The organism is Nocardiopsis sp. LOL_012, assembly GCF_048060475.1.
In the GTDB taxonomy this organism is placed as follows: Bacteria; Actinomycetota; Actinomycetes; order Streptosporangiales; family Streptosporangiaceae; genus Nocardiopsis.
Genome location: NZ_JBHMIV010000030.1, coordinates 1 through 54,698 on the forward strand (window position 1 = coordinate 1; position 54,698 = coordinate 54,698).

At 71.0% G+C, this 54,698-nt stretch carries 57 protein-coding genes and 3 pseudogenes (1 of these 60 running past the window's edge); 27 read left to right on the forward strand and 33 right to left on the reverse strand.

Annotated elements, in window-relative coordinates; translation table 11 throughout:
• Nucleotides 1-481 (reverse strand): annotated as a pseudogene (locus ACFHWE_RS17790) (cell wall protein); the annotation flags it as partial.
• 497 nt (nucleotides 482-978) lie between these two features.
• Here ACFHWE_RS17790 and ACFHWE_RS17795 point away from each other — a divergent pair.
• Nucleotides 979-1,845, forward strand: a complete 867-nt coding sequence (locus ACFHWE_RS17795; protein WP_416602794.1) for an N-acetylmuramoyl-L-alanine amidase — start codon at nucleotides 979-981, stop codon at nucleotides 1,843-1,845.
• 49 nt (nucleotides 1,846-1,894) lie between these two features.
• On the opposite strand, the gene ACFHWE_RS17800 is transcribed toward ACFHWE_RS17795, so the two are convergent.
• Nucleotides 1,895-3,094, reverse strand: coding sequence for a hypothetical protein (locus ACFHWE_RS17800; RefSeq protein ID WP_416602795.1), 1,200 nt, complete (start codon nucleotides 3,092-3,094; stop codon nucleotides 1,895-1,897).
• 467 nt (nucleotides 3,095-3,561) lie between these two features.
• Here ACFHWE_RS17800 and ACFHWE_RS17805 point away from each other — a divergent pair, with 467 nt between their 5' ends.
• From ACFHWE_RS17805 to ACFHWE_RS17815, 3 genes are all read left to right on the forward strand, one after another.
• Complete coding sequence (locus tag ACFHWE_RS17805; RefSeq protein ID WP_416602796.1) at nucleotides 3,562-4,047, forward strand: DivIVA domain-containing protein; 486 nt, start codon at nucleotides 3,562-3,564, stop codon at nucleotides 4,045-4,047.
• 36 nt (nucleotides 4,048-4,083) lie between these two features.
• A complete protein-coding gene (locus ACFHWE_RS17810; RefSeq protein ID WP_416602797.1) occupies nucleotides 4,084-4,734 on the forward strand; it encodes a DivIVA domain-containing protein in 651 nt (216 codons plus the stop codon).
• A 128-nt stretch (nucleotides 4,735-4,862) separates the two neighbouring features.
• The gene (locus tag ACFHWE_RS17815; protein WP_416602799.1) at nucleotides 4,863-5,756 is read left to right on the forward strand and encodes a M48 family metallopeptidase; all 894 of its coding nucleotides are present in this window, start codon (nucleotides 4,863-4,865) and stop codon (nucleotides 5,754-5,756) included.
• A gap of 33 nt (nucleotides 5,757-5,789) precedes the next feature.
• Here the strand turns inward: ACFHWE_RS17815 and ACFHWE_RS17820 are convergent, their stop codons facing one another.
• The 6 genes from ACFHWE_RS17820 to map all read right to left on the reverse strand — a co-directional run bounded on the left by ACFHWE_RS17820 (nucleotide 5,790) and on the right by map (nucleotide 8,998).
• Nucleotides 5,790-6,089, reverse strand: a complete 300-nt coding sequence (locus ACFHWE_RS17820; protein WP_416602800.1) for a type II toxin-antitoxin system RelE family toxin — start codon at nucleotides 6,087-6,089, stop codon at nucleotides 5,790-5,792.
• On the reverse strand, nucleotides 6,086-6,367 hold the full coding sequence (locus tag ACFHWE_RS17825; protein ID WP_416602801.1) for a type II toxin-antitoxin system Phd/YefM family antitoxin: 282 nt from the start codon (nucleotides 6,365-6,367) through the stop codon (nucleotides 6,086-6,088). Before ACFHWE_RS17825 ends, ACFHWE_RS17820 begins: the two co-directional genes overlap by 4 nt.
• Nucleotides 6,368-6,436: 69 nt before the next feature.
• The gene (locus ACFHWE_RS17830) at nucleotides 6,437-6,910 is read right to left on the reverse strand and encodes an NUDIX hydrolase (RefSeq protein ID WP_416602803.1); all 474 of its coding nucleotides are present in this window, start codon (nucleotides 6,908-6,910) and stop codon (nucleotides 6,437-6,439) included.
• Nucleotides 6,911-6,971: 61 nt separating this feature from the next.
• Nucleotides 6,972-7,625, reverse strand: a complete 654-nt coding sequence (locus tag ACFHWE_RS17835; protein WP_416602804.1) for an NADPH-dependent F420 reductase — start codon at nucleotides 7,623-7,625, stop codon at nucleotides 6,972-6,974.
• A gap of 187 nt (nucleotides 7,626-7,812) precedes the next feature.
• Nucleotides 7,813-8,157: an ATP-binding protein gene (locus ACFHWE_RS17840; protein ID WP_416602805.1), complete on the reverse strand. Its 345-nt coding sequence runs from the start codon at nucleotides 8,155-8,157 to the stop codon at nucleotides 7,813-7,815.
• Between the two features lie 70 nt (nucleotides 8,158-8,227).
• Complete coding sequence (gene map, locus ACFHWE_RS17845) at nucleotides 8,228-8,998, reverse strand: type I methionyl aminopeptidase (RefSeq protein ID WP_416602806.1); 771 nt, start codon at nucleotides 8,996-8,998, stop codon at nucleotides 8,228-8,230.
• An 82-nt stretch (nucleotides 8,999-9,080) separates the two neighbouring features.
• On the opposite strand from map, the gene ACFHWE_RS17850 reads away from it, so the two are divergent.
• Nucleotides 9,081-9,347 carry a helix-turn-helix transcriptional regulator gene (locus tag ACFHWE_RS17850; RefSeq protein ID WP_416602807.1) on the forward strand — a complete coding sequence of 89 codons (267 nt, stop codon included), beginning with the start codon at nucleotides 9,081-9,083 and terminating at the stop codon, nucleotides 9,345-9,347.
• 44 nt (nucleotides 9,348-9,391) lie between these two features.
• On the opposite strand, the gene ACFHWE_RS17855 is transcribed toward ACFHWE_RS17850, so the two are convergent.
• Nucleotides 9,392-10,588, reverse strand: a complete 1,197-nt coding sequence (locus ACFHWE_RS17855; protein ID WP_416602808.1) for a GDSL-type esterase/lipase family protein — start codon at nucleotides 10,586-10,588, stop codon at nucleotides 9,392-9,394.
• A 9-nt stretch (nucleotides 10,589-10,597) separates the two neighbouring features.
• Nucleotides 10,598-11,173 (reverse strand): TetR/AcrR family transcriptional regulator, encoded by a 576-nt coding sequence (locus ACFHWE_RS17860; RefSeq protein WP_416602854.1) that lies wholly within the window; start codon nucleotides 11,171-11,173, stop codon nucleotides 10,598-10,600.
• A gap of 100 nt (nucleotides 11,174-11,273) precedes the next feature.
• Between ACFHWE_RS17860 and ACFHWE_RS17865 the strand changes: the two genes are divergently transcribed.
• The gene (locus ACFHWE_RS17865) at nucleotides 11,274-11,672 is read left to right on the forward strand and encodes a hypothetical protein (RefSeq protein ID WP_416602809.1); all 399 of its coding nucleotides are present in this window, start codon (nucleotides 11,274-11,276) and stop codon (nucleotides 11,670-11,672) included.
• Nucleotides 11,673-11,693: 21 nt separating this feature from the next.
• Here ACFHWE_RS17865 and ACFHWE_RS17870 read toward each other — a convergent pair whose 3' ends face one another.
• The 3 genes from ACFHWE_RS17870 to ACFHWE_RS17880 form a co-directional block, all read right to left on the reverse strand.
• A complete protein-coding gene (locus tag ACFHWE_RS17870; RefSeq protein ID WP_416602810.1) occupies nucleotides 11,694-11,954 on the reverse strand; it encodes a hypothetical protein in 261 nt (86 codons plus the stop codon).
• Nucleotides 11,955-12,027: 73 nt separating this feature from the next.
• A complete protein-coding gene (locus tag ACFHWE_RS17875) occupies nucleotides 12,028-12,315 on the reverse strand; it encodes a helix-turn-helix domain-containing protein (protein WP_416602811.1) in 288 nt (95 codons plus the stop codon).
• 9 nt (nucleotides 12,316-12,324) lie between these two features.
• Complete coding sequence (locus tag ACFHWE_RS17880) at nucleotides 12,325-12,609, reverse strand: hypothetical protein (protein WP_416602812.1); 285 nt, start codon at nucleotides 12,607-12,609, stop codon at nucleotides 12,325-12,327.
• A gap of 119 nt (nucleotides 12,610-12,728) precedes the next feature.
• Here ACFHWE_RS17880 and ACFHWE_RS17885 point away from each other — a divergent pair.
• From ACFHWE_RS17885 to ACFHWE_RS17900, 4 genes and pseudogenes are all read left to right on the forward strand, one after another.
• Nucleotides 12,729-12,827 (forward strand): annotated as a pseudogene (locus tag ACFHWE_RS17885) (helix-turn-helix domain-containing protein); the annotation flags it as partial.
• Between the two features lie 72 nt (nucleotides 12,828-12,899).
• Nucleotides 12,900-13,343, forward strand: coding sequence for a Scr1 family TA system antitoxin-like transcriptional regulator (locus ACFHWE_RS17890; protein WP_416602855.1), 444 nt, complete (start codon nucleotides 12,900-12,902; stop codon nucleotides 13,341-13,343).
• A gap of 404 nt (nucleotides 13,344-13,747) precedes the next feature.
• On the forward strand, nucleotides 13,748-14,203 hold the full coding sequence (locus ACFHWE_RS17895; protein WP_416602813.1) for a hypothetical protein: 456 nt from the start codon (nucleotides 13,748-13,750) through the stop codon (nucleotides 14,201-14,203).
• Nucleotides 14,204-14,302: 99 nt separating this feature from the next.
• Nucleotides 14,303-14,956: a maleylpyruvate isomerase family mycothiol-dependent enzyme gene (locus ACFHWE_RS17900; RefSeq protein WP_416602814.1), complete on the forward strand. Its 654-nt coding sequence runs from the start codon at nucleotides 14,303-14,305 to the stop codon at nucleotides 14,954-14,956.
• Nucleotides 14,957-15,068: 112 nt separating this feature from the next.
• On the opposite strand, the gene ACFHWE_RS17905 is transcribed toward ACFHWE_RS17900, so the two are convergent.
• The 6 genes from ACFHWE_RS17905 to ACFHWE_RS17930 all read right to left on the reverse strand — a co-directional run bounded on the left by ACFHWE_RS17905 (nucleotide 15,069) and on the right by ACFHWE_RS17930 (nucleotide 23,292).
• Nucleotides 15,069-15,440 (reverse strand): STAS domain-containing protein, encoded by a 372-nt coding sequence (locus ACFHWE_RS17905; RefSeq protein WP_028649902.1) that lies wholly within the window; start codon nucleotides 15,438-15,440, stop codon nucleotides 15,069-15,071.
• A 343-nt stretch (nucleotides 15,441-15,783) separates the two neighbouring features.
• Entirely contained in the window at nucleotides 15,784-16,827 is a 1,044-nt protein-coding gene (meaB, locus tag ACFHWE_RS17910) for a methylmalonyl Co-A mutase-associated GTPase MeaB (RefSeq protein ID WP_416602815.1), read from the reverse strand.
• Entirely contained in the window at nucleotides 16,824-19,034 is a 2,211-nt protein-coding gene (gene scpA / locus ACFHWE_RS17915) for a methylmalonyl-CoA mutase (RefSeq protein ID WP_416602816.1), read from the reverse strand. Before scpA ends, meaB begins: the two co-directional genes overlap by 4 nt.
• The gene (locus ACFHWE_RS17920; protein ID WP_416602817.1) at nucleotides 19,031-20,950 is read right to left on the reverse strand and encodes a methylmalonyl-CoA mutase family protein; all 1,920 of its coding nucleotides are present in this window, start codon (nucleotides 20,948-20,950) and stop codon (nucleotides 19,031-19,033) included. The genes scpA and ACFHWE_RS17920 overlap by 4 nt, the downstream gene beginning before the upstream one ends.
• Nucleotides 20,951-21,082: 132 nt before the next feature.
• The gene (locus tag ACFHWE_RS17925) at nucleotides 21,083-22,555 is read right to left on the reverse strand and encodes a PQQ-binding-like beta-propeller repeat protein (RefSeq protein WP_416602818.1); all 1,473 of its coding nucleotides are present in this window, start codon (nucleotides 22,553-22,555) and stop codon (nucleotides 21,083-21,085) included.
• Between the two features lie 116 nt (nucleotides 22,556-22,671).
• Complete coding sequence (locus ACFHWE_RS17930) at nucleotides 22,672-23,292, reverse strand: YigZ family protein (RefSeq protein ID WP_416602819.1); 621 nt, start codon at nucleotides 23,290-23,292, stop codon at nucleotides 22,672-22,674.
• A gap of 119 nt (nucleotides 23,293-23,411) precedes the next feature.
• On the opposite strand from ACFHWE_RS17930, the gene ACFHWE_RS17935 reads away from it, so the two are divergent.
• On the forward strand, nucleotides 23,412-24,059 hold the full coding sequence (locus ACFHWE_RS17935) for a helix-turn-helix transcriptional regulator (protein WP_416602820.1): 648 nt from the start codon (nucleotides 23,412-23,414) through the stop codon (nucleotides 24,057-24,059).
• A gap of 154 nt (nucleotides 24,060-24,213) precedes the next feature.
• Here the strand turns inward: ACFHWE_RS17935 and ACFHWE_RS17940 are convergent, their stop codons facing one another.
• A complete protein-coding gene (locus tag ACFHWE_RS17940) occupies nucleotides 24,214-25,377 on the reverse strand; it encodes an RNA-guided endonuclease InsQ/TnpB family protein (protein ID WP_416602821.1) in 1,164 nt (387 codons plus the stop codon).
• Nucleotides 25,378-25,396: 19 nt separating this feature from the next.
• On the opposite strand from ACFHWE_RS17940, the gene tnpA reads away from it, so the two are divergent.
• From tnpA to ACFHWE_RS17960, 4 genes are all read left to right on the forward strand, one after another.
• Entirely contained in the window at nucleotides 25,397-25,858 is a 462-nt protein-coding gene (gene tnpA / locus ACFHWE_RS17945; protein ID WP_416602822.1) for an IS200/IS605 family transposase, read from the forward strand.
• A gap of 55 nt (nucleotides 25,859-25,913) precedes the next feature.
• A complete protein-coding gene (locus tag ACFHWE_RS17950) occupies nucleotides 25,914-26,348 on the forward strand; it encodes a DUF3291 domain-containing protein (protein ID WP_416602856.1) in 435 nt (144 codons plus the stop codon).
• 75 nt (nucleotides 26,349-26,423) lie between these two features.
• Nucleotides 26,424-27,050 (forward strand): superoxide dismutase family protein, encoded by a 627-nt coding sequence (locus ACFHWE_RS17955; RefSeq protein ID WP_416602823.1) that lies wholly within the window; start codon nucleotides 26,424-26,426, stop codon nucleotides 27,048-27,050.
• 172 nt (nucleotides 27,051-27,222) lie between these two features.
• Nucleotides 27,223-27,540 (forward strand): hypothetical protein, encoded by a 318-nt coding sequence (locus ACFHWE_RS17960; protein ID WP_416602824.1) that lies wholly within the window; start codon nucleotides 27,223-27,225, stop codon nucleotides 27,538-27,540.
• 45 nt (nucleotides 27,541-27,585) lie between these two features.
• Here ACFHWE_RS17960 and ACFHWE_RS17965 read toward each other — a convergent pair whose 3' ends face one another.
• The 3 genes from ACFHWE_RS17965 to ACFHWE_RS17975 form a co-directional block, all read right to left on the reverse strand.
• Nucleotides 27,586-28,185 carry a TetR/AcrR family transcriptional regulator gene (locus ACFHWE_RS17965; protein WP_416602825.1) on the reverse strand — a complete coding sequence of 200 codons (600 nt, stop codon included), beginning with the start codon at nucleotides 28,183-28,185 and terminating at the stop codon, nucleotides 27,586-27,588.
• A 165-nt stretch (nucleotides 28,186-28,350) separates the two neighbouring features.
• Nucleotides 28,351-28,800, reverse strand: coding sequence for a GNAT family N-acetyltransferase (locus tag ACFHWE_RS17970; RefSeq protein ID WP_416602826.1), 450 nt, complete (start codon nucleotides 28,798-28,800; stop codon nucleotides 28,351-28,353).
• Nucleotides 28,801-29,014: 214 nt separating this feature from the next.
• Nucleotides 29,015-30,202: a cell division protein DivIVA gene (locus ACFHWE_RS17975; protein WP_416602827.1), complete on the reverse strand. Its 1,188-nt coding sequence runs from the start codon at nucleotides 30,200-30,202 to the stop codon at nucleotides 29,015-29,017.
• Nucleotides 30,203-30,574: 372 nt separating this feature from the next.
• On the opposite strand from ACFHWE_RS17975, the gene ACFHWE_RS17980 reads away from it, so the two are divergent.
• Entirely contained in the window at nucleotides 30,575-31,132 is a 558-nt protein-coding gene (locus ACFHWE_RS17980) for a gamma carbonic anhydrase family protein (RefSeq protein ID WP_416602828.1), read from the forward strand.
• Nucleotides 31,133-31,480: 348 nt separating this feature from the next.
• Nucleotides 31,481-31,687 (forward strand): hypothetical protein, encoded by a 207-nt coding sequence (locus tag ACFHWE_RS17985; RefSeq protein WP_416602829.1) that lies wholly within the window; start codon nucleotides 31,481-31,483, stop codon nucleotides 31,685-31,687.
• Here ACFHWE_RS17985 and ACFHWE_RS17990 read toward each other — a convergent pair.
• The 5 genes from ACFHWE_RS17990 to ACFHWE_RS18010 form a co-directional block, all read right to left on the reverse strand.
• Nucleotides 31,682-32,872, reverse strand: coding sequence for a sensor histidine kinase (locus ACFHWE_RS17990; RefSeq protein ID WP_416602830.1), 1,191 nt, complete (start codon nucleotides 32,870-32,872; stop codon nucleotides 31,682-31,684). The genes ACFHWE_RS17985 and ACFHWE_RS17990 overlap by 6 nt on opposite strands.
• Nucleotides 32,869-33,726, reverse strand: coding sequence for a sensor histidine kinase (locus tag ACFHWE_RS17995; protein WP_416602831.1), 858 nt, complete (start codon nucleotides 33,724-33,726; stop codon nucleotides 32,869-32,871). The genes ACFHWE_RS17990 and ACFHWE_RS17995 overlap by 4 nt, the downstream gene beginning before the upstream one ends.
• Before the next feature lie 76 nt (nucleotides 33,727-33,802).
• Nucleotides 33,803-34,636, reverse strand: coding sequence for an ABC transporter permease (locus tag ACFHWE_RS18000; protein WP_416602832.1), 834 nt, complete (start codon nucleotides 34,634-34,636; stop codon nucleotides 33,803-33,805).
• Nucleotides 34,637-34,681: 45 nt separating this feature from the next.
• Nucleotides 34,682-35,680 carry an ABC transporter ATP-binding protein gene (locus ACFHWE_RS18005; protein WP_416602833.1) on the reverse strand — a complete coding sequence of 333 codons (999 nt, stop codon included), beginning with the start codon at nucleotides 35,678-35,680 and terminating at the stop codon, nucleotides 34,682-34,684.
• Between the two features lie 166 nt (nucleotides 35,681-35,846).
• On the reverse strand, nucleotides 35,847-38,033 hold the full coding sequence (locus tag ACFHWE_RS18010) for a (Fe-S)-binding protein (protein WP_416602834.1): 2,187 nt from the start codon (nucleotides 38,031-38,033) through the stop codon (nucleotides 35,847-35,849).
• A 622-nt stretch (nucleotides 38,034-38,655) separates the two neighbouring features.
• Here ACFHWE_RS18010 and dnaK point away from each other — a divergent pair.
• The 7 genes from dnaK to ACFHWE_RS18045 all read left to right on the forward strand — a co-directional run bounded on the left by dnaK (nucleotide 38,656) and on the right by ACFHWE_RS18045 (nucleotide 46,470).
• Entirely contained in the window at nucleotides 38,656-40,503 is a 1,848-nt protein-coding gene (dnaK, locus tag ACFHWE_RS18015; RefSeq protein WP_416602835.1) for a molecular chaperone DnaK, read from the forward strand.
• Between the two features lie 43 nt (nucleotides 40,504-40,546).
• Nucleotides 40,547-41,275 carry a nucleotide exchange factor GrpE gene (gene grpE, locus ACFHWE_RS18020; protein ID WP_416602836.1) on the forward strand — a complete coding sequence of 243 codons (729 nt, stop codon included), beginning with the start codon at nucleotides 40,547-40,549 and terminating at the stop codon, nucleotides 41,273-41,275.
• Nucleotides 41,276-41,417: 142 nt separating this feature from the next.
• On the forward strand, nucleotides 41,418-42,581 hold the full coding sequence (gene dnaJ / locus ACFHWE_RS18025) for a molecular chaperone DnaJ (protein ID WP_416602837.1): 1,164 nt from the start codon (nucleotides 41,418-41,420) through the stop codon (nucleotides 42,579-42,581).
• On the forward strand, nucleotides 42,578-43,057 hold the full coding sequence (locus ACFHWE_RS18030; RefSeq protein ID WP_416602838.1) for a heat shock protein transcriptional repressor HspR: 480 nt from the start codon (nucleotides 42,578-42,580) through the stop codon (nucleotides 43,055-43,057). Before dnaJ ends, ACFHWE_RS18030 begins: the two co-directional genes overlap by 4 nt.
• An 86-nt stretch (nucleotides 43,058-43,143) precedes the next feature.
• Entirely contained in the window at nucleotides 43,144-45,753 is a 2,610-nt protein-coding gene (clpB, locus tag ACFHWE_RS18035; RefSeq protein ID WP_416602839.1) for an ATP-dependent chaperone ClpB, read from the forward strand.
• A gap of 106 nt (nucleotides 45,754-45,859) precedes the next feature.
• On the forward strand, nucleotides 45,860-46,060 hold the full coding sequence (locus ACFHWE_RS18040; RefSeq protein WP_416602840.1) for a type II toxin-antitoxin system VapB family antitoxin: 201 nt from the start codon (nucleotides 45,860-45,862) through the stop codon (nucleotides 46,058-46,060).
• Nucleotides 46,057-46,470: a PIN domain nuclease gene (locus ACFHWE_RS18045; protein ID WP_416602841.1), complete on the forward strand. Its 414-nt coding sequence runs from the start codon at nucleotides 46,057-46,059 to the stop codon at nucleotides 46,468-46,470. The genes ACFHWE_RS18040 and ACFHWE_RS18045 overlap by 4 nt, the downstream gene beginning before the upstream one ends.
• A gap of 9 nt (nucleotides 46,471-46,479) precedes the next feature.
• Here ACFHWE_RS18045 and ACFHWE_RS18050 read toward each other — a convergent pair whose 3' ends face one another.
• The gene (locus ACFHWE_RS18050) at nucleotides 46,480-46,740 is read right to left on the reverse strand and encodes a hypothetical protein (RefSeq protein ID WP_416602842.1); all 261 of its coding nucleotides are present in this window, start codon (nucleotides 46,738-46,740) and stop codon (nucleotides 46,480-46,482) included.
• A 126-nt stretch (nucleotides 46,741-46,866) separates the two neighbouring features.
• On the opposite strand from ACFHWE_RS18050, the pseudogene ACFHWE_RS18055 reads away from it, so the two are divergent.
• Nucleotides 46,867-47,461, forward strand: a pseudogene (locus tag ACFHWE_RS18055) (Uma2 family endonuclease).
• A 114-nt stretch (nucleotides 47,462-47,575) separates the two neighbouring features.
• Nucleotides 47,576-48,907 carry a M20 metallopeptidase family protein gene (locus ACFHWE_RS18060; protein ID WP_416602843.1) on the forward strand — a complete coding sequence of 444 codons (1,332 nt, stop codon included), beginning with the start codon at nucleotides 47,576-47,578 and terminating at the stop codon, nucleotides 48,905-48,907.
• Nucleotides 48,908-48,928: 21 nt separating this feature from the next.
• Here the strand turns inward: ACFHWE_RS18060 and ACFHWE_RS18065 are convergent, their stop codons facing one another.
• The 3 genes from ACFHWE_RS18065 to ACFHWE_RS18075 all read right to left on the reverse strand — a co-directional run bounded on the left by ACFHWE_RS18065 (nucleotide 48,929) and on the right by ACFHWE_RS18075 (nucleotide 51,920).
• Entirely contained in the window at nucleotides 48,929-49,696 is a 768-nt protein-coding gene (locus ACFHWE_RS18065) for an ABC transporter permease subunit (protein ID WP_416602844.1), read from the reverse strand.
• A complete protein-coding gene (locus ACFHWE_RS18070; RefSeq protein WP_416602857.1) occupies nucleotides 49,693-50,406 on the reverse strand; it encodes an ABC transporter ATP-binding protein in 714 nt (237 codons plus the stop codon). Before ACFHWE_RS18070 ends, ACFHWE_RS18065 begins: the two co-directional genes overlap by 4 nt.
• A 257-nt stretch (nucleotides 50,407-50,663) precedes the next feature.
• Complete coding sequence (locus ACFHWE_RS18075) at nucleotides 50,664-51,920, reverse strand: RNA polymerase sigma factor (protein WP_416602845.1); 1,257 nt, start codon at nucleotides 51,918-51,920, stop codon at nucleotides 50,664-50,666.
• Nucleotides 51,921-52,349: 429 nt separating this feature from the next.
• On the opposite strand from ACFHWE_RS18075, the gene ACFHWE_RS18080 reads away from it, so the two are divergent.
• Nucleotides 52,350-54,206: an FHA domain-containing protein gene (locus tag ACFHWE_RS18080; protein WP_416602846.1), complete on the forward strand. Its 1,857-nt coding sequence runs from the start codon at nucleotides 52,350-52,352 to the stop codon at nucleotides 54,204-54,206.
• A gap of 84 nt (nucleotides 54,207-54,290) precedes the next feature.
• Here ACFHWE_RS18080 and ACFHWE_RS18085 read toward each other — a convergent pair whose 3' ends face one another.
• Nucleotides 54,291-54,698, reverse strand: partial view of a YciI family protein gene (locus tag ACFHWE_RS18085; RefSeq protein ID WP_416602847.1) — the 3' portion only. 18 nt of this gene lie beyond the right edge of the window; the window shows 408 of its 426 coding nt (coding positions 19-426); its start codon lies beyond the right edge, outside the window; it ends in the stop codon at nucleotides 54,291-54,293.

Sequence of the window (54,698 nt, forward strand, 5' to 3'; positions counted from 1 at the left end):
CCTCCTCGATCGGCTCCTCGGAGGGGGTCTCGACCGGCGTCTCGGGCTCGGTGGCCTCCTCAAGCGGCTCCTCGGAAGACTCTTCCGTCGGGTCCTCGGAAGACTCCTCAGAGGGAACCTCCGACGGCTCGCCGGAAGGCTGGGTCTCCGGCTCCTCGTCCTCGAAGAGCGGCTCGACGTCGCCCCTGGTGAGGTTGATGCTGCCCTCAAGCGTGGTGGTGCCGTGGGCGCCCTCGGAATCCACGACGGCGGTCGCGGTACCCGAGTAGGTCAGCCACCCGCCGAGTCCGCCAGAGAAGGGGGTGGAGACCGAATCACTGGTCGTGATGTGGGTCTCGGCCCAGTTGTCGGCGCCGTTCGCACTGGCGTAGGCCCAGCCGTAGGGGTCGGCGCTGGCGGGCATGGCGGCGGCGACGGTGAGGGCGCCGAGGGCGGCGAAGGTGGCTCCGCCCTGAATGATGCCTCGCGCGGTGTGCTTCAAGATGAAACCTCTGTGGGGTCGTCCGTCCCGGGGGTTCGGGCCGGCCCGGCCTCGCGTCCACGGGCGCCCTCGGGGGTGGGGCGGCTTCGAAGGAGGGGACGCGCACCAGGGGATGTGTGATCGGAGGAAGGCGGCCAGGTGTCACACCCGTGCGCCGGGCGCTACGGGGCGCGATGGGAGCCCTCCCAGTGGAGAGCACTGATCTGCGGAACCTTGAGGGACCGCGTTCCTTCCCTGCGGACACGAGGCTATACCAACCGGAGGCCCACATTCTCTTCTCTACATAACGAAAAAGTAACTCCATGCGCCTTAAGTGCATACACACAGGTCGTAGCTTCATGTCAAGATTTTTTAATTCGATGTAAACCCCACGAACATTCAGGAGTCTCTCCTAATGAGAGGACTGAATTCTTAGAGATCTGCGTTCGGCTTTACCACTCTCCGTGATGCTTTCCTGACAGCTCTGGACACTCCCGTACAGCGGCTAGTTTGGGGCCATGCCCGCCTCCGCACCGCGCAGAGCCCATGCCCTGCCGCTGGCCGCTCTGGCCCTGCTCCTCGCGACCGCCTGTTCCACCCACGGCCCGGCTCCGGAAACGGACCCCACGGCCGCACCGCCGCTGCCGTCGCCGGAGGACGCTCCGGCCGGAGACGGCGACGGCCAAGGGGTTCCCGCGGACCCCGCTCCCCTCCCGGAGGGCCCGCTCAGCGGACGGGTGGTCGTCATCGACCCCGGGCACAACGGCGGCAACGCCGAGGCCGCGTCCCGCATCGGCGAACCCGTCCCCGCCGGCCCCCGGGAGAAGTCCTGCGACACGGTCGGCGCGGAGACCGCCGACGGCTACGCCGAGCACGAGTTCAACTGGGAACTGGCCCTGCTGGTCCGGGAACGGCTGGAGGCCGACGGGGTGACGGTCGTCCTCACCCGGGACGACAACGAGAGCGTCGGGCCCTGCATCGACGAACGGGCGGAGATCGGCAACGAGGTCGAGGCGGACGCCGCCCTGTCCATCCACGCCGACGGCGGTCCGGAGTCTGGGCGCGGCTTCCACGTGATCGCCCCCGGCGAGGTCCCAGGGTTCACCGACGACATCGTGGCGCCCTCCCTGGACCTGGCCGAGGACCTGCGCCGCGCCTACCTGGAGGGCAGCGGCATGCCCTATGCCGACTACCTGGCCGACGAGGGCCTGGACGAACGCACCGACCTGGGCGGTCTCAACATGTCCGACGTCCCCAAGGTGTTCCTGGAGGCGGGGAACATGCGCAACCCCGAGGACGCCGCGCTCATATCGGACGCCGCGTGGCGGGAGCGGGCGGCGGACTCGATCGCGCACGGCCTGGCCCTCTACCTCATGCGCGGCTGAGCCCCGGGAACGGCGTTCCCGGGGCTCCGACTGCCGGACACGAGGCGGATCAGCTCTCGGCGGTCTCCTCGGCCGGGACGGCGCTCCTCCTGCCGCGTGCCAGGAAGACGGCCGCGCCACCGCCGAGGGCGATGGCGGCGCCGGCCGCGACGAAGCCGCCGATGGGCGAACCGGTCTGGGCGAGCGGTGTGGCGTGGGGCTGCTGCTCGGGCCGGGGTTCGGGCTCGTCGCGCTCGGGCGGGGGCTGCTTGTCGTCGCCCTCCCCGGACTCGTGCAGTTCCTCGCTGACGCTGGCGTAGGCGACGGCCAGCGGGTGGGTGAATTCGGCCGTCTCGGGCACGGTGAGGGTGAGCAGGCCGACGGTGTAGGCGTCGGTCCAGGCCACACCGTCCGTCGTGTCCTCCAGGACGCCGGTCTGCTCGAAGACGGAGACCGAGGCGTCGAGCAGATCGACGTTCTCGGTGACCGCCCCCGCCTCGAAGGAGTGCGTGACCTCCCCGGACCAGGTCTGGGTGGTGGTGACGCTCATCCCGGAGACGGTGACGTCCAGGACGATCTCGTCCCCGCCCCCGGCCAGGGCGGCGCTGTCCCCGCCGAGGCGGAGCGCCCCGGATACCTCGGTGAGCTCCGGGCCGGACGGCGACACGCTCGGGTCACCGGACGGATCGACCGGGACCTCGGTGAGCTCGGTCCGGGGCGACTCCGACGTGCTCGGGTCTCCTGAGGGGTCCACAGGGACCTCGGTGAGCTCGGTCCGGGGCGACTCCGACGCCCCGGGGTCCGCCGAAGGGTCGGTCGGCACCTCGGTGATGCCCGGGGACGGGGACTCCGACGGGCTCGCCCCCGGGGAGGCGTCGGGACTCTCGGAGGCCGAGGGGCTCGGGGACTCGGGGAGGTCGTCGAGCAGGCCCTCGAAGTCGTCGGCGGTGAACTGGAGGCGGGCCTCCTCGACGGCGGTGGTCGAGGTCGACCCCATACCGCTGATGACGGCGGCGCTGGTCCCGGCCTTGACGGTCAGGTAGTCGGCGACCGCGACGTGGAAGCCGTCGCTGTCGGAGTCGTCGCCCGTGGTGACACCGGTCGTCGACGACCAGGCCCAGTCGGCGGCGACGTTGGCGCCCGCCCAGCCGTAGTGGTAGACACCGGCGTGCGCGGGAGCGGCGGCGACGACCGTGAGAGCGCCGAAGGCGGCGAAAGCGGCGCCGCTCCGTATGATGCGCCGCGCTGTGAGGGGTGCGGTGTGGTCCAAGGCGGATCCTCGCTCGGGTCGTCCCGGCCCGTGGGGTCGGGCCGGACTGGCCGCGCGGACGCGGACCGCGAGGGGACGGCCGGAATCAGCGGAGCGGGCCAGGAATGTGCGGGGGACGGGAGGCCGTCACCGGGTCCAGGGCATACCTCCACAGGGAATGGAAATCGTAGACACCACCCAGCGCACACCCGCCGAACCACAGGGTGACAAAGCGCGAAGCCTACCCTGAAAGCGTATCCGAACCCATTCGGATGCATATAACGAACTCATCACGTTGAAGTCTTTGCTCGCCGACCGCAAAACGATGACCTCTTCACGATTTCTTCATGAATCGGCGAACCATCACTTCGGTCCGAGCATCCGAGCCGTCTCGGCAGAACGGCGCCGACCGGCACGGAGTGTGGCGCCAACGACGCGGAACGCATCGGGCGCTACACAAACAAAGCCCGAAGATGCATTATTCGGACATGACACCATCATCCCCCGAGTTCGACACGGTTCTACGCGGCTACGACCGCCACACGGTCGACTCCCTCGTCCGACGCGCCCTGGCCGCACTCGACGGAGACACGGACACCCCGGTCACCGCCGACGAACTGCGCACGCCCCGTATCGCCGTCGTCCTGCGCGGCTACGACCGCACACAGGTGGAGGACTACCTCCGGGAACTCGCCGCCGCGCTCTCCGGAGCCGCGGGGACCGAGGACCTCGAATCGATCGAACTGGACGTGGTCCTGCGCGGCTGCGACCGCGTCCAGGTGGAGGAGGTGTTCGCCCTCGCCCTCGCCACCCTCCGCGACCCCGGAGGCGCGCCGCGGATCTCCGCCGGCGAACTGCGCGCGACACGGTTCGACACCGTCCTGCGCGGCTACGACCACAGGCAGGTGGCGAAGGCGCTGAACTCCCTCGTCGACCGCCTCGACACGGCCGAATCACGGAAAGAGAGGGGATGACTACCAAAGGAACCGCGCCGGACGCACAATGGGGGTATGCGTCTGACACCGGCGGACATCCGCGAGAAGAAGTTCCACACGGTGCGCCTGCGCGCGGGCTACAGCGAGAAGGACGTCGATGACTTCCTCGACCTCATCGAGTCCACCCTCGCGGCACTAGAGGGTACCGGCCCGCGCACGGAGCCGCTGCTGAGCGCCGACGACGTGCGCGAAGCCCGCTTCCGCACCACACGGTTCAGCCCGGGCTACGACGAGGAGGAGGTCGACGACTTCCTCGACACCGTCGCCGCCGACCTGGCCGGACGCGGGCTCGGGCGTGCCGGGGCACCGTCGGCCCCGGTGCCCCCGCTGCCACAGACCCAGCCCCCTCCCCACCGGGGCGCTCCCGAGGAGCCGGAGCGCGACGCGCGGCGGCTGACCCCGGAGGACATCAGGGAGCAGCGGTTCGCCACGACCCGGCTGACCACCGGCTACCACGAGCAGGAGGTCGACGACTTCCTCGACCGTGCCGAGTTCACCGTCGACATGCTCCAGCAGGGCCGACCGGAGCGGGCCACCCTCACCGCGGCCGATGTGGAGCGGATCCAGTTCTCCACCACCCGCGCACGGCCGGGGTACGACCCCACCCAGGTGGACCGGTTCCTGGACTTCCTCGCCCAGGAACTGCGGAAATACGAGGGACGCTGATCCAGACGCGGGCACACGGACACGCCGCAGGGCGACCACCCCATCCCAAGCCAAGCGGAACGTAATATTTCGCTACAGGGAGCAACGAGGCCGGGAGGTCAGCCGACCTCCGCCCGAGGGGAGGCAGGATGCTGCACGCGATGCCCGGCGACGCACGGGGTTCGGATACGCGAATGGTGGTGCCCCCGCTCCGCGGCCGATCCGGGGCGTCCGACGCGGGGGCGGAGAAGGCCGTCGAGGAACTCGCCCCGGCGCCGGCGCATCCGTGGGAGCTTCCGCTTCTGGCGGTGTGCGCCCTTGTGGGCACGGGGGTGATCGCCGTCGCCGTCCACACGGTGTGGACGGCGACGGACTCCTGGGCCTGGACCGCCGTGGCGGCGGCGGCCGTCCCTGCGGTGTGCTGGGCGGCCCGCGGTCTGCGCTACGCGCGCCAGCGGGCGGAGTCGGTGAAGATCTCCCCCACGCAGTTCCCCGAGGCGTACCGGACGGTCACGGAACTGTCCGCCGTGATGGGGCTGCACCGGGTCCCGGAGGCCTACGTCCGTGCCTCGGGGGGCCGCCTGGCCACGGACGCTTGCGCCCACACCACACGCCGCTACCTCGTCCTGCCCGATGAACTGTTCGACCCCGACGGGCGCCCGAGGGACCCCGACGCGCTCGCGTTCCTGGTGGCGCACCAGATCGGCCACATCACCGCCGGACACCTGTCGTACTGGAGGCGAGTGGCCACACTCGGCGCGGAACTCGTCCCCGGCCTGGGTGCGTCGCTGGCGCGCGCCATGGAGTACACCGCGGACGACAACGCCTACGCGTGCCACCCGGAGGGCGCGCACACCGTGCGGCTCTTCGCCGGGGGAACACACCTGTACACGAAGGTCAACATGGGCGAGATGGCCGACCGCGCGCGCACCGACCGGGGCGCGTCCCTGCTGCTGTACCACCTGTTGTCCAGACGGCCGAGCAACACGCGGAGAATGGCGGCGCTGCGCGACCGGAGGAGATACGGCAGGGTCTTCCTGTAGCCAGGCGCAGCCGGAAGGATCACAGGCGGTGGACTACAAGTCTCGCTGGTAGACCTCTCGACGATCGCCGACGGTGATGCCCCACACCCAGACGATCGGACCTCCCTCGTCGTCCTTGTCCAGGGTGTACACGACACGGTGGTCGCCGACACGCAGCCGCCAACGACCTTGGTGCCCGGTCAGAGGCTTGATGTCGAAAGCCTCAGTGTCACCGGTGCCGAGCGCGGCCTGCAGCTCGGAGAGGCGGCGCAGAATCCTGACCGCCGCCTGTTTGGGGATCCTGCGCATCCGGCGCTGAGCCGCTGAGGAGAACCGGGTGAGGTGGCGCCTCACCCCTCCCCCCCAGCGAGTTCCCGGGCCATCTCCTCAAGGGAGACCGAATCCTCGCGTCCCTCCTGCTCAGCTTCGTCCGCCAACCGGTTCAGCCAAACGTCCTCGGCTCTCTCCTCCACCGCGAGGAGACGCCTGTACTCGTCGGCGTCGAGAATGACGGCGGTCGTTCGGCCCCGTTGGGTGATGAAGGTCGGCGTGCGGCCGTGGCGGGCGCGCTCGATCGTGTCGGCAAGGTGTCGACGGACCTCGGCCATGGTCTCCGTGACTGGCTCATTCATACAATCAATGTACTGGATGTACATCTGTGACGTTCAGTGCGGATGCTGAGTCCGACGCCACCGGACGGCTCACAGGCGGAAGTGGGGGCCGGTGCGCTCCTCCTCACGCGCCCAGGCGATGCGGTCGAGGATGCGCGCTTCCATCGGAGGCAGCGCGTCGGGGGCGAACCAGCCCACGTCCAGGGACTCGTCGCCCCCGGCGTCGAGGCCGCCGCCGGTGTAGCGGCAGCGGAACGCCAGGTCGAGCATCTGCACCCGGTCGCCGTTGGGGTAGGTGTAGGGGGCGTGGGCGACCACACTGGTCAGCCGCTCCACGGACACACGCGCCCCGGTCTCCTCCCACACCTCGCGCACGAGGGCCTGGGCGGGCTGCTCCCCGGGTTCGAGGATGCCGCCGGGGGTGCACCAGCGCCCGTCGTCGGCGCGCCGGTGCAGCAGGACGTCGCCCCCCTCGCTCAGGACCACGGCCGTCACACCGGTGAGCGGGAGCAGGCCGTGGCCGACGTGTCGGCGCAGTTCCACGACGAATTCAGGGATCGGCATGGTGCGCAGCGTAGCGGTGCCGGGGACGGGAGGTCCGTCGATCGGAGCGGGCCGATCCGGTTCAGGGGGTCGCGCCGGGCACGATCTGGATCGCCGACGCCCACCGGAGGCCGACCCGGTCCTGGAGGGTCATGTGGAAGAACTGGAGGGCCTCCAGTTCGCGCGCCCGGCGCAGCGGACCGGCGTCCAGGGGGTTGAGGCCGCCGCGCCGCGCGAGCTGGACGACGACCTCCTTGGCCGCCTCGTTGTCGGAGGCCACGAACACGTCCAGGGGCAGGTCCCCGTCCAGCCGTCCGGTGGCGAGGACGGTGGCGAAGGCGGTGTTGAACGCCTTGACCACCCGGGCGTCGGGGTTGGCGGCGGCGACCTCCTCCGCGGCGGAGGTGCCCGGTTCGGTGACCAGGGAGTCGAAGGTGGAGAAGTCCACGGGGTTGGCGATGTCGACCACGACCGGCCCGCCCTCGGGGAGCAGGCGGACCACGTCGAGCGTGGCGGGGTAGGGCACGGCCAGCACGGTGGCGTCGGCACCGGCCGCGGCCTCGGCGACGGAGGAGAAGACCTCGACCGTGCCCTCGGGTGCGCCCGACAGCTCCCGTGCCAGGTCCTCCGCCTTCTTCCGGGTCCGGTCGACCAGGCGCACGTCGTTGCCCCCGGCCAGGGCGCGGGCGGCGATGCCGCGCGCCATGTTCCCGGCCCCCACGATCAGCACGATCACCGTGTACTCCTCCAGGTCGGTTGGTCCCCTGGGACAGAGTGCCCGCCCGAGGTGCCGGGGAGGGGGAGCACGCGCCGGGGGAAGCGGGCCGATCCGCCGATGGAGCGACGGGTTAGGCTCGCATCAGCGACCCCCACGACCCCCGAGGAGTCCGTGTGCTGAACATGGCCCTTGACCCCCACCCGCCCTACCCGGTGGTCCCGGTCCTGTTCCTGCTGCTGGGGATCGGCTGACCGTCAGGAGAACGGGGCGGGCCGGAGCGGGGGCGCGCCGTCCCGGTCCAGGCACACCCGGACCGTGAGGGGCCGCCCGCCGCACCGGTCCAGTCCCAGTAGGAGGCCAGGGCGTCGACCAGGCGGAGGCCGTAGCCGCCAACCCGGAGGAGGTCGCCGCCCTGCTCGGTCCGGGGCACCGGGTTCGTCGGGCCGGGCCGGGGGGCGTCGTCGGTGACGGTGAGGATGAAGCGGGAGGGGCGGGGCTCCACCACGACTTTCACGGCACCGCCCGGGTCGCCCGACAGAGTGTGCCGCACCGGGCGCGACTGACCCCCGCACACCACGCACGGGGCGGCTCCCGCAGGGCGGGAGCCGCCCCTCCTGCTCCTACTTCGGCAGGGTGAGGATCTCGGCGCCGTCGTCGGTGATGGCGATCGTGTGCTCGCTGTGCGCCGTGCGGCATCCCGTGGCGCTGCGGAGTGTCCAGCCGTCGGCGTCGGTGACGAGGTGGGCGGTGTCGTCCATGACCCACGGCTCCAGCGCGAGCAGCAGCCCGGGGCGCAGCCTGTACCCGCGGCCGGGCCGCCCGTTGTTGGGGACGTGCGGGTCCTGGTGCATCGTCGACCCGATGCCGTGGCCGCCGAACTCGGTGTTGATCCAGTACCCCGCCCCGCGCAGGACCGTGCCGATGGCGTGGGAGAGGTCGCCGACGTGCGCTCCGGGTCTGGCGGCGGCGATCCCCGCGCTCAGCGCGCGTTCGGTCGCCTCGATCATCGCCACGCTCTCGGCGGGCCTCGCCTCGCCCACGATGAAGCTGATCGCGGAGTCGGCGGCGATGCCGTCCAGGGAGACGGCGAGGTCGAGTGTGAGCAGGTCGCCGTCGGCGAGCGCGTAGTCGTGGGGCATCGCGTGGAGCACGGCGTCGTTGACGGCCGTGCAGACGTAGTGGCCGAACGGGCCGCTGCCGAAGGACGGCGCGTAGTCGACGTAGCAGGACCGCGCCCCCGCGTCAGCGATCATGTCCCCGGTCCACCGGTCGAGCTCCAGGAGGTTGGTACCGACCGTGGTGCGGCTCCTCAGCGTCCGCAGGATGTCGGCGACCAGGGCGCCCGCCGCCCTGGCCCGGGGGAGGTCGGTGGGCTTGAGGATCTCGATCATGCGCGGCGCCTTCTCCAGGATTCCAATAACTATACCGGTAATACTATACCGGTAATACTATACCGGTACTAGAATCGCAGCCATGGTCAGGTTGCCGCTCACAGCCGCCGAGGTCGCACGCGGACAGCGCCTCGGCGCCCTGTTGCGCCGTGCCAGGGGGGAGCGCTCGATGCTCGACGTCGCGCTCGACGCGGGTGTCTCCCCGGAGACGCTCCGCAAGATCGAGTCGGGGCGCGTGGCCACGCCCTCCTTCCCCACCATCGCCGCGCTCGCCGACGTCCTCGGCCTCTCCCTCGACGCCGTGTGGACCGAGATCAACCGGACCGAACCCGCGGTCCAGCACACCTGATCCGGTCCTCCCCGGGACGACCCCTGTGCTGGTGCAGGGGTCGGCTACCCGAGCCCTGTGCTGGTGCAGGGCTCGGCCACCTTCTCCCAGGGGCCTCCGGCCGCGAAGACCAGTTCGGCGAAACGCTCGCCGATCCGGCGGTGCCCGGCGGTGTCGGGGTGCAGGTCGTCGGGCAGCGGAAGCTCGCCCGCGTCCGCCTCCCCGTACAGCTCCAGGCCGTCCAGGTAGTACAGGTGCGGGTCCTCCCCCGACCTCTCTCGGACGATCCGGGCCAGCTCCTCGCGGATGTCGGTGAGCGCCAGGCGCCCGGCCGCGCGGTCGGCGGGGTCGCCCTCGGCGAGGTAGCCCATCCGGCCCTCGGCCAGGGCGGACCTGTCCATCCCGGTGGGGCCGGGCACCTCCTCGTGGATGGCGCAGTGGATCGGGGAGACGACGAGCAGCGGCGTGTCCGGGTGCCCCTCGCGGAGGGTGTCGAGGAACCCGTGGACCGCAGGGCCGAACGCGCGCCGCCGCATGGCGTCCTGGTTGACCACGTTGATGCCGAGCTTGATGCTGATCGCGTCCGCCGCCGTGTCGCGCAGGGCGCGAGCGGTGAACGGGTCCACCACGGCGTTGCCGCCCAGGCCCACGTTGACCAGTGCGGCTCCGGCCAGGGCTGCGGCGACGGCGGGCCAGGTCGAGGTGGGGCCGGCCGCGTCCGAACCGTGGCTGATGGAACTGCCGTGGTGCAGCCACACCGGCCGCGCACGCTCGGGGGCGGGGGCCACGGGCGCGTCGGTGCGCAGGGCGACCGGCACGGTGGCCTCGTTGTGCGGCAGCCAGATCTCGACGTCCTTGTCGCCCTCGGGCAGGCCGGTGAAGCGCACGGTGCCCACCGGGCCGGGGCGGTGCTCGACGCTTCCGGCGGCCATGTCGATGACCAGGGTGTCACCGCCGTCCACGTGCCCCCGCGCGGTGAGGCGGCCGTCGACGAGCAGGTCGTAGACCCCGGCCGGGCGCGGCGGCGCGCCGACGTAGGAGCGCTTGGTGGGCAGGGCGTCGAGTTCGACGACGGTGGCGCGGGTGCGCAGGGCCAGGCGGACGCCGGAGGTCTGTGCGGCGAGGTCGGCGAGCAGCGGGTCCGGCGCCTGGGCCAGCGCCCGGGCGGGCAGGCGGGAGGGGCGCGGGCCGTGTTCGGTGTCCTGGATTTCGAGGGCGCCGCGCAGTAGGTCGGCGGTGACCGGGGTGGTGGTGAGGTCCATGGCGGTGTCCTAGTGCTCGGGTGCGGGCCAGTGGCGCAGCAGGGTGTCGAGGGCGTCGAGGGCGCGCGACCAGGTCTGGTCGGTGTCGGGGGCGCTGTGGTCGAAGCCCCCGCCCATCTCCAGGTCGGTGTAGCCGTGGAAGACGCTGCCCAGCAGGCGGACGGCGTGGGTCTGTTCGGCTTCGGGAAGGTCGTAGCCGCGCAGGACCGCCCGGGTCATGCGGGCGTGCCGGGGGCCGGCGCTGGCGGCGGCGGTCTCCGGGGCGAGCCGGAACCGGGTGGCGGCGTAGCGGCCGGGGTGCTCGCGGGCGTAGTCGCGGTAGACGTCGGCCAGCGCGACCAGCGCGTCCTTGCCGGAGCGCCCGGCGAGGGCGTCGGCGGCGCGGTCGGCGAGTTCCTCCAGCGCCAGCAGGGCGATCCGGGTCCTGAGGTCGTGGGAGTTCCTCAGGTGCGTGTACAGGCTCGCGGTCTTGACGTCGAACCGGCGGGCGACCTCGGAGAGGGTGACGTTCTCGAACCCGGCCTCGTCGGCGAGGTCAGCCCCCGCCCCCACCAGGAGTTCCGTGTTGAGCCGCGCGCGTGCCATCATCTCTTCCCCCTTGTCCTATGCGAATACTACTTTTTCCTAATGGGGTTAGGCAAAGGGGGACTCTCCGTAGGGGCGAGGGGCTGATCACACTGCTCCCGTGCCAGGGTGCGGGGTTCGGGGCGAGCGGGGGCTCGTCGGATTCGCGCAGCCGGGAGACCAGCCCGCGCATGGACTCCAGCGCGCGCGTGCCCGCGGCCTCGATCTCCGGAAGCGCCGCGCGCACCGTCGCCGGGTCGCGTTCGACGACGTGGCGCGTACCGGGATCATCTACGAGGGCTACGGGGTGGACCACGCCCACGCCAAGCTCGTCCCGATGCACGGCACGGCGGGCAACGCGGGCGGGAGCTGGCGCGAGGTGGCCTCGAAGATCGAGGGCTACTTCGAGAGCTACCAGGGCTACCTGTCCTCGCACGAGGACACCCGCGCCGACGACGCCCACCTCGCCGAGGTGGCCGCACGTGTCAGAAGGGCCGAACCGTCAGCTTCTCGGCCGTGAACAACCGAGAAGCTGACGTCCTCACTTCCAGGACTCGGGCTCAGGCCGGGAGGGGGCGGGTTCCAGGGCGGGGCTGCCGGGAGGGTGCAGGGCGAACCAGGCGGTAGCGCCGTCCAGACTGCTGTCCACGCCCCAGACGGTGTCGCGCGTGAGGACCAGCCGCGGACCGGACTCATCGGCCACGAAGGCGATCTCGGCCCGGTTCCGGGGCGGCTCGCCCCCAGGACCGCTGCTCGGGTCGACCACCTGCACGTAGACGGGGACCGGACAGGTGATGACCACGCACGGCACCCCCGGACCCACCGGGGGCTCCTCCGAAGGCGGGCTCGCCCCGCCGCCGCGCGGCCCCGGCCGGTCACGGTCCTCCGACGCAGCGGCGGACGTTGGCGGCGTGCCGACCCTTCTCCAGCCGTGGGACGGCCGACTGGGACAGGCCGCTGATGTTGGCCAGCGCCGACTGCGACAGGTGCCGGGTACCGGGGTGGCGGCGCAACAGACGGATCACCTCCGACAGGTTCAGGGGGCGCACGGCGCGGGCCATCGCGGGCTCCTCCCACACCTGGGAGGGGATGCAGGTGCACCGCCAGGCCGGTGCCCCGCCCTGACGGGGGCTTCCGCAGTGCCTGCACAGGGAGAACGTCATCCCGCCCCCTCAGACGATGCCGGCCACGCGCCCGGCGCGCTCGGTGATCAGTCGTTCGACGCCCTCGCCGGGCCGGTTGACGGGCACCCGTACCCGGGGCGTGGTGACGCCGGGGAACGTGAACTGGTCGTCCTCGACCCGGACGGCTGCCTGGCCCAGGTAGGGGTCGCAGCACAGGGTGGGGGTCAACTCACCCCGGTAGACGGTCCGGGCGAGCTTGCTGCCCAGCCGCCGGGCGGTCAGGGCGCTTTGGAGGTCGCGCAGATAGATGACGCGCGTGTCTTCAAGTTCCATGCCGCCAGCGTCCCGCTACCTGCGGTGTTGGGCCACGTCTTGACGTCTTCGTGGAAACACCGGATACGGGCACGCAACACCGTGTACAACGATTCCATGCCCCCCACGGATTCCCCGCAGTGCTCGCCCGGCACCTGGAACTGTCCGGTCTGACCCAACGGGCGCTGTCCGCACGGTCGAAGGTGTCGCCCGCGTCGCTGTCGCGCTACCTGTCCGGCAAGACCAAGCCCCTCCCGGGGCGCGGTCGCGGCTCTGGACCTGGCCTAGGCCCATGGGGCATTGCTGGCCGCGTGGGAGAACTCGGCCACCGCCCCCCGTTCCTGCGCGACGTCGACACGCTGGAGCGCGAAGCCACCCGTATCGACCTGGTGAGCCCCCACGCGGTGCCGGGTCTGCTGTGGTGCCGCAGCTACGCCGAACTCGTTTATGAGGCCGGACGCAAGGTGCGCGATGTGGTCGGACTCGCGCAGCTACGATCCGAACGCCTGGGCCACCTGTCGAGCAAGGTCAGTGCGGTGTTCCCGCTGTCCGCACTGACGGGAGCACCCCAGCAGGTACGCGCTGAGCATGCCGAACACCTGCTGGGCCTGCCGGACCGCGTCTCGGTTCACCTGCTGCCCGAGGGAACGCTGCTGTTCGGGGTACCGGGGCCGTTCTCTCTGTTCCGTATGGCGGACGGCCGCGAGATGGCTTCCTCGGACCATCTGGAGGCGAACGCCGTCCCACCCCGGTGATGCCCCGGGCGACCCCGTCGCCCGGGGCATCACCGTGTTCGAGCCCGTGTTCGGGCTTCCCCTGCCGCCGTACACCGTGCCGGAATGCCTCAGAGCGGGGCGCGTCCGCCGCTGCCCGCGGACCGGCGTGTTCCAGGAGAACTTCCCTCTCAATTCGGACTAATAACCCTTTTCAGGCCAGAGGAACAAAAAGGGCTGGTTCTTTTCCTACCCGATCTGAACTGGGAAGACTGGCGACCAGACTGCCGTGGGCGCACTTTTTCGCAGAAAAGTTCGCACCACCCCCCCCACCATCCCCTACGCTGTCTCCCAACAACCGAAAACACGAATGACCCCGCGACGTTTAGAAGCGCCCGGGGCCCTGGCCAGCAACATTTCAGTCTTTAAGCAAAGGACTTGCCGACATGGCCTATTCTATCCCTGCCCTCCTGCGCGCAACCGTGCGGCTCCTGTGGGCGCTCACCACACCGGCACGCGGCCGCCACGCCCGCCCAGCCGCCGCCCCGATGCGCAGGCGCCGCTCCACCCGGGTCCGCCGCTACGCGCCGCCGCCCCACCCCGAGCAGGCCGCCACCGCTCCCCCGGACCGCCCCGAACCCGCACCGCGTCCGGCACCGCGCCTGGCACCCGCCCCCGCGCCGATCCCGGCCGAAGAGGTCGCGCTGATCCGCGGCTACTACCGGGCCTTCGAGGACGAACGCGCGCTGCGCCGCCGCCAGGCCGAGGCCCGCGCCCGCCTCGACCGCTGGACGGCCGGTCCCATCGCTCCCGCGAGCCGGGCGGCACGCACCTCCCCGGTCCCCGCGCCGCGGCCGGTCCCCGGGGGCGACCTCTTGGCCCCGTACGCCCGTACCGCCTGACGGCCGCCAACCGGCGGGGCGCGGCCCCCGTCCGGGGGGCGCTCTCCTAGGCTCGGAACGGACACACCGGCAGGCGAGCCACCCGACAGAGAGGCCCCCATGACGACGCCGTACCCGCCGCAGCAGGAGACCGCCGACGGGGCGATCGACGAGTACGAGAAGTTCTGCGACCTGGTCGCCGGTCTCACGCCCGAGCAGTGGGACGCGCCCACGCGCTGCGAGGGGTGGGCCGTCCGCGACGTGGCGGGGCACGTGTTCGGTGTGGCCGTCGACATCGCGGACCGCGCGTCGGGGCGGCGCACCGCCGACGAGCAGGCAGCGGAGTACCGGGTTCTCACCCCGAAGGCCCTGGCCGAGGAACTGCGCGGCAAAGCGCGGGCGCTGCGGGGCCCGTTCGCGGGGATGAGCGAGCGCTCCTGGACCTCCCCCGGGCCGATGGGCTACCGGCGCGGGGAGAGCGTGCTCCTGCTCCTCCAGGACACCTACGTGCACGCCGACGACATCCGCGCGGCGCTGGGTCTGCCCTCCGACCGGGGTCCCGGACTGGCGGCGACCGTGGACTTCGTCCGCTTCGCCCTCGAAAGGCGCGGCGCGGCCCCGGCCCGGTTCGTGCTGGAGGACGTGGGCACCGTGGAGGTCGGCGAAGGCGGCCCCGAGGTGCACGGGGATCCGCTGGACTTCGTACTCGCTGGGACCGGCCGCAAGGACCCGGCCGCGTGCGGCCTGGACACGGTTCCCAACATCTACGGCTGACCACGGCCCGGCCGGTTCAGACCGGGCCGCCCCTGCCCTGTCCCCGCGCCGGAGGGCAGGGGCGGGGCCCACGTCCGGGGAGACACCGGTGGGTGGCTGCGCGCCCGGAGGGCTACCCGGCCTGGCGCTTGGCCTCCAGGGCCTCCATGGCGGTGACGGCGGTGGCCACGGTCCGGTGGACCGGGACCTGGCGGTGCAGGCCGACCAGGCGGACGACCTTGGTGACGCGCTCGTTGAGAGCGGCGAGCGCGAGGGAACCGCCCCGCTCACGGACGGTCCGGTAGGCGTTGATGATGACGTTGAGCCCGCTGGAGTCCATGAAGTCCAGCTTGGACAGGTCCAGGATCAGCCAGGACCCGTGCTCGTCGATGGCGGACTCGATCTGTTCCTGGAGGTCGGCGGCGGTCGCGATGTCGAGTTCTCCCTCGACCGCGACGATGACGCTGCGGCTGTCTACCCGCGTGCTCAGCCCGAGCCTGTGCACGTTCACTCCTCCCGGCCCCACGGTCGGTTGTCGGGGGTCCTTGGCTTCACCATACGCAGACCGACGGAGCGCGCTGGCTGGGATCCGGTAGCACTCCCGCACCGGATCCCAGGATGATGAGGCTGACGCGCCCGAGAGTCTGGTAAGTCGTTGGACACACACGGTATAGGCGATCGGCCCGATCGGGAATGGCAACAGCGAGGAATTTTTCTTTCCCGTTCACTCATGTGATCCATAACACCTGGTTCGTCCGCTTACACGGTGTTATTTCACCAGTTGAGGAGGTTGGAGTCGTTCACCTGGAAGTAAGAAAACCTTCACCACAGGGACAGTGACCAGATCATCACTCTATGGAGTTTCCATCACCCTGAGTGATATTCCGCGTGAACACCTCGACGAGTCCGCGCGCCGCGAGCGTCGCCGTGGTCTCCCCGGACCGCACCCCCGCCTCCAGTCCGGGCAGGAGCGCGCTCACCTGCGGATCGCGCAGGAAGGCGTCCATCACCTGGTCGCGCACCTGGTCCCACATCCAGCTCACGCGCTGCTCGCTGCGCCGCTCGGCCAGGGCTCCGCCGCGCTCCAGCACCCGGCGGTGTTCGAGCACGGACTCCCACACCCGGTCGAGACCGTCCCCGCTCAGACCGCTGCAAGTGAGCACGGGCGGACGCCAGTCGGGGTGCACCGGCCGCAGCAGCCGCATCGCCCGGGACAGCTCCCGCGCGGCCCGGCGGGCGTCATCGGCGTGCGGACCGTCGGCCTTGTTCACCGCGACCACGTCAACCAGCTCCAGTACGCCCTTCTTGATGCCCTGGAGCTGGTCGCCCGTGCGGGCCAGGGTGAGCAGCAGGAAGCAGTCGACCATGGCGGCGACCGTCACCTCGGACTGGCCGACCCCCACGGTCTCCACCAGCACCACGTCGAACCCGGCGGCCTCCATGAGCAGCATGGTCTCCCGCGTGGCCCGGGCCACGCCGCCGAGGGTCCCGGCTGTGGGCGAGGGACGGATGAACGCGTTCGGGTCCACCGACAGCCGTGCCATGCGGGTCTTGTCGCCGAGGATGCTGCCGCCCGTGCGCGTGGAGGAGGGGTCCACGGCCAAGACCGCCACCCGGTGGCCGGACCCGGTGAGCGCGGTGCCGAGCGCGTCGACGAACGTCGACTTGCCCACCCCCGGCACACCGGTGATCCCCACCCGCAGGGCGCTGCCGGTGTGCGGGAGGAGCTTCACCAGCAGGTCCTGGGCGGCCCTGGCGTGGTCGGGGCGGCGGGACTCCACGAGGGTGATCGCCCGCGCCAGGGTCGGCCGGTGCCCCGCCAGGACGCCCTCGGCGAGGGCCGCGGGGTCCGGCCGGCGGCGCCCGCGCGCGGCGCCCCCGGCCGCGCTCACTCCCCCTCCAGCCGGGCTTCCAACTGGTCGAGCAGGTCGAGGGCGGCCTCGGCGATCACCGTTCCGGGCGGGAAGACCGCCGCCGCGCCCTCCTTCTTGAGCGCGTCGACGTCCGCGGGCGGGATGACGCCGCCCACCACGATCATGACGTCCTCCCGCTCCAGTGCGGCGAGCTCCTCGCGCAGCGCCGGGACGAGGGTGAGGTGGCCGGCCGCCAGCGACGAGACCCCCACCACGTGCACGTCGGCCTCCACCGCCTGGACGGCCACCTCGGCGGGGGTCTGGAACAGCGGGCCGACGTCGACGTCGAAGCCCAGGTCGGCGAAGGCGGTCGCGATGACCTTCTGCCCCCGGTCGTGCCCGTCCTGGCCCATCTTGGCGACCAGGATGCGGGGGCGGCGTCCCTCCTCCTCGGCGAACGCCCCGATGCGCGCGGCGACGCGCTCCATCAGGTCGGCGGCGCTCCCGCCGCTCGCGGCCTCGTCCCTGTACACACCCTGGATGGTACGGATCTGCCCGGCGTGGCGGCTGAACACCCGCTCCATGGCGTCGGAGATCTCCCCGACGGTGGCCTTGGCGCGGGCCGCGTCCACGGCGGCGGCCAGCAGGTTGCCGCGCAGGGACTCGTCGGCGGCGGACTCGCGCCCGGCGGCCTCGGTGAGGGCGGCCAGGGCGGCGCCTACGGCCCGCTCGTCGCGCTCCTCACGCAGACGGCGCAGCTTCTCGATCTGCCGGGCGCGCACCTCGGCGTTGTCGACCTTGAGCACCTCGATCTCGTCGCGGGTGCCGGGCCGGTACTTGTTGACGCCGATCACCGGCTGGCGGCCGGAGTCGATCCGGGCCTGGGTGCGGGCGGCGGCCTCCTCGATGCGCATCTTGGGCAGGCCCTCGTCGATCGCGGCGGCCATGCCGCCCGCCCGCTCCACCTCCTGGATGTGCGCCCACGCCTTGGCCGCGAGCTCCCGGGTGAGCCGCTCGACGTAGTAGCTGCCGCCCCACGGGTCGACCGTGCGGGTGGTGCCGGACTCCTGTTGCAGGAACAACTGGGTGTTGCGGGCGATGCGGGCGGAGAAGTCGGTGGGCAGGGCCAGCGCCTCGTCCAGGGCGTTGGTGTGCAGCGACTGGGTGTGCCCCTGGGTGGCGGCCATCGCCTCCACGCAGGTGCGGGCGACGTTGTTGAACACGTCCTGGGCGGTGAGCGACCACCCGGAGGTCTGGGAGTGGGTGCGCAGGCTCAGCGACTTGTCCTTCACCGCGCCCAGGTCCCTGACCAGGCGCGCCCACAGCAGGCGGGCGGCGCGGAGCTTGGCGACCTCCATGAAGAAGTTCATGCCGATCGCCCAGAAGAAGGACAGGCGCGGCGCGAACCGGTCCACGTCCAGGCCCGAGCGCTGCCCGGCGCGGATGTACTCCACGCCGTCGGCGAGGGTGTAGGCCAGTTCGAGGTCGGCCGTGGCCCCGGCCTCCTGCATGTGGTAGCCGGAGATGGAGATGGAGTTGAACCGCGGCATCCGCTGCGAGGTGTAGGCGAAGATGTCGGAGATGATCCGCATCGACGGCTTCGGCGGGTAGATGTAGGTGTTGCGGACCATGAACTCCTTGAGGATGTCGTTCTGGATGGTCCCCGACAACCGCTCGGGGGGCACCCCCTGCTCCTCGGCGGCGACGATGTAGAGCGCCAGGACGGGCAGTACGGCGCCGTTCATGGTCATGGACACGCTCATCCGGTCCAGCGGGATGCCGTCGAAGAGCGTGCGCATGTCGTAGATGGAGTCGATCGCCACCCCGGCCATGCCGACGTCGCCGGACACGCGCGGGTGGTCGGAGTCGTAGCCGCGGTGGGTGGCCAGGTCGAAGGCGACGGACAGGCCCTTCTGCCCGGCCTCCAGGTTGCGCCGGTAGAAGGCGTTGGACGCCTCAGCGGTGGAGAAGCCCGCGTACTGGCGGATGGTCCACGGCTGGTTGACGTACATGGTGGGGTAGGGGCCGCGCAGGTAGGGCGGGATGCCGGGCAGGCCGTCCACGAAGTCGAGCCCCGCCCGGTCGGCGGCGGTGTACAGCGGCTTGACGCGGATGCCCTCGGGGGTCTCCCACTCCAGGGCGCCGGGGTCCTTGCCGCTGTGGTCGCGGACGGCGTCGCGCCAGGCGGTGGCGCCCCCGGTGGACGCGGGTGGCTCGGCGGGTACCCGGGAGAAGTCGGGGATCATGCGCTCGCCCCCTGGGAGGTCGCGGACGGGTCGGCGGTGAGCAGGTCCAGCAGGTCGGTCAGCAGGGCGACGGCGTCGCACCCCTGGTGGGCGAAGCCGTCGACGCCGGCGGCCCGGTGGGTGTCGCGGGGTGCTCCGGCGAGCAGGACCCGGCGGGCCCCGGCGCCGGTGAGGGCGCGGGCTGCCGCCTCGGCGTGCTCGGCGTAGACGGTGTCGGAGGAGCACAGGACGGCGACGCGGTGGCCGGAGGCTGCGAAGGCGCGGGCTGCCGCCTCGGGTGTGTCGAGCGGTCCGGGCCGATCTGCGGCGATCCCTCCGGCGGCGAGGAGGTTCGCGGCGAAGGAGGCGCGGGCGGTGTGCGCGGCGACGGGACCGAGCGTGGCCAGGAAGGCGGTGGGCCGGTGGCCGGTGTCGCCCGTCTGGAGGTCGGCGCGGTCTCGCAGGGCCTCGAAGTCCTCGGCGTAGCGCCGTACGGGGAAGGCGCCCGTGGCCGGTGGACCTCCCGGTGCGGGCGGGCGCACCAGGGGGGCCTCCTCCAGGTCGGGGAACTCGCTGACCCCGGTCAGGGGTGCGCGGCGGTGGGCGATGTCGGTGCGGCGCCGCTGCCACACCTCGTCGACGCGCTCGCGCAGCATGCCGGTGGCGATGGCCGCGGCGAGGCCGCCCGCGGCCTCGGTCTCCTGGAAGAACGCCCATCCGGCGCGGTACAGGTCGCGGGTGAGCGACTCGACGTAGAAGGAGCCGCCGGCCGGGTCGATGACACGGGCCAGGTGGGACTCCTCGATGAGCAGTGACTGGGTGTTGCGGGCGATGCGGCGGGCGAAGTCGTCGGACAGGCCGATGGCGGAGTCGAAGGGCGTGACGGTGACGGAGTCGGCGCCCCCGACGCCCGCGGCGAAGCAGGCGACGGTGGCGCGGACCATGTTCACGTGCGGGTCGCGGCGGGTGGTCATCGCCGACGAGGTGACGGCGTGCAGACGCAGGGTGCGCTGTTCGGGGGGCAGTCCGCAGGCGGCCAGGACCTGGTTCCACATGGCGCGCACGGCCCGGAGCCCGGCGATCACGGAGAACTGGTCGGCGTCGGCGGACAGGCGGAACTCGATGCGGCGCACGGCGTCGGCCAGGCCGAGTCCGGCTTCGGTGAGGGCGCGCAGGTGGGCGGTGCCGGCGGCGATGGCGGTGCCCAGTTCTTGTGCCGGGGAGCCGCCCGCCTCGTGGACGAGGGTTCCGTCTGCGACGAACAGGCCCAGGTGCGGGCGGCCCCGGGCGCACTCGGCGGCGAAGCGGGCCGCGTCGGCGGGGTCGGGGCGCTCGCCCAGCCGAGCGGCGGTGGCGAGGGGGTCGATGCCCAGGTGGGAGCGGACGCCGCTGTCGGGGATCCCGGCGTCGGTGTGGGCGCGCAGCAGGGCGCGGGCGGCGTCGGCGTAGTCGGCCCCGGCGGACAGGACGACGGGGGCGAGGTCGAGGTGGACGTCGGCGAGGGAGTCGCCCAGTGAGGCGGCGGGTATCCCGGAGGTGCCCACGGCGATCCACAGGGAGCCCACGCCGTTCATCAGGTCGTCGTGCAGGCGGGACCGCAGGACGCGCGGGTCGGGGTCGGTGTGGCGGGCGCGGATGTCCCACCCGCCGAGGACCGCGCCCTCGGGCCGGTAGCCCCGGGTGAAGGGGGGCAGGCCGGGGTAGCCCGGGTCGGCCTGGGCGGGTTCGGCGGTGTAGAGCGGGGCGATGTCGAAACCGTCGTGGGTGCGGGTGGCCAGCAGTGCCTCGGGGGTGTCGGCGAGCCGCTCCTCGGAGACACCGCTCCTGCGCAGCGCGGCGGAGGCGAGTTCACGCCACCTCTCGCGGGTGGCCGCGGGGAACCCTTCGGCCAGGCGGGGATCGGTGGAACCACCGGCTGCCCTATCAGAGACGTCCATGCCGAAATGGTATAGAACCCGATTCGGTTTGGTGGGGTCAGGGGTCAGCGTGGCGGAAAACGGTCATAGACGGAGCGTTCCTCCCGAGGAGAACCGCGCCCCCACAGTTTTCCCGTGTCCGGTACCCGCCGGTCAGGCGGCCCCCTCGCTCGGGCTCGCGGAGGGGTCGCCGCCAGGGCTCCGCGATGGGGGCTCCTCGGGCTCCTCGCCGGGTGGCGCCCCGAAGACGAAGCGCTGGCGCCCCTGTACGAGGATCGCGTGGCCGCTGTCGGTGACCGCCTCGACGTAGGCGGTCATCTCGTCGGCGACGACGTCCATGGTCTCCGCCTCCAGCACCAACTGACGGTCCCCGCCGTCGTTGGTGCGGGAGTCGGCGTAGACGAGCCCGTCGTGGGCGAAGGCCGGGGCGAGGGACACGTCGTCCTCCTCCAGGCCCCACAGGACCTCGCCGTCCGCGAGGCCGACGGCGACCAGGGTGGCCTCGCCGCTGGCCTGGGGCAGCAGCAGGGTTCCCGTGGTCCCGTCGTAGAGGCTGCCGGGGACACCACTGGTCTCGAAGGGGGCGCGGACCGGGTTGGGGCCGGGCTCCTCCAGGGACCACAGCAATGCGCCGTCGGCGGGGTCGTAGGCGGCGAGGACGGAGGGGTCCTCCGGTCCGGTCCAGCGCACCAGCAGGACACGGCCACCGGACCCCGCGCCGTCCTCGTCCTCGTCGTCGTCGTCGTCGGGAAGCGTGTACACGCCGAGCACCCGAGGCGCGGAGACCAGCATCGAGGAGCCCGTGCCCAGCTCTTCGTCGTCGCGGCCGAGGGCCCACAGCTCCTCGCCCGCGTCGTCCCCGGCGAGGGAGTGCGCCCGCAGTCCGGCGTCGGCCGACTCCAGCAGGACGAGGTCCTCCCAGGCGGCCACGGGTACGCCCAGGGCGGCCTCCGCCCCCTCCTCCGGGTCCTCCTGCCCACCGTCCCCAGGGCCGTCTGAGGGCCCGTCCGGGGACGGCGACGGAGACGCCTCGGCCTCCGGTTCCAACGGGTCGAGGGTGTACTCCCACAGCACCGCGCCCTCGGCGCCGAGCACCGCGTAGTCGCCGCCGGGTTCCTCCGCGGACCACCCCTGGGGGTAGCGCACGGCGATCCCGTCGAGGTAGGCGTCGCCCTCCTCCTCGGGCTCCCACACGCGCTCCCCGGCCGCGTCGAGGGCGAACCGGCCGTCCTGGTCCGACATGAGCAGGACCCGCTCGCCCGCGCCGTCGGCGCCGAACCCGAGGAACCGGGCCTCGCCCTCCCAGAGGGTCGTGCCGGTGGCGGCGTCGTGCAGCAGGTGGCGGTCCTCGCTCCCGGAGCTGAAGAGGAAGGCGGAGCCGACGGGGCTGATCCGCACCCCCGCCGGATCGTTGATGAGGGCGTGGACCTCGGCCTCGTCGCCGTGCAGGAAGCGCAGGACCTCGCCGTCGATCCCCGGCGGCGGGTCACCGGTGAAGTCCGTGGGAACCGGGGTGGGCTCCCGGCTGGGCTCGGGGGCGACGGGCTCGGGAGCGGGCGTGCAGGCCGCCACCGCCAGTACCGCGAGCCCGCAGGAGACCGCCTGGGGAACGCGGGCGCTGCGCATGGACGGTCTCTCCCCACGAACGATGGTGTTTACGGCAGATCCTAAGCGGCGGCCCCGGGTGGACACCCACGGCTGGGACGACTCGTTACTGAGGTGTAAACGTCCCACACCCGCGCTCACGGTTCCACCTCGACCACGGTGGACCCTCTGACCTGGGACTGCGCTCTGCCTCCGGTGAGTTCGGCCAGGCGGACGCCGAAGTCCTCCAGTTCGGCCTCGGGCAGGGCCACCTCGATCCGGACACGGTCCCCGTAGGCGACGTCGCGCACGGTGAGGGAGGAGCCGCGCAGGTCGCTCTCCAGTCGGCCGCCGAGGACGTAGTCGGCGAAGACGTCCACCACGAGGAGGCGTCGGCGCTCCAGCACGCCGACCTCGTCGACGGCGGCGGAGACCGCGTTGCCGTAGGCGCGGATGAGCCCGCCCGCTCCGAGCTTGACGCCCCCGAAGTAGCGGGTGACCACGGCGACCGTGTCGGTGAGGCCGCGGTGGCGCAGCACCTCCAGCATGGGGACGCCGGCGGTGCCGCCCGGCTCGCCGTCGTCGCTGGAGCGCTGCACGCCGCCGTCCTCGCCGAGCACGTAGGCGGTGCAGTTGTGGGCCGCGCTCCAGTGCTCCCGGCGGCGCTCGGCGATGAACCCGCGCGCGGCGTCCTCGTCGTCCGCCCTGGCCAGGGCGCAGAGAAAGCGGGACTTGCGGATCTCGGTCTCGACCTCTCCGCCGCGTCTGATGGTGTGCATATCGCCTGTTCGTCGGTGGTCCGTACCGGGTCCAGTCTGCCACCGCGCGGCGAAGCGCCGGTGTGCGGGCCACCGTTCGCCCCCGGAGCCGCCGCCTCTCCCGGGAGCACAATGGACGCATGGACCACGCCTCGATCGCCGCCGCCCGCGCCCTCGCCGACCCCGTACGGCGCCGACTGTACGAGTACGTCGCCGCCTCGGGGGACGAGGTGAGCCGTGGCGGGGCCGCCGAGGCGCTCGGCCTCCAGCGCACCCTGGCCGCCCACCACCTGGACAGGCTGGTGGAGGCGGGCCTGCTGGAGGTGGCGCTGGGCAAGACGAGCGGCCGTGAGGGCCCGGGGTCGGGGCGCCCGGCCAAGCTGTACCGGCGGGCGGAGCGCGAGGTGTCGCTGAGCCTTCCGCCGCGCGACTACGAACTCGCCTCGCGGGTGCTGGCCGATGCCCTGGAGCAGCACGGAGCGGAGGAGGCGGTGTACGCCTCGGCCCGCGAGGAGGGCCGCCGGATCGGCGGGGAGAGCGGGGGCCGACCCCTGGCGGAGCTGCTGGAGGAGCGCGGCTATGAGCCCGAGTCCGGCGACGGGCGGATCCTGCTGCGCAACTGCCCGTTCCACTCGTTGGCCCGGGCCTTCCCTCCCCTGGCCTGCGGTCTGAACGTGGAGTTGCTGCGCGGGGTGCTGGAGGCCCGAGGCGAGGGGGACGCGCGGGCCAGGATGGACCCCGCCCCCGGCCGCTGCTGCGCGGTGATTTCTAAAAACAATACAGATTGACATAGAAACCGGACCGTGTTCTGCTGAGTGCCATGACCGACTCCTCCCCCACCCACCACCTCGCGCAAGTCAAGCTTCTCGGCCCTGAAGGGCCGAGCTTGCGGTCGAACACCTGACTGGCTGCCAGGAACGTCCACCGCGTCCCACCCGGATCCTAGGATCCGGGTGGGACGTGTGACTTCCGCCCCGCGTTCCACACAACCCCGCCACGGTGGGCGATGTTGCGGGAAGCGTTCCGGTCGGCGTGCGCAACGACGCCGCACGACCGGCAGACAAAGGAGTCCTGGCTGATGCGGTTGCCCTTCTCGCGGTGGTCGCACCAGCTACACGTCTGGGACGTGTACGCCGGATCCACGAACACCACGGGCACACCCGCCCGCCTGGCCTTGTAGACGATAAAGCTCCCGAGCTGGGCGAACGCCCAGGAGTGCAACGTGACCCGCTGGGGCTTGCGAAGCCGTACCCTCTGCCGGATGCCCGAAAGATCTTCCAGGGCGATCCCGCGCGAGGTGCGTTCAGCCTCGGCCACGATGCGTTTGGAGATGCAGTGGTTGGCGTCCTTGGCGACGCGTGATTCCCTGCGTCGCTGCCGCTTCAACACACGTTTGGCGGACGTGGTGCCCTTGGCCTGCAACTTCTGGCGTAGACGCTGCTGCCGCCCGCGGTGCCGGTTGAGCTTGCGCCCGGCCATGACACGGCCATCGCTGGTGGTGGCGATGTTGACGATCCCCAGATCCACACCCAGGAATCCCTCCGGGTCATACTCCTCGTCGTCGGGCACGGTGAGCGTGACGGACAGGAACCACACCCCGTCCCGATACAGCAGGTCGGACTCTCCGCGCTTGTGCTCGCCCAAGGCCTTGGCCGCATCAGGTGAGCAAGCGAAGGGCACGTCCTTCAACCGTCCCCGGACAGTCCACAACGAGATCGTGCGGGCGTCCACACAGAAGGAAAGGTTCCTCTGGTCGTAGGGCTGTGCGGCGTCCGACCGGAAGACGACCGGCTTTTCCTCGACGCGTTTGCGCCGCTTCGACCCGGGTTTTCCATAGTTCCCGGCCTTCAGGTTGGCCTTGAACGTCGTGTAGGCGTCGGCGACCTCCTTTACGGCATGCTGTGCCGCTTGGGATCCGACACCGGCCGCGCGCACGTCGGCGTAGACGAGCTTGCGCAGCGCGTAGTTGCGGTGGGCACCTTCGCTGTGGGCGATCCGGGAAACACGGTTGGCCTGCTCGTTGACCGTGTGCAGGGTTGCCTCAAGCGCCGCCGCCTGTTCGGGCGAAGGCGTGAGTTTGAGCTGCACGACGATCGTGCACACCACCGCATCGTGGCATTGATCTATGTCACCGCGATGGAAACCAGACCCCGACGTACGCAGGGGAAGAAGCGTCGTCTATAACCTCCACGCGCACTTGGTCTTCACACCGAAGTACCGCCGGGGTGCGCTCGACGACGCCATGCTCACCCGATGCGGGGAGATCATGCGCGAGGTGTGTGCCGACTTCGGGGCGGAGCTGCGCGAGTTCAACGGCGAGACCGACCACGTCCACCTGTTGGTGCACTACCCGCCCAAGGTCGCGTTGTCTCGCCTGGTCGGCTCGCTCAAGGGTGTGTCCGCTCGCAGGCTTCGTCAGGAGTTCACCGGACGGGTCAACCGTGCCCGCGTGCACGGACACTTCTGGTCGCCGTCCTACTTCGTCGGCTCGTGTGGTGGGGCGCCGCTGTCGATCGTGCGGGAGTACATCGAGAACCAGAAACGTCCCGGTCCCGGTGCTCCAGGGATCGAGCGGCGCTCTACCTAGTCTTGGGGGCGATTCCTCCCGGGGCTGAAGCCCCGGGGTTCCTCGCTAAGACACGCTGAACATCGCCCGGATGCGCGCACCGCTTGACGACCCGGCCATGTCGGGCTTCACCGACCGGCTCGACGGGATCAACGCCCTGGCCGAGGGTTCCCCCGGTTTCGTCTGGCGCCTGGTCGACGGGGACGGCGACGACGCGACCGGCCTGCGGCCCTTCGGCGACGACGTCATCGTCAACATGTCCGTCTGGGAGACCGTAGAATCCCTCTGGAATTTCACGTACCGCAGCGGACACATGGAGCCACTCCGGCTCCGCCGCCAGTGGTTCGAGCACATGGGGGAGGCCCACGCCGTGCTGTGGTGGATCCCCGCCGGAACCGTCCCCACCCTCGACGAGGCCGGGGAGCGGCTCGACCTGCTGCGCACGGACGGCCCCTCCGCCGAGGCCTTCACCTTCCGCTCCACCTTCCCTCCACCCCCATCCCAAAATTAACGACACTTGGTCGTCGCTTGATCACTTTGAGTAAGATGGCGGGCGACCGATCAGACCATCCCGGGAGTCCCGCCCATGCGCACGACCTCACTCACCGTCGGCCTGACGCTGACCGCGCTCATCGCCACCGGATGCGCCGCCGACGAAGGCTCCGGCACCACCGCGGGAGAGGAGAGCGCCGCCACCAACGAGACGGCGCCGCAGCCCACCGCCTCCCCCAGCGTCACCGTCTCCACCTTCATGCCGGTCGGTGAGACCGAGTCCACCTTCACCTACGACGAGACGGCGGTCCCGGCTGGCGCCACCTCCGACATCCAGGTCCGTGTGGAGGACGGCCAGACCTTCGTGCAGTTCACCGGCACCGGGCTGGAGCCGGACCGCGAGTTCGGCGCCCACGTGCACACCGACCCGTGCGGCGAGGCCCCCGCGGACGCGGGCCCGCACTACCAGAACGAGCAGGACCCGGCCGCGACCGCGGACGAGCCCTCCAGCGACCCCGCCTACGCCAACCCCGAGAACGAGGTCTGGCTGGACTTCACCACCGACGGGACCGGCAACGTCGTCGCCGACTCCACCGTCGACTGGGAGTTCCGCGAGGGCGAGGCCAACTCACTGGTCCTGCACGAGCACCACACCAAGACCGGCGAGGGCGAGGCGGGCAAGGCGGGCGACCGCCTCGCGTGCGTCACCACGCAGTTCTGAGGGGCGACGGTTCGTGGAAACCCCGCTCCCGCCCCTGTGAGGAAATCGCCCGACACTCCGTCCGGGCTGCCGCCTTTTCGCGTGATCCTGTAGCTAAATGACACAGAGTAATCAATTCCGTGCCCACGGTGCGCATTCGTGACCGGCGGGTACGGCCGAAGAGGGGAACGCCGTGCCGATCCGCCCACAGAACCTCGCCACCATGTCCGCCACCATCGCCGGCGCGGTCTCCGGCCTGACCGGCGAGGAGAAGGACTCCTCGACCGTGCGGGTCGTCTTCGAGTCGGGCTTCGAGCAGGACGTGCGCAACGGCGGATGCCGCACGCTCACGACCGGCCAGGGCGGGGTCGTGGAGGTCGCCTCCGAGGCGGGCACCAGGTTCGCGCTCTTCGCCGGAACGAGCTGCCAGGGCAGCCGCGCCCTGGCCTCGGGCAGTGGGAACGTCAGGTTCGGCGACCCCGTCCTGGCGGGCGCCATCGTCATCGGCTGACCGTCCCGGACCGTGCGCACCGCCGCCCCGCAGGCGGTGCGCCCCTCAGTCCCCACCCGGCCCGAAGTCCTCCAGGCACAAGTCCAGCACCGCCTGGATCCGGGCGGTGAGCCGCTCCCTGTCGTACTCCCGCAGCGACGCCCCTCCCTCGGTGGCCCGGAGCCGGGCCACCCCGATCAGCACGGCGGCGAGGAGGGAGGCGTGCACACGCGCGTCCGGCCCGCCCAGATAGGCGGTGAGGGGCTCCACCATGGCGGACCTGACCCGCCCCTCGTACACCGCCTTGAGTTCGGGGTCGCCGGCGGAGTTGTCCACGACGCGCTGCAACGGCGACCCCTCACCGTACAGGCGGGTGACGGCGTGCTCGGCCAGCCGCCGTGTGAGGGTGGCGGGGTCCCCCTCGATGATGCCGGGGAAGACGCCGACCTCCCACAGCAGTTGGGTGAGCAGACCGCGTTTGGATCCGAAGTAGCGGTTGATGAGGGCCACGTTGACCCCGGCGTGGGCGGCGATCATCCGTGAGGAGACCGCGCCGTAGCCCTCCCGGGCGAACAGCTCCCGTGCGCTCTCCAGGATGCGCGCACGTGTCGCCTCACGACCGCGCAGTGGCGGGGAACCGCCTCCACCCTCTTCGGAACGGGCCATCTGCCTCCCCCTCGGCGACCGTGGAATGGACGTTCGATCCCCTCAGAGTGGCACCAACGGCCCGGGTTCGTACACGACAGACGCGGTAAGAGAGACCGACACGACAGGCCTCCGCCCGCTCGCGCACCCGCTCCGGGACCCGCACCGCTTCGGGGAGCACGGAGATCACAGGTAGCGGCGGTAGCCGTCGGAGGAGCCCCCGAACCCGAGCCTGACACAGAACCCGGAGGGGGCCGCGCCGCCCTCGTGCGCGAGCATCTCCACCTTGTAGCAGCCGGAGTGGGTGGCCCGGTCCACCGCGTCCTCCAGCAGCGCCCGGCCCACGCCCTGCCCCCTGCGCTGGGGGTCGACCACCAGGTTGTCCACCGCGGCCCAGGGCTGGGCGTCGTGAGTCAGGTTGGCCACGATCATCAGGTCGAGCGTTCCGACGATCTGGCCGCGGTCCTCGGCGACCAGGACCGTGCGGTCGGGGTCACTCTCCATCCGCGTCCACGCGCGCACCGCGGCGGAGGACATGCGCACATGCGCGCTCCGGGCACCGGCGGGGTCGCCGACCTCCCGGAGCAGGCGCAGGATCGCGCCGAGGTCGGAGCGGATGGCCGCACGTATCATCATGGCTTTCGGCATCGTAGCCGACAGCACTCACCAAAGCGGACTTCACTTCATAACCGCCCCCACAACACCACAGGGCGGGACCGGTGGCCACACCTTCCGCCGTGTTCGGCACAAGGCACCGGCCGGTCCCGCCCGGGCTGTGTCCTTTCGAACCTCCGCTCCGCTTCGGCCCGCCACCACCCCGTGGCGCGGCGCCGCGTTCGGAGAGCAGTTCCTAGTCCCTGCGGATGATCCGCACACCTTCCTCGGAGGCCGGAGGCTCCTGCTGCCCGGGCTCTGGCCTGCGGTAGACACCGGTGATGCCGTCGGCGTCACCGTCGGCCGGAGACGCGGGGCGCGGCGCCCCGCCGGGGGCCGCCGGTCCGCTCGGCGCGGGCCCCTGGACGGGGGCGCCGCGCGGCGGCTCGGCGGGGGTGCCCGCCTGAGGAGGACGCTGTGCCGTTCCGCCGCCGGGCTGCTGCGTCGGAGCCTGGCCCGGCCTGATCCGGACCGTGGCGTCATCGTCCCGACGGATCGGCGGGATCTTGGTGGTCGCCTCGTCCTGGTCCCGACCGACCGGCGGGATCCTCGTGGTCGCCTCGTCCTGGTCCGGAGCCTGCTGAGGGGCGGGGGCCTTGGCCTCCTCCTTCTTCGGCTCCGGCTTGGGCTGAGCAGCCACGGGCCTGGCGGCCTGCGGCCCGCCCGCGGGTGCGGGCTTCTCCGGGGTCTTGGGCTCCTTCTCCGCGGCCTCCCTGGCGGCCTGCGCCGCGTCCTCCCGAGAGAGCCCGGTCTCCAGGGCGCCGGCCTTGTCCTCGGCCTCCACCAGGTCGGCCAGGGTGAAGTGCATGTCCTTGAGACGGCGCAGCGCCTCGGCGTGCGTGGCGGTGAGGGTCGCCAGCCTGCGGTCCGCCGTGTCGTGGATCTTCTTGGCGCGCGCCTCGGCCTCGCTCAGGCGCCGGTCGCCCTCGGTCTTGGCGTTCTTGCGGAGCTCGTCGGCCTCCTGCTTGGCGTCGGAGACCATCGTGTTGGCCTCCTCCCGCGCTGAGGAGACGATCCGCTCGGCGTGCTCCTCGGCGTCCTTGCGGCGCTTGGCCAGCTCCTCCTTGGCCTTGTTCTCCCGCTCCTGGATCTCGGCGTCGACCTTGGCCCGACGCTCCTTGGCCTCCTCCTCGGTGATCCTCAGGATCTCCGCCATACGCTCACTGATCTGCTCGTGCTCAGGCTTGACCTGGGCCTTCTCACGAGCGACCGCGAGGTCGCGCTTGGTCTGCTCCAGCTCGTCGTCCATGCGCTGGAGACGCTCACGGAGGTCCTTGGACTGGTTGTCCATCCGTACGTAGTAGTCATCGACGTGCGCCTTGTCGTAACCGCCCTTGCGCACCGTCGGGAACCTGTCCTGCTGCAATCCGCCGCCCGGCAACATCTCGTTATGCGCCTTTCATGTCCCTCACACCCTTCGACCGAACTTTGCGAAGGGTGCTGATTACCCCGTACCCAGTTGGTTCGGACACCCACCGTGGAAACGACTCCACCGAGGGCCCCTCTCCCTCGCCGCACCGGCCGGCCAGACGGGGGTCACCAGCCGAAAGCGGAGCGTAATGCCGCGCATACCTTATAAAGGACCAAGGTAGACACGCCTGACACCGTTGCGTCAAGCGCCGTGAGGGGTACCGTGCCGTGTGGACCCTGGTCACGTCCTACTAAGGTATGCGCGATCATCCCCGTGCGAGGGCCGAGCGGTCAACTCACCCTCGGCCCGCACCGGCACCGGCCGCGAGGCTCTGGAGGACACGAGATGGACAGTGCGACGCACGGCGGCCCCGAGGGCGCCCGCCCCAGGATCGGCCGGGCCGCCTTCGGCGAACCCGACATCCATCCCAGCGCGTGGGTGGCGCCCGGCGCGGTCGTGGTCGGCCGTGTCCGCCTCGGTGCCGCCAGCAGTGTCTGGTACGGCTCGGTCCTGCGCGCCGACACCGAGGACATCGTGGTCGGCGAACGGGTGAACATTCAGGACCAGTGCGGCATGCACTCCGACCCCGGCCAGCCCGCGGTCCTGCACGACGGCGTCAGCCTCGGGCACAAGGCGATGGTGCACGGAGCGGTCGTGGAGGAGGGCGCGCTCATCGGGATCGGCGCGATCGTCCTCGGCGGTGCCCGCGTGGGCGCGGGCGCGCTCGTGGCCGGGGGCGCCCTGGTTCCCCCGGGCAAGACCGTGCCGCCGAACACGCTGTGGGCGGGCGTCCCGGGCAAGGTGGTCCGGGAGCTGAACGACGACGACCGCGCCGTCCTGGAGCACACCCCCGCCCACTACGCGGACCTGGCGCTGCGCCACAAGGACGTGACCTGGATCTGAGGGCCGGGGGCCGCGCCGCCAGGCGACCGTTGAGGGTGGCGGCGGGTGACGGGCAGGCAAGGACCGCGCCGCCAGGCGACCGTTGAGGGTGGCGGCGGGTGACGGGCAGGCAAGGACCGCGCCGCCAGGCGACCGTTGAGGGTGGCGGCGGGTGACGGGGGGGCTAGACCGGGTTGGTCCCACACCCCCCACTGGTCCTCACGGGTCATGCGCGGGCGGCACCGGGCGGCGTAGCGTTGGATCGAACGCACGCCCCGTGGGCCGGGTCCGTCGCACCCGCACACGCCGCTCCGGCGGCGGGGGCTCCCGTCGACTCGCGGCACCCCTGCTCCCGGGAGGTGAGTGTTCGTGGACCGGGTCCCGACCACCCGCCCACGCGATCCGCTGAGCCTGCACGACCACGTCGCGCTGGACGAGATCGAGCTGTACGCCGAGGTCCTCATCGCCGTGGCGGACGCGCGGGGGCCGCTCAGCCGGGCGGAGATCGACCGCGTCCTCGGGGTGCGGTGCGCGCTCCACCCGCGCCGACACCGCGGATCGGCCAGCGGGTCATAGGGGCAGGACGGCGCGCAGCAGGAACCCGCCGTCGGCGGTCGGTGCGGCGGTCAGCGACCCGCCGACCCCGGCGACGCGTTCGTACAGGCCCACGAGGCCGCTCCCGGGGAAGGACACGGGGTCCCCGACCGGATGCGCCTTGTCGTTGGACACCTCCACCACGAGTGTCCGGCCGTCGCCGGTGAGGGTGAACCCGATCCGGCACTCGGCGGCCTCGCTGTGCCGCAGTACGTTGGTGGCGCCCTCCCGGACGACCCACGCCGCGGCCGCCGCCGCCCGGGAGCGTGGATCCACCAGTCCCAGTCCGGTGACCACGGCCTCGGTCCCGTCGGCACGCAGGGCCGTACACGCCGATGCCACCTCCTCGGCCAGGTCCGCGTCCCGGTCCCCGCTGACCGCCGACCGCACCTGTTGGAGCGACTGCCGGGCCAGTTCCCGCACCTCGGCGATCTCCGACGCCGCCCGCTCGGGGGCCCGTTCGGCGAGGCGGGCGGCCAGTTCGGCCTTGACCGACAGCGCCGACAGGCTGTGGCCGAGCAGGTCGTGCATGTCCCGGGAGAAGCGCAGCCGCTCGTCCGCCACCGCCAGCAGGGCCCGTGCCCGCTGGGTCCGCACCGCGTCCCTGGTGATGTCCCACATCCAGACGGACAGCAGAACGCTGACCCCCAGCAGGAGACCGTAGGCGACGGCGAAGGCCTGCGTGAGGGCGTAGGGGAGCACGTGAATCTCGAACCGCGTCACCGGAACGAGGCACCAGTGCAGGGCCAGCAGCGCAGCCGTGAGGACCACGCCCCGTCTGGGACGGACGACGAACACCGCGACACTCCACCACATCGCCATGGCCAGGACACGGATCATCGGGTTCAGCAGCAGCGCGCAGAAGAGCACCAGCGCGGCGAGCGATCCCCAGTAGAGCCACGGATCGGCGTCGCTGCGGCCGTCCACCCGGTCTCGGAAGAGGAGCCCGAGGAGGACGCAGGACACCGTCCCGGGAAGCAGCGCGACGGCGGAGGGCCACACCGAGAAGCCCGTGTAGTGGGCGCTCATCGCGTCCAACGGGGCCATCAGGGGCACCAACAGGATGATGAAGCCCACCAGCCCCATCGTCACCCACCAGGCGATCCGCAGCCTGCGTCCGCCCACCTCGCCGCCGGTCGCCTCCCCCGGCACGGAAACCGGGGTCACCGAAGTTCCCCGTCCACGGCCGGGGCGGCCGCACCGATCCGCTCACGGGCCGCCCGGGCGTCCTCCCCGTCGCGGTAGCCGCTCACCACCGCGCGCACCCGCTGGAGCGACTCGCGTGCGAGCGCCTGGACCGCGAGCATCTCCTCGGCCGCCCGCCCGGGATCGTCCGGCACCAGGCGTCCGGCGCGTTCGGAGCGCACGGACAGCTCCGACAGGCTGTGGCCCAGCAGGCTGTCCATGTCCCGGGAGAAGCGCAGCCGCTCGTCCGCCACCGCCAGCAGGGCCCGCGTGCGCCGGGCCTGCACCGCGTCCTTGGTGACGTCCCACATCCACACCGTGGCCACGATGGTCGCCGCCACCAGGAGGGCCTGGAAGAGGGAGGCGACCCACATGACGAGGAACACCGGGAGCGGAGAGCCGTGCGGGACCACCGCGTAGAGCAGCCAGGGCAGGACCGGGAGGACCGCCGTGACGACGGCGACGCGCCGCCGGGGCACGGCGTAGACGACCGCACCCCACCAGGTGGCGAGCACGGGCGAGGAGAAGAGCGGGGACATGAACAGGCACATCGCCCCGGCCAGGGCGAACGATCCCCAGAAGAGGAGGGGGCCGGCGTCCTTGTCGGCACCGTCCACTCTGCGCCACTCCACGCGGAAGAGCACGGCCGCCGTGGCAGCGGCCAGGACCAAAGTGATCGGGAAGCGCCACGACGGGGTCCCGTCCTCAGCTCTGAGGAAGACGTCCATCAGGGGCCAGGTGAGTATCCCGACGGGACCGCAGCACAGGGTGAACAGGACGATGGCCCGGCAGACCCGGAGTTTGAACGCCTGCCGCCCGTCTGTGCCGTCAGCCATCCGGTTCCTCCCGCTTGAGGCGCTTCCTGCCACGGTAGCCCCGCATCGGGGGTTCCCGGTGCGGGGCCCTCCGCCACTAACGGCGCGGGTCCCACCGGAAGAAGCGGTGCACTGTCAGCGCCAGGAGCGCGATCCACGCGAGCATGATCCCGATCGAGGGCAGCGCCGCCGCCCACAGGGCGAGATAGCCCTTCTCCTCGGCTCCGGTCGCACCGCCGAAGACGTCATACCCGGTGTAGGCGGCCTGCATCAGCTCGGCCGGGGGCACCGAGGGGATGAGGCCCACGTACTGCCGGACGTCCTGCGGAAGGAACTCCAGGGAGAAGATCCCACCGCTGGCGAACACCAGGATCATCATCGGCACCATGGCCACCAACTGCGCGGTCTCGGAGTTGGTGGCGAGCGGGGTCAGCGCCAGTCCCAGGAGTGTGAAGGCGACACTGCCAAGCAGGACCGAGGCCAGGGCCATTAGCGGGTCCCGGGGCGGGGATCCCTCCGGCATGGCCAGCATGAGTCCGGCCATGAGGAGCACCGCCAGCAGGGAGAAGACGGCCACCACCCCCATGACCCCGCCGAAGACCACCGGCTGGGTCACTCCGCTGACCCGCAGGCGCTTGAGCACCAGGGCCTCGCGCCGGGCGGTGAAGACGTTGGAGGCGTGCCCGATGCCCAGCATGAGACTGGCGGCACCCATCATGCTGATCATGGTCATCTCGCCCATGCCGAACCCGGGGACGATCTCGTCGTCGGGCTGCTGCGTGGCCATGAGGGCGAAGAACAGGGGCAAGGCGAGGAACATCCACGCCGTCTTGTAGCGGACGAACAGCGTGAACTCGGTACGGGTGAGTCTGAGGACCTGTCGCGCGGTTCCGGGGGACCTGCGGGTCCTGACGGTGTCGGTGGTGGTCATGGCGGTCTCCTCGAAGCTTCCGGGACGGGGCAGGGGCGGAGGCGGTCAGTCGCCGACCAGGTCGGCGGCGCCGTCGGCGACCCGGAGGAAGACGTCCTCCAGGGAGGCGCCCCGTACCTGGAGGCGGCGCAGAGCGCTTCCGTGGGCGGCGGCCCACTCCAGGAGGGCGGTCACCGTGTGCTGCGCCCGCAGCTCGGTGTCGCCGCCGGTGACCGTGTAGGTGGCCCACAGGGTGTCACCGCGGCTCTCCACCGACAGCTCGGCTCCGGGGAGTCCGGGGAGGTCGGCGGTCCGCACGTCCTCGGCGAGGGCGAAGCCCACGCGGTCGCCCCAGCCGGAGAGGACGGCGTCGAGCGTGCCCTCCACCCCGACCTCGCCCCGGTGCATGATCGCGAGGCGGTCGGCGAGCCGCTCGGCCTCCTCCAGGTAGTGGGTGGTGAGCAGGACCGCGGTCCCCTCGTCCTTGAGGCCCTGGAGGATCCGCCAGGTGTCGATGCGGCCCTCGGCGTCCATGCCGGTGGTGGGCTCGTCCAGGTAGAGGACCTCGGGGCGGGTCAGCAGCGCCAGGGCCAGGTCCAGGCGCCGCTTCTGCCCGCCGGAGAGCTGCCGGGTCCGCACCTTCGCCTTGTCGGCCAGGCCCACCAGTTCGAGGACCTCCCCGACCGGCCGCGGGTCGGCGGCCAGGTCGTAGGCCAGGTCCAGGCTCTCCTGGACGCTGAGGTCCTCCATGAGCGCGCTGCCCTGGAGGACGGCGTTGGTGCGCTCGCGGACCCCGCTCGGCTGTCCGTAGGGGTCGCGGCCGAACACGCGGACGGTGCCGGAGCTGGGCCTGCGGAAGCCCTCCAGCGTCTCGATGGTGGTGGTCTTCCCGGCGCCGTTGGTACCCAGGAGCGCGAACAGCTCACCCGGGTGGATCTCGAAGGAGACGCCCTTGACGGCCTCGAAGTCCCCGTAGCGCTGGTGGAGGTCGCGGACGGCCACCACGGGTTCGCCGGTGGTGCCGGACCCGGTGGCCTCTGCTGCGGTGCGCGCTGTCGTCGTCATGGCCCCAGGGTCCCGGATGCCCGGTGGTGTCCGGAAGACGCCGTTGTCACCGGCCCACCGTGCGGAATCACCTGGTGGGGGCACTGACGAATGTCATACGACGCGGCGGGGCCGGTACCGATCGCGGTATCGGTACCGGCCCCGTGCGTGTGCGAGGAACCCTGGACTAGACCTCGGCGGGCTTGTCGCCCTTGACCGAGCGCAGCAGAAGCTGGGAGACGTCCACGACCTCCAGCGACTCCTTGGCCTCGCCCTTGGACTTCTTCTCGTTGATGGCGTCGCCGAGCATGACCTGGCAGAACGGGCACGCGGTGGAGACGGTGTCGGGGTTGGTGGTCAGCGCCTCGTCCACCCGCTCGGTGTTGATGCGCTTGCCGATCCGCTCCTCCATCCACATGCGGGCGCCGCCGGCGCCGCAGCAGAAGCCCTTCTCCTTGTGGCGGTGCATCTCCTTGGTCTTGACGCCGGGCACCTGCGCCATGATGTCGCGCGGCGGCGTGTAGACCTTGTTGTGGCGGCCCAGGAAGCAGGGGTCGTGGTAGGTGATGTCCTCGTCCACGCTCTGCACCGGGGTGAGCTGACCGTCCTCGACCAGCTTGGCCAGGAGCTGGCTGTGGTGGACCACCTCGTAGGTACCGCCGAGCTGCGGGTACTCGTTGGCGAGCGTGTTGAAGCAGTGCGGGCAACTGGCCACGATCTTGGTGACGCCGACCTCGTTCAGCGTCTCCACGTTCTGCTGGGCGAGCATCTGGAAGACGTACTCCATGCCCAGGCGGCGCGCCGGGTCACCGGTGCAGGCCTCCATCCCGCCGAGGACGGCGAACTTGACGCCCGCGATGTCCAGCAGTTCGGCGATGGCCTTGGTGGTCTTCTTGGCGCGGTCCTCCAGGGCGCCGGCGCAACCGACCCAGAACAGGTACTCGGTGTCCTCGTCCAGCTTGTCGTCGACGACCTGGACCTCGACCGGGTTCTCCTGCTCGGCGAGCTCCTGGATCCAGTCCATCCTCTTGTCCTCGGCCATACCCCAGGGGTTGGCCTTGTTCTCAAGGTTCTTGAGGAGGGTGTTGGCCTCGGACGGGAAGTTGGACTCGACCATGACCTGGTAGCGGCGCATGTCGAGGATGTGGTCGATGTGCTCGATGTCCACGGGGCACTGCTCGACACAGGCGCCGCAGTTGGTGCACGACCACAGCTCGTCCGGGTGGATGACGCCGCCCTCCTCCTCGGTGCCGACGAGCGGCTTGTTGAGGAGGGCGAGGACGTCGACGCCCGCGTGGGACTCGTCGGGCTTCTCGGCGAGGGTCTCCTCGGTGATGCCCTGGAGCAGGTACGGGGCCTTCTCATAGGCGTGCGCCTGGAGGTCGAGGATGACCTTCTTGGGCGAGAGCGGCTTGCCGGTGTTCCACGCGGGGCACTGGGACTGGCAGCGTCCGCACTCGGTGCAGCTGGTGAAGTCCAGCAGGCCCTTCCAGGTGAAGTCCTCGATCTTGCCGGCGCCGAACGGGTCCTCGTCGGGGTCGGCCTCCTCGAAGTCGAGGGGCTTGGTGCCGGAACCGTCCATCATCTGCTTGGCGGCGCCGTGCGACGGGGCGCCGTCGGCCTTGCGCTTGAAGTAGATGTTGACCGGGGCGAGGAAGCGGTGCCAGCCCACACCCATGGTGAGGTTGACCGCCAGCACCACGAAGAACGCGTAGCTGATGATGAGCTTGAACGCGGCGACCAGGGCGATGGCGGGCTCGGCGACGGCCGCCTCGCCCGGCATGAACGTGCCGACCGCGTACGAGATCGGGGTGGCCCAGACGGGGAAGGGGAAGTCGTCCATCGCGGCCTTGAGGCCGCGGATCGCGAAGATCGCGATCAGCAGGCCGATGATGTAGGCCTCGACGTAGTACGCCGTCCAGTGCCTGGAGTTCATGAAGCGGGACTCGCGGCCGATCCGCTTCGGGCTGTTGATGAGGCGGTAGGCGGTCAGTCCGAGGATGCCGACGAGGCTGGCGCCCGCGATGATCTCGATGGCCAGGCCGTAGACGGTCCAGTCGTAGATGAGCGGCAGGTGGAAGTGCGGGTCGAACACCTCGCCCTGGGCCTCGATGACGGTGAAGACCAGGAGCGGGAAGGACACCATCACGAACCAGTGGGCCACGCCGACCCACGGACGCTTGATCATCCTCGTGTGTCCGAGGATCTCGATGAGCGTCATGGTGAGCCGTTGTCCGAACGGCCCCTTGCGCTCGGGCTCCACCGGGCGGCCGATACCCACGGTTCGCACGATCTTGCGGATCGCGAGAGCGAACATGGTGAGCGCGACCACGGCGAAGACCGAGGTGATGATGCCCAGTGTCAGGTACAGCATCGTCCGTGGCCTCCCATCCTGATCCTGCTGCGTCGTCCGGTGCGCCACACACCGGCGGTCGAAACTATGTTACTAGCGAGTAATAGCGCGGCGGCCACCGACCCACCCCCGCCGGGTGAACGGCGGGCACCGCGCCGACGGCGATTCCCGAAAGGGCCGGATCGCGGACCCCGGCCCCACCCTCGGACCGACCCGGTGGCGGTCGGCGCGTCGCGGCCACGTGGGAGCACCGGAGTCTGCCCCGGTCACACCACCCACACCCTTATGTGTAGCTGACGAACAGGTGCGGCGAACGTCCGGGGGTATCCGTGTTCCCACCTGTCACCTGTATCGGTGCCGCTCGGAGCCGCCGGAGAGCACCAGAGACCGCCGATCCGACGGTCGGCCCGCGCGAGGTTCCACGCCGAGCCCTCAGGGATCTCCCGGACCCCGAGTCAAGGTTTCCCCGGGATCGCCCCTTTTCCTCCCCGAAAGCCCTTCGAGCGGGAACACCACGGCGGGACCGGCCGTTGTCCACCTGTAGACACCACCTTGAGTCTGGTCGACTCAACTGATTTGACAGTGATGATCAGACGAAGCAAACTTACGTGTGAAAGACTCAACCTTGACGGAGGTACCAACCATGGCTCGTGCGGTCGGAATCGACCTCGGTACGACGAACTCGTGTGTCGCGGTCCTGGAGGGCGGCGAGCCCACGGTCATCGCCAACGCCGAGGGGGCCCGCACCACCCCCTCCGTCGTCGCCTTCGCCAAGAACGGCGAGGTCCTCGTCGGTGAGGTCGCCAAGCGCCAGGCCGTCACCAACGTCGACCGGACCATCCGCTCGGTCAAGCGCCACATCGGCACCGACTGGTCGGTGAAGATCGACGACAAGACCTTCAACCCGCAGCAGATCAGCGCCTTCATCCTCCAGAAGCTCAAGCGCGACGCCGAGGCCTACCTCGGCGAGGACGTCACCGACGCGGTCATCACCGTGCCCGCCTACTTCAGCGACTCCCAGCGCCAGGCCACCAAGGAGGCCGGCACGATCGCCGGGCTCAACGTCCTGCGCATTATCAACGAGCCCACCTCGGCGGCCCTGGCCTACCACCTGGAGAAGGAGGACGAGGCGACGATCCTCGTCTACGACCTCGGTGGCGGCACCTTCGACGTCTCCCTGCTGGAGGTCGGTGACGGCGTCGTGGAGGTCAAGGCCACCAACGGCGACAACCACCTGGGCGGCGACGACTGGGACCAGGCGGTCGTCGACTGGCTGGTCGAGCGGTTCAAGAACGCCAACGGCGTGGACCTGTCCAAGGACAAGATGGCCCTCCAGCGCCTGCGCGAGGCCGCGGAGAAGGCCAAGATCGAGCTGTCCAGCTCCAGCGAGTCGGTCATCAACCTGCCCTACATCACGGCCTCGGCCGAGGGCCCACTGCACCTGGACGAGAAGCTCAGCCGCGCCGAGTTCCAGCGCCTGACCTCGGACCTGGTCGAGCGGACCAAGACCCCGTTCCAGCAGGTCCTCAAGGACGCGGGCATCCAGCTCAGCGACATCCACCACGTGGTGATGGTCGGCGGCTCCACCCGCATGCCCGCCATCGTGGACCTGGTCAAGGAGATGACCGGCGGCAAGGAGCCCAACAAGGGCGTCAACCCCGACGAGGTCGTCGCCATCGGCGCCTCGCTCCAGGCCGGTGTACTCAAGGGCGAGGTCAAGGACGTCCTGCTGCTGGACGTCACCCCGCTGTCGCTGGGCATCGAGACCAAGGGCGGCGTGTTCACCAAGCTCATCGAGCGCAACACGACCATCCCGACCAAGCGCTCGGAGATCTTCACCACGGCCGACGACAACCAGCCGTCCGTGCAGATCCAGGTCTACCAGGGCGAGCGCGACATCGCCCAGTACAACAAGAAGCTGGGCGTCTTCGACCTGAGCGGCCTGCCCCCGGCGCCGCGCGGCGTGCCGCAGATCGAGGTCACCTTCGACATCGACGCCAACGGCATCGTCAACGTCACCGCCAAGGACCTGGGCACCGGCAAGGAGCAGTCCGTCACCATCTCCGGCGGCTCGGCGATGTCCAAGGACGACATCGACAAGATGGTCCGCGAGGCCGAGGAGTACGCCGAGGAGGACCGCAAGCGCCGCGAGGAGGCCGAGGTCCGCAACAACGCCGAGTCCCTCGTCTACCAGACCGAGAAGGTCATCGCCGACAACGAGGACAAGGTCCCGGCGGACGTGCGCTCCGAGACCGAGGCGGCCGTCGCCGAGCTGAAGACCGCCCTGGAGGGCACGGACGTCGAGGCCATCCGCACCGCCAGCGAGAAGGTCGCCCTCTCCAGCCAGAAGATCGGTTCCGCGATCTACAGCCAGGGCCAGGAGGGCGCCGCGTCCGGTGAGGGCCAGCAGACCTCCTCCGACGACGACGCCGACGTCGTGGACGCCGAGATCGTCGACGAGGACAACGGCAAGGGCACCCAGTCCTCCTGAACCGGAGCCGGGGGACGAGTCGAGGAAGGAGGGCACATCGGACATGGCGCTGTCGGACGAGACGAACGGCACAGGCGACGGTGAGGAGCCCCAGGGGCCGGTGATCCGCGACAACCGCCGGATCGACCCGGAGACGGGCGAGGTCCGGACTCCGAAGGACGCCGAGGAGAAGGCCACGGGCACCGGGGAGGGGGACGCGTCGGCCGAGGAGGCCGTCGAGGTCCCCGACACCCCGGAGGAGGTGGTCACCGAGGCGATCAACGCGGACGAGCGGGTCATCGAGCTCACGGGCGACATCAAGCGGGTCCAGGCGGAGTACGCCAACTACCGCAAGCGCGTCGAGCGCGACCGGGTCGCCGTCCGGGAGACGGCCACCGCGCAGGTGGTCGGCGAGCTCCTGCCGATCCTGGACGACATCGGTCGCGCGCGGCAGCACGAGGAGCTCACGGGCGGCTTCAAGGCGGTGGGCGAGGCCTTGGAGGCCACGGCCACCAAGCTCGGACTGGAGAGGTTCGCCGAGGCGGGCGAGGAGTTCGACCCGAACCTGCACGAGGCCCTCACCCTGGTGCCCACACCAGAGATCTCCGTCCAGACGGTGATCGAGGTGTTCCAACCCGGGTACCGCATCGGTGAGAGGATCCTCCGGCCGGCCCGCGTGGTCGTCGGGGACCCGGTCGGGGACGCCGGTGACGGCGCCGAGGACACCGGGGCCGCCGAGACCGCGGACGACGCCTCCTCCGACGGGGGCGAGGGGTCGGACGACCAGAAGTAGCGGGTACGCCCGTGGGCCCTGCCGGTCTGCGCCCCCTCCGCGGAGGGGGCGCGGACCGGGGGCCGCACCCGGTGCCGTCGGAGGCCGGGGAAGGTGGAAGTATCGGACGCAAGCCGGGACCAGCGGGAGAAGGCACCAGTCGATGAGCACCAAGGACTACCTGGAGAAGGACTACTACAAGGTCCTCGGAGTCTCAAAGACCGCCTCGAAGGACGAGATCAAGCAGGCCTATCGCAAGCTCGCCCGCGAGAGCCACCCCGACGCCAACACCGACGATCCCAAGGCCGAGGAGCGCTTCAAGGAGATCTCCGAGGCCTACAACGTCCTGTCGGACGAGAAGCGCCGCAAGGAGTACGACGAGGCCCGGTCCCTGTTCGGCGGCTCCTACCGGCCGGGCGGCGCCGGTCCGGGCGGTTTCGACATGGGCGACCTGTTCGGACGCGGCCCCGGCGGCGGGGGCGGCGCGGGCACGGGCGGTGAGCGCCTCGGCGACCTGTTCGGCGGCCTGTTCGGCGGCCGGGGCCGCGCGGGCGCCGCCCGCAGCAGGCGCGGAAGCGACGTCGAGACCGAGACCACCCTGACCTTCCGCGAGGCGGCCGAGGGGGCCACGCGCTCCTTCCGCCTCTCCAGTGAGACCGCCTGCGCCTCCTGCAAGGGCACCGGCGCCAAGGCGGGCACCGCCCCGCGGATGTGCGCCAAGTGCAGCGGCACCGGGCACGAGAACACCAATCTGGGCGGCTTCTCGCTGTCCGAGCCGTGCGGCGAGTGCAAGGGCCGCGGCCTGGTGGTCGACGACCCCTGCACCGAGTGCAACGGCAGCGGGCGCGGCAAGAGCACCCGCACCATCCAGACGCGGATCCCCGGCGGTGTCTCCGACGGCCGCAGGATCCGGATCAAGGGCAAGGGCGCCCCGGGCGAGCACGGCGGCCCCGCGGGCGACCTGTACGTCCTCGTCCACGTGAAGGAGCACCCGGTGTTCGGCAGGAGCGGCGACAACCTCACCATCACCGTACCGGTGACCTTCCCCGAGGCCGTCCTCGGTGCCGACGTCCGGGTCCCCACGCTCAACGGGTTCCCGGTGACCGTGAAGGTCCCGCCGGGCACGCCGAACGGCCGCACCCTGCGCGTGCGCGGCAAGGGCGCCGCCCGCAAGGACGGCACCGTCGGCGACATGCTCGTGACGATCGAGGTCACGGTGCCCCAGAACGTCAGCACCGACGCGCGGGAAGCGCTGGAGAAGTTCCGCTCCGCGACGACCGACCACGACCCGCGCGCGGGACTAGAAGCGCGGGCGAAGGACGTGTGATCGACGTGAACGACTCCTTCGGCGCCGACGCACCGGTCTACGTGATCTCGGTGGCGGCGGAGCTGGCGGGCATGCACCCGCAGACCCTGAGGCAGTACGACCGGCTGGGCATCGTCTCACCCGGCCGCGCGTCCGGGCGGGGGCGCCGCTACTCCATGCGGGACGTGCAGATGCTGCGCCAGGTGCAGCGCCTGTCCCAGGAGGAGGGCATCAACCTCGCGGGCATCAAGCGGATCCTCGAACTGGAGCACGAGGTCGACCAGTTGCGCGAGCAGGTCTTCCACCTGGCCAACGAGCTGGAGGCCGCGCGGCGGGCGGTGGCCCGGCGCGGCCGTCCCGCCGAGGGCGGGCGCGGCGGGGAGCTGGTGCGCCGCACCCGCGTGACGATCTTCAACACGGCCGAGAGGCCCGACGAGCAGAACCCGGGCAGCGGTCCCGGCGACGGCCCGCAGGGCCGAGGAGACACACAGGGCTGACGGGCCCCGGACACGGCGCCGCGGGGGCGCGCCGATCCAAGGACAGTCACCCTCAGTGACATTTTCGGTGAAAGGGGTCACGGGAGATGAACGAGAAGTTCACCAAGAAGAGCCAGGAAGCCCTGTCGACCGCGGTCCGGCGCGCCACCGCGGACGGCAGTCCGGAGGTGGACCCGCTCCACCTGCTAGCCGCGCTGCTGGAGCAGGCCGAGGGGGTGACCCGCCCGCTGCTCAAGGAGGTGGGCGCCGACCCCGACGTGCTCACGGGCCGGGTCGAGGCCGCGATCGGCGCGCTGCCCAAGGCCGCCGGTTCGACTGTCAGCTCGCCCAACTCCTCGCGCCGGCTGATCGTGTCCCTCAACACCGCCGCCCAGCGCGCCCGGCAACTGGAGGACGAGTACGTCTCCACCGAGCACCTGCTCGTCGGGCTGGCCGCCGACGGCGGTGAGGCCAAGAGGCTGTTGGGCGAGGTGGGCGCCACCCCGGAGGCGCTCCTGGAGGCGTTCGAGCGCGTGCGCGGCACCGGCAAGGTCACTTCGGAGAACCCCGAGGACACCTTCCAGGCGCTGGAGAAGTTCGGAGTCGACCTCACCGAGCGCGCCCGCGAGGGCAAGGTGGACCCGGTGATCGGCCGCGACGGGGAGATCCGCCGGGTGATCCAGGTGCTCAGCCGCCGCACGAAGAACAACCCGGTCCTCATCGGCGAGCCCGGTGTCGGCAAGACCGCCGTCGTGGAGGGGCTGGCACAGCGCATCGTCGCCGGGGACGTGCCGCAGTCGCTGCTGGGCAAGCGCCTGGTGAGCCTGGACCTGTCCGCGATGGTGGCGGGTGCCAAGTACCGGGGCGAGTTCGAGGAGCGGCTCAAGGCGGTGCTCTCGGAGATCAAGGAGTCCGAGGGCCGGGTCATCACGTTCATCGACGAGCTGCACACCATGGTCGGCGCGGGTGCCGCCGAGGGCGCCATGGACGCGGGCAACATGCTCAAGCCCATGCTCGCGCGCGGCGAGCTGCGGATGGTGGGCGCCACCACGCTGGACGAGTACCGGGAGAGGATCGAGAAGGACCCGGCTCTGGAGCGCCGGTTCCAGCAGGTCATGGTGGGCGAGCCCTCCTCCGCCGACACGATCGCGATCCTGCGCGGGCTCAAGGGCCGCTACGAGGCGCACCACAAGGTGCAGATCTCCGACGCCGCTCTGGTGGCCGCCGCGACCCTGTCCGACCGCTACATCACCGCCCGGTTCCTGCCGGACAAGGCGATCGACCTCATCGACGAGGCGGCGTCCCGGCTGCGCATGGAGATCGACTCCAGCCCGGTGGAGATCGACGAGCTCCAGCGAGCCGTCGACCGCCTGAAGATGGAGGAGATGGCGCTGGCCAAGGAGTCGGACCAGGCCAGCCGCCAGCGGCTGGAGCGGCTGCGCGCCGACCTGGCCGACCGGCAGGAGCACCTCAACGCGCTGGTCGCCCGGTGGGAGCAGGAGAAGGCCGGGCTCAACCGGGTCGGCGAGCTCAAGGGGCAGTTGGACGACCTGCGCACCCGCGCCGAGCTCGCCCAGCGCGAGGGTGACTTCGACGAGGCGTCCCGGCTGATGTACGGGGACATCCCGAAGCTGGAGAAGCAGGTCGAGGAGGCCTCCACCGCGGAGGAGGAGGCCGCGAGCTCCGGTGACACCATGGTCAAGGACGAGGTAGGCGCCGACGAGGTGGCCGACGTGGTCTCTTCCTGGACCGGCATCCCCGTGGGCCGCCTGATGGAGGGCGAGACCTCCAAGCTGCTGCGCATGGAGGACGAGCTGGGGCGGCGGCTCATCGGCCAGAGGGCCGCCGTGGCCGCGGTGTCCGACGCGGTGCGGCGCGCCCGCGCGGGCATCTCCGACCCCGACCGGCCGACGGGCTCGTTCCTGTTCCTGGGCCCGACCGGTGTGGGCAAGACCGAGCTGGCCAAGGCCCTGGCGGAGTTCCTGTTCGACGACGAGCGCGCGATCGTGCGCATCGACATGAGCGAGTACGCCGAGAAACACTCGGTGTCGCGGCTGGTGGGCGCGCCCCCCGGATACGTGGGCTACGAGGAGGGCGGCCAGCTCACCGAGGCGGTACGGCGCAGGCCGTACACGGTGGTGCTGCTGGACGAGGTGGAGAAGGCACACCTGGAGGTGTTCGACACCCTGCTCCAGGTTCTGGACGACGGTCGGCTGACCGACGGGCAGGGCCGCCACGTGGACTTCCGCAACACCATCCTCATCCTCACCTCGAACCTGGGATCGCAGTTCCTGGTGGACCCGTCGCTGGAGGAGGCCCAGCGCAGGGACCGGGTCATGGACGTGGTGCGCGCGACGTTCAAGCCGGAGTTCCTCAACCGGCTGGACGACGTGATCATGTTCGACGCGCTGTCCACGGAGGAGCTGACCCGGATCGTCGACCTCCAGGTGGACAAGCTGGCGCGGCGCCTGGCCGACCGGCGCCTGGGGCTGGAGGTGACACCGGCGGCCCGCGACTGGCTGGCGCTGGCGGGCTACGACCCCAACTACGGGGCCCGGCCGCTGCGCCGCCTGGTGCAGTCGGCCATCGGCGACCCGCTGGCCCGGGAGCTGCTCTCGGGCGAACTGGCCGAGGGCGACACCGTGGAGGTGGACGTGGAGGAGACCGCCGACCGGCTGAGCGTGGGCCGCAGGAAGGCCGTCGAACCGGAGCTGTGACCGAGCGGTGCGGGGCCCGCCCCCCCGGGGGGCGGGCCCCACGTGTGCGCCCGGGCTGAGATATCATCATGCGGAGTTATTTGATATACATACGCAGGAGGATGAGATGTCCAGAACCGTGATCGACATCGACGACGACGCCCTGGCCACGGCCGCCGAGGAACTCGGCACCAAGAGCAAGGTCGAGACCGTGAACCGGGCCCTGCGCGAGGTCGCGGCACGGCGGCGATCCCACGAGTTCCTCGACCTCGTAGGAGAACTCGACCTCGATCTGGACGAAGAGACGATGAAGGATGCCTGGCGTTGACGCTCTATCTCGTGGACAAGTCCGCCTATGGGATGACCAAGCGAAGCACTCAGGCCCAGGACGCGCTGCGGTCCCTGATCACCTCCGGCGACGCGATCGCCATGTGCGAGATGATCGCCCTGGAGCTGCTGTACTCGGCCAGGAACACCACAGACTACGAGCGCCTCCGCGTCGGCTACGAGAAGCTTCCCTGGCTGGAGACCGACAACCGGGCCATGCGCCGGGCCATCGAGGTGCAGCACGAACTGGCCCGCAAGGGACAGCACCGCCGCGCGCTGGCCGACCTCATCATCGCCGCGACCGCCGAGGCCCACGGGGCGACGGTCGTCCACTACGACAAGGACTACGACCTCATCTCGACGGTCACCGGCCAGCCCACCCTGTGGATCGTCCCCGCCGGTACGGTCTGACCGCAGAACTCACACGGTATGCCCGGTCGACATCCGGCCAGGATCGTCCTCCTCAAGGTCCCGGACCTCCCCGGTCGTGATGACCGTGCCCAGGTGGACCACGGGCAGCCCGGTCCTGGCGCTCCGGGAAATACCCACAGCACCGCCGTTCTGGCCCAACCCACGACGCATCAGTTCGGTGACCGTCTCACCGAGTGAGCGCGATGTGTCCTCGGCGATGGACAGTACCTGCCGGTACAGGTCGTCCGGGATCTCGATCGTCGTTCTCATAGGCACATCATGATGTTCGGATGTCACGCTGTGAAGGGAGTGGGCGGGAGCTGCCTCTTGTCCGCTGGATTCCGGACTCCGCGACGCGCAGTCGGCGCCCGTATCCAGCCTGAAGGGGATATCGCCATGACCGTGATGGAGCACTCCGCGCCCAGATCCCCTGTCGAGAAGCTCAGCGTCGCACAGTTCGAGGTCATCGCCCAGGCCGCGGCTCGTGAGGACGTCACCCTCGAATATCTCAACGGTGAGATGGAGATCCGGACCGTGCCCGACAGCGACCACAACGCGATCCTCATGTGGTTGACGCGTCAATGCATGGCCCAGCGGGCGGACCTCGACCTGAACGTCACCGGGCAGGACCTGAAGGTGGACGCCTACCGTAAGGGCCGGGCCCGGCCGGACGGTCTCCTGGCCCCCGTCGACCACTTCATCGGTCAGGGCGAATGCCGATCCCCGCGGAGTCCTCGCGGTCGTCGAGGCGACCTCCTGGGACTATGACACCAACGCCCGGGACCGGGTGGGGAAGGCGCAAGCCCACGCCGCCTGCAGCATCGGTGTCTACCTGCTCATCGACCGCGACGACGACAGCGTCACCGTGCACGGCGAGCCCGTCGACGGCCGCTATCGGAGCATCACCACGCTCGGCTACGGCCACACGGTCGAGATCCCGGGTACCGGGATCGTGCTGAGCACCGGCGAACTCAAGCGGTACGCCCGGTAGGTCTCGACTCCCAGGTCACCGCGGGTGTGGGAGCGTGGCGAGGATTTGCCCGCGTTTACACCCATCGTGGGGAGGTCCGGCCTACGGTGGCCACAGCGAGCACCGGGAGGGACGATGACCGGGACGACCATCGCGGATGTGGCCCCGCTGCACGAAGCCGTCGACCGGCGGGCGGCGGCGATCGAGTCCAAGATCGTCGCGTGGCGCCACCACCTGCACGCGCACCCCGAACTGCCCAACCGGGAGGCGGAGACCGCCGCCTTCGTCGCCGAGCACCTGCGCTCACTGGGGCTGGACGAGGTGCGCACGGGGGTGGCCGGGCACGGCGTGGTCGGCGTCCTGCGCGGCGGCCTCGGCGGGGACCGCGTGGCGGCGCTGCGCGCCGACATCGATGCCCTCCCGGTCAAGGAGGAGAGCGGTGTCGGCTTCGCCTCCACCGCGGTCGACGCGGACTACCCCGGCGGCCCCTTCCCCGTGGCGCACGCCTGCGGCCACGACTGCCACACCGCGATGGTGATGGGTGCGGCGGAGGTCCTGGCCGGCATGCGCTCGGATCTGCCGGGCACCGTTCTGTTCGTCTTCCAGCCCGCCGAGGAGGGTCCTCCGGTGGCCGAGGAGGGCGGGGCCCGCAGCATGGTCGGCTCTCCGGCCCTGCGCGACCCGGCCCCCACCATGGTCTTCGGCCTGCACGTCGTCCCGCTGCCCAAGGGCGTGGTGGGCTACCGGGTGGGCCACCAGTACGCGGCGTCCTGCATGGTACGGATCACCGTGCACGGCAAGCAGGTGCACGCCTCGATGCCGTGGATGGGCCTGGACCCCATGCCCCCGGCGGCCGACATCGTCTCCGCCTGCGGGCAGATCTACCGGCGAATCCCCGCCACCTCGCCGGTCACCGTCTCCATCGGCCACGTGGAGGACGTGGGCCGGTTCAACATCATCGGTGAGACGGTCACCCTGTGGGGGACGGTCCGCTGCCTGCACGACGGGGACATGGACACCGTGCGCGACCACCTGCGCCGCACCGCGGAACACCTCGCGCAGGCCCACGGCTGCACCGCGGAGGCCGAGTTCCTCCAGGAGGTGCCCGCGGTGGACAACACCCCCGAGTGGACGTCGGCCGCGCTGCCCACCCTGCGCCGCGTGGCGGGGGCTGACATGGTCAAGCACACCGAGCCCACCCTGGGGTACGACGACGTGTCGGAGTTCGTCCGGGCCTTCGGCGGGGTCTACGTGATGCTCGGCTGCCAGGACACCGAGTACGCCCACGGGGCCCTGCGCTCGATCCCCGGCCAACGCGGCTCGGCGGCCAACCACAACCCGGCCTTCTACGCCGACGACTCGGTGCTGCTCACCGGGGCGCGGCTGCACGCCAACATGGCCGTGGACCACGTGACCGGGCGGGTGGACCCGGAACTGTCGGGGCAGCCGGGCCCGCCCGCGTTCTGAGCCCGGCCGCCCCGCGCGGGTTCAGGCCACGTCGCGGCGGAGCGTGGTGGCCGCGGCCAGGGCGATCGCCACCGCGGCGTAGCCCGCCAGGACCAGGGACGCGCCCCACACCGGCAGCAGTTCCATGGCCCCCATGCCGTAGTCGACCCCGGTGTCGTAGAGGGCGGAGACCGCACCGCCGGGCAGCCACCGGCCGACGTCCTGGAGCTGGGGCACGACCACCAGGATCGGCTCCAGCATGAACACCCACAGGATTCCGGCCACCAGGGCGGCGATCTGATTGCGGATGAGCGCGCCCACGCCCACACCGATCACGGTGTAGGCGACGTGGGCGGCCACGGAGCCGAGGAGCACGCGCGGCACCTGGTTGTCGACCAGGTTCAGGTCCCCTCCCCCGGCCAGGATGGAGGCGCCGGCGACCAGGGCGGACAGTCCGACCACGACCGCGCCGAACAGCAGGCCGACCAGGGCCGCGGCCACGGCCTTGGCCAGGACCACGGGCAGTCGGCGGGGGCTGACCAGGAAGGTGGTGTTGACGGTGCGGTGCTGGTACTCCGAGGTCACCACCACGATGCCGATGACCAGGGCGAAGAGGGTCCCCGAGGCGCCCATGGGCCAGACGGCCCCGGCGTACTCGGTGCTGTCGGCGGCGAAGCCCCCCTCCATCCCGGCGGAGACGATGATGAGGCCCAGGGACAGCCCCACCCAGGCCAGGGCGGCCAGGAGCATGATCCACCACAGCCGGGTGGTGAAGACCTTGCGGAGTTCGGACCTGACGAGCGCGGTCATCGGCTGCCTCCCACGGGCTGTTCGGCGTTCTCCTGGTCGGTGAGGCGGAGGAAGGCCTCGTGCAGGCTCTCCCCTCCCCCGGTGAGTTCGCTGAGGGTCCCCTGGTGGACGAGTCGGCCCCGGGCGATGATGACGACGTTGTCCACGGTCTGCTCGACCTCGGCCAGGACGTGGCTGGAGACGAGGACGGCGACGCCCCTCTCGTGCGCCCGGTGGTCCAGGAAGCGGCGCAGCCAGTCGATGCCCTGCGGGTCGAGGCCGTTGGCGGGCTCGTCCAGGATCAGCACCTTGGGGTCGCCCAGCAGCGCCCCGGCCAGGGACAGGCGCTGGCGCATGCCCATCGAGTACCCGGCGACCCGCTTGCCGCCGGCCTCGGCGATGCCGACCTCGTCGAGCACCTCGTCCGCCCGGGAGAGCGGCAGGCCCGCGGCGTCGCACATGGTGCGCAGGTGGTTGCGGCCGCTGCGCCCGGGATGCAGGTTGTTGGCCTCCAGCACCGCGCCCACCTCGGAGGCGGGGGCGGGCAGGCTCGTGTAGGGACGGCCGCCGAACAGCCCCTCACCGTGGTCGGGGCGGACCAGGCCGAGCAGGCACCGCAGGGTGGTGGTCTTGCCGGCCCCGTTCGGTCCCAGGAATCCGGTGACCGTTCCCGGCTCCACCGTGAAGGACACGCCGTCGACCGCACGGTGGCCGCGGAACGACTTCGATATGTTCCTTACTTCGATCGCCGACACTGATCCCTCTCTTCGCACAAGAACGCGGAGAAGAGCCGACCGTCTCTTTCCATAGAGCACACGGAAGACTTTTCTCCAGAATAATGAAGAATCTAACGATTCCGCGTTCCGTTGAGAACTGAGGTATGCCAGCAGAAACGCATGACATTTGTCAGTGGTGCGGGAAAGCACACTGGGTGTAGGCGGTAGCGCAGCGGAATCCGCAGGTCAGAACGGATCCGCGGAGTGCTCCGTCAGCCGGAGCGGGCGCGTTCCAGGAGGAGTTCGCGTTCGCGTTCGTTGCGGGTGAGTCCCGCGGCCCGTTCGAATTCCGCGCGCGCCTCGCCAGTGCGGCCGAGCCGGACCAGCAGGTCGCCGCGCACGGCGGGCAGCGGGTGGTAGCCCTCCAGTTCCGGTATCCCCCGGAGCGCGTCGACGATCTCCAGCGCGGGCGCGGGCCCCAGGGCCATCGACACCGCGACCGCCCGGTTGAGCTCGGCCACCGGCGACCGGGTGAGCCGGACGAGCCGCTCGTACAGGAGCGCGATGGCGACCCAGTCGGTGTCGCCGGCGCTGGGGGCGCGGGCGTGTTCGGCGGCGATCCCCGCCTGGAGCGAGTAGGCCCCCCGTGGTTCGGCGGGGTCGCGGGGGACGGAGCGGGCCAGCGAACGCAGGCCCCGGGTGATCAGGAGCCGGTCCCAGCGCGAGCGGTCCTGGTCTGCCAGCGACACGGGGCGGCCGTCCGCCCCGGAGCGGGCACGGAACCGTGAGGCCTGCAACTCCATGAGGGCGAGCAGCCCGTGCACCTCGCGCTCGTCGGGCAGGAGCGCGGCGAGCACCCGGCCCAGGCGCATCGCCTCCTCGCACAGGTCCGTGCGCATCCAGTCGGCACCGGACGTGGCGGTGTAGCCCTCGTTGAAAATGAGGTAGAGCACGTCCAGGACGGAGGAGAGGCGGGAGTCACGGTCCGCTCCGGAAGGTATCTCGAAGGGCACCCTCCTCTTGGCGAGGGTGCGTTTGGCCCGCACGATCCGCTGCGCCACGGTCGGTTCGGACACCAGGAAGGCGCGGGCGATCTCGTCCGTGGACAGGCCACCGAGCATGCGCAGGGTCAGGGCGACCCTCGCCTTGCCGGACAGGACAGGGTGGCAGCACACGAACATGAGCCGGAGGACGTCGTCGCCGTAGTCCTCCTCTAGCGCGGCGTCGAACTCGGCCTGCCCGTCGTGCTCGGCGATCCCGCGCCCGAGGTCGGCCATGCGCTCCTTGAACCGCTCGTCGCGGCGCCAGCGGTCGAGGACGCGGCGTTTGGCCACGGTAGTCAGCCAGGCGCCCGGTTTGCTCGGCACACCCTCCTCGGGCCACTTCTCCAGGGCGCTGACCAGGGCGTCCTGGGCGAACTCCTCGGCCAGGCCGACATCGCCCACCATCCGGGTGAGGGCTCCGATGAGGCGCGCCGACTCGATGCGCCAGACCGCCTCCACCGCGCGCGTGGTATCCCCGTGGCTCACGGTGCAATGAAAGCACCGCGGGTCACACGCCGCAAGCACGCCTCCCGCTTTGTGAAAGGCCACAGAAACCGATTCGACCCTCGGCCGAAAACCGCTCACGCCATCGTCGCGGGTGACCTCTCTTTCCACCGCCCACGGTCGCGCACCGTGACGCGGACGGGAGAGCACCCCGCCGAGGAGGGAAGCGTTACCCGCTGCTCATCCCCGGTGTACGCACCGAGGTGAACGGGCCGGTCGGTACCGGTGCGGGCGGGGTCGCCGCCGCGTTCCCGCTCCCCCTCGGGGTAGGTAGGCATCCGTCCGGAACGCCCGCCGGGTGAGGGATTCCGAGGAAATCAGATCCGCAGGCCGTCCTCCCGCGTCCCAGAACGAGAAGGCCGCCCCAGGCCCCCGAACAGAGCCCGTCCCCCTGACAGAAAGAAGCAGGCTGTGTCATTCGAGATCGTCGGCCGTGAAGGCCCCTTCGCCCAGCAGCGGTTCCCGGTGGGCGATGTGCCGATCACCTTCGGCCGCCACGCCAGCAACAGCGTGGTGGTCGTGAGCAAGCTGGCCTCCCGCTTCCACGCGGAGATCCTCCCCGAGGGGGGCGGGTACGTCCTCTACGACCGGGAGAGCAGCAACGGAACCACGGTCAACGGCGAGCCGACGGCGTCTCACGTCCTGCGCCCCGGCGACCTGATCACCATCGGCGACGAGGTGTTCTGCTGGGAGCCCTCCGAGACGCAGGAGGCCAGCCCTCCGGTCACCCAGCTGTTCGTCCGCCCCGGCTCCGTGTCCGGGCCGGTCATGAACGTCACGGTCTCGGGCGGCGGCCCCGTCGGCCTGGCCTTCGCCCTGCTGACCGACCACCTCCTCGGCGGCCGGGCGTCCGTCACCGTCTACGACGCGCGCTGGACCCGCGACAACGGCCGTGTCGTGTGGAAGAACGAGAAGCAGGGCAACGTCCGGCGCCAGCAGGTCGTGACGGTCCAGAGCCGCCAGTACCTCAACCTCTCCGAGGAGATGCAGGAGCGGCTGTTCGCCCCCGGCGCCTACACCGAGATGTGGCCCTCGGGCGCCGACTCGATCGGCGGAAGGGGCCCGCGCAACATCCGCATCTCCCGTATCGAGGACGTCCTCCTGGAGATGGCCTCCGAACGGCCCGGCCGCATCAAGCTCGTCCCCGAGAAGTTCAACGTCACCGGGGACCCGAACGCCCTGGACGACACCCACGTGCTCGCGGTGTGCGAGGGGTCGCGCTCCCGCAGCCGGGAGCACTTCACCAAGAAGTTCGGGCAGGCGGACACGTCGATCTACTCTCTGGACGGGCAGCACCTGGAGGACGTGGTGCTGGGCCTGCGCGTCAAGTCCAAGCTGTCGGACCCCGCGACCGTCCTGCTGACCGTGGCGCAGAACCGCTACCTGCTGAACTCGCTGGAGGGCCAGGGCTTCCTGAACATGCGCCTCACCGACGCCGAGGCCCAGGAGGTCGTCGGGATCGACCCGGTCCGGCAGGTGTTCGAGCAGTGCATCGGTTCGCGCCCGTGTGTGATGGCGCGCGACGGCGAGGACGACGACTTCAGCTGCTCCACCCACAACTCGCTGTTCCTGCCCTCCCTGATCAAGGGCTCACCCCTGTGGAAGCGGGTGCGCCAGGGGCTGGAGCTGTTCGGTGTGCCCGAGTCCGACCTCAAGGCCGTCACCGCCTTCCGGCTGAGCATGGTGCAGCGGCCCCGGTTCACCGCGGAGCTGCGCCCACCGGGGTCGAAGAACCCGGGCACCTACGGCTTCCTGCTCGGTGACGCCGCCAACGCGATCCACTTCTGGCCCGGTCGGGGACTCAACAGCGGCCTGGCCTCGGCCATCTCCCTGGCGCGCTCGCTCAGCAGCGCGTGGAACGGCCGCCCCTTCCGCGACTCGGACTTCATCCGCCACGAGGCGGCGATGTCGATGCTCCAGTACCGGCACAAGAGCCGGGCCTGGAAGGCGATGGTGACCGCCGCCGACGACGGCTCGGAGATCGCGATCAAGGACAAGATCGCCCAGAGCATCGAGACGGCGGGCTCCAACCGGGAAGCGGACCTGGAGACCCTGCTGGAGCGGCTGGGTTCGATCCGTGAACGGCTGTCCGCACGCATCCCCGGCATGCCCGACGACGCGTCGCTGCGCGACCACCTGGGCGGCCTGAGCGACGAGACCCTGCGCTCCCTGGTGGCCGGCGGCCCGTGGGACACCCTGACGGTCGGTGGCGAGGAGGTCGACATCGACATCTTCTACCGGGAGGAGGCCGAGGCGGCGAAGGGCTGACGTTCGCCCGGGGCGGGCCACCGGCAGCGGCGGCCCGCGGTGCCACCGGCACCGCGGGCCGCGGTCCGGTCTCAGCGGCCCCGGTCAGTACCCCTGGGAGCGCAGCTCGCGCTCGCGCTCCTTCAGCTCCTCGGGCATCTCGTCCATCTCCTCCAGTTCGGCGATCCGGCGCAACTGGAGCTTGAGCACCGCGTCGCTGCCGGCCGGCGGGTGCGGGCAGCGCCGCGCCCACTCCAGCGCCTCCTCGTGGGAGGAGACCTGGAGGACCCAGTAACCGGCGATGAACTCCTTGGCCTCGGTGAAGGGGCCGTCGGTGACGGTCGCCTCACCGCCCCGGAAGACGATCTCGGCCCCCTCCGAGGTGGGGGCGAGCCCCTCGCCGGTCAGCAGGACACCGGCCTTGATCATCTCGTCGTTGTAGGCGGCCATCGCCTCGTAGACCTCCGGCGGGTTCTCGTAGTCGGTGGTCTCGGACTCGGGGGTGGACATGAT

Coding starts and splice junctions, on each gene's coding strand:
- ACFHWE_RS17795 (WP_416602794.1), top strand. CDS start 979: ATGCCCGCCTCCGCACCGCGCAGAGCCCATGCCCTGCCGCTGGCCGCT.
- ACFHWE_RS17805 (WP_416602796.1), top strand. CDS start 3,562: ATGACACCATCATCCCCCGAGTTCGACACGGTTCTACGCGGCTACGAC.
- ACFHWE_RS17810 (WP_416602797.1), top strand. CDS start 4,084: ATGCGTCTGACACCGGCGGACATCCGCGAGAAGAAGTTCCACACGGTG.
- ACFHWE_RS17815 (WP_416602799.1), top strand. CDS start 4,863: ATGCTGCACGCGATGCCCGGCGACGCACGGGGTTCGGATACGCGAATG.
- ACFHWE_RS17825 (WP_416602801.1), bottom strand. CDS start 6,367: ATGAATGAGCCAGTCACGGAGACCATGGCCGAGGTCCGTCGACACCTT.
- ACFHWE_RS17830 (WP_416602803.1), bottom strand. CDS start 6,910: ATGCCGATCCCTGAATTCGTCGTGGAACTGCGCCGACACGTCGGCCAC.
- map (WP_416602806.1), bottom strand. CDS start 8,998: ATGATCGAGATCCTCAAGCCCACCGACCTCCCCCGGGCCAGGGCGGCG.
- ACFHWE_RS17850 (WP_416602807.1), top strand. CDS start 9,081: ATGGTCAGGTTGCCGCTCACAGCCGCCGAGGTCGCACGCGGACAGCGC.
- ACFHWE_RS17855 (WP_416602808.1), bottom strand. CDS start 10,588: ATGGACCTCACCACCACCCCGGTCACCGCCGACCTACTGCGCGGCGCC.
- ACFHWE_RS17860 (WP_416602854.1), bottom strand. CDS start 11,173: ATGGCACGCGCGCGGCTCAACACGGAACTCCTGGTGGGGGCGGGGGCT.
- ACFHWE_RS17875 (WP_416602811.1), bottom strand. CDS start 12,315: ATGACGTTCTCCCTGTGCAGGCACTGCGGAAGCCCCCGTCAGGGCGGG.
- ACFHWE_RS17880 (WP_416602812.1), bottom strand. CDS start 12,609: ATGGAACTTGAAGACACGCGCGTCATCTATCTGCGCGACCTCCAAAGC.
- ACFHWE_RS17895 (WP_416602813.1), top strand. CDS start 13,748: ATGGCCTATTCTATCCCTGCCCTCCTGCGCGCAACCGTGCGGCTCCTG.
- ACFHWE_RS17900 (WP_416602814.1), top strand. CDS start 14,303: ATGACGACGCCGTACCCGCCGCAGCAGGAGACCGCCGACGGGGCGATC.
- scpA (WP_416602816.1), bottom strand. CDS start 19,034: ATGATCCCCGACTTCTCCCGGGTACCCGCCGAGCCACCCGCGTCCACC.
- ACFHWE_RS17920 (WP_416602817.1), bottom strand. CDS start 20,950: ATGGACGTCTCTGATAGGGCAGCCGGTGGTTCCACCGATCCCCGCCTG.
- ACFHWE_RS17925 (WP_416602818.1), bottom strand. CDS start 22,555: ATGCGCAGCGCCCGCGTTCCCCAGGCGGTCTCCTGCGGGCTCGCGGTA.
- ACFHWE_RS17930 (WP_416602819.1), bottom strand. CDS start 23,292: ATGCACACCATCAGACGCGGCGGAGAGGTCGAGACCGAGATCCGCAAG.
- ACFHWE_RS17935 (WP_416602820.1), top strand. CDS start 23,412: ATGGACCACGCCTCGATCGCCGCCGCCCGCGCCCTCGCCGACCCCGTA.
- tnpA (WP_416602822.1), top strand. CDS start 25,397: ATGTCACCGCGATGGAAACCAGACCCCGACGTACGCAGGGGAAGAAGC.
- ACFHWE_RS17955 (WP_416602823.1), top strand. CDS start 26,424: ATGCGCACGACCTCACTCACCGTCGGCCTGACGCTGACCGCGCTCATC.
- ACFHWE_RS17965 (WP_416602825.1), bottom strand. CDS start 28,185: ATGGCCCGTTCCGAAGAGGGTGGAGGCGGTTCCCCGCCACTGCGCGGT.
- ACFHWE_RS17970 (WP_416602826.1), bottom strand. CDS start 28,800: ATGATGATACGTGCGGCCATCCGCTCCGACCTCGGCGCGATCCTGCGC.
- ACFHWE_RS17975 (WP_416602827.1), bottom strand. CDS start 30,202: ATGTTGCCGGGCGGCGGATTGCAGCAGGACAGGTTCCCGACGGTGCGC.
- ACFHWE_RS17980 (WP_416602828.1), top strand. CDS start 30,575: ATGGACAGTGCGACGCACGGCGGCCCCGAGGGCGCCCGCCCCAGGATC.
- ACFHWE_RS17995 (WP_416602831.1), bottom strand. CDS start 33,726: ATGGCTGACGGCACAGACGGGCGGCAGGCGTTCAAACTCCGGGTCTGC.
- ACFHWE_RS18000 (WP_416602832.1), bottom strand. CDS start 34,636: ATGACCACCACCGACACCGTCAGGACCCGCAGGTCCCCCGGAACCGCG.
- ACFHWE_RS18005 (WP_416602833.1), bottom strand. CDS start 35,680: ATGACGACGACAGCGCGCACCGCAGCAGAGGCCACCGGGTCCGGCACC.
- ACFHWE_RS18010 (WP_416602834.1), bottom strand. CDS start 38,033: ATGCTGTACCTGACACTGGGCATCATCACCTCGGTCTTCGCCGTGGTC.
- dnaK (WP_416602835.1), top strand. CDS start 38,656: ATGGCTCGTGCGGTCGGAATCGACCTCGGTACGACGAACTCGTGTGTC.
- grpE (WP_416602836.1), top strand. CDS start 40,547: ATGGCGCTGTCGGACGAGACGAACGGCACAGGCGACGGTGAGGAGCCC.
- dnaJ (WP_416602837.1), top strand. CDS start 41,418: ATGAGCACCAAGGACTACCTGGAGAAGGACTACTACAAGGTCCTCGGA.
- clpB (WP_416602839.1), top strand. CDS start 43,144: ATGAACGAGAAGTTCACCAAGAAGAGCCAGGAAGCCCTGTCGACCGCG.
- ACFHWE_RS18040 (WP_416602840.1), top strand. CDS start 45,860: ATGTCCAGAACCGTGATCGACATCGACGACGACGCCCTGGCCACGGCC.
- ACFHWE_RS18050 (WP_416602842.1), bottom strand. CDS start 46,740: ATGAGAACGACGATCGAGATCCCGGACGACCTGTACCGGCAGGTACTG.
- ACFHWE_RS18060 (WP_416602843.1), top strand. CDS start 47,576: ATGACCGGGACGACCATCGCGGATGTGGCCCCGCTGCACGAAGCCGTC.
- ACFHWE_RS18065 (WP_416602844.1), bottom strand. CDS start 49,696: ATGACCGCGCTCGTCAGGTCCGAACTCCGCAAGGTCTTCACCACCCGG.